Source organism: Mycobacterium sp. DL440 (genome assembly GCF_011745145.1).
Classification (GTDB): Bacteria; Actinomycetota; Actinomycetes; order Mycobacteriales; family Mycobacteriaceae; genus Mycobacterium.
Genome location: NZ_CP050191.1, coordinates 57,672 through 115,069 on the forward strand (window position 1 = coordinate 57,672; position 57,398 = coordinate 115,069).

Annotated in this window: 52 protein-coding genes and 1 tRNA gene (2 of these 53 cut by a window edge); 37 read left to right on the plus strand and 16 right to left on the minus strand. The window is 66.1% G+C overall.

What is annotated here, in order from left to right:
* Positions 1-189, plus strand: partial view of a helix-turn-helix domain-containing protein gene (locus HBE63_RS00265; protein WP_243858401.1) — the final stretch only. Its footprint begins 417 nt before the window's first position; 189 of the gene's 606 nt are visible here — the last part of the coding sequence; the start codon falls outside the window, past its left edge; its stop codon occupies positions 187-189.
* Between the two features lie 13 nt (positions 190-202).
* Here HBE63_RS00265 and HBE63_RS00270 read toward each other — a convergent pair whose 3' ends face one another.
* Complete coding sequence (locus tag HBE63_RS00270) at positions 203-1,228, minus strand: NAD(P)H-dependent glycerol-3-phosphate dehydrogenase (protein WP_166902297.1); 1,026 nt, start codon at positions 1,226-1,228, stop codon at positions 203-205.
* A 54-nt stretch (positions 1,229-1,282) separates the two neighbouring features.
* Positions 1,283-2,503, minus strand: coding sequence for an MFS transporter (locus tag HBE63_RS00275; protein WP_166909165.1), 1,221 nt, complete (start codon positions 2,501-2,503; stop codon positions 1,283-1,285).
* Between the two features lie 101 nt (positions 2,504-2,604).
* On the opposite strand from HBE63_RS00275, the gene HBE63_RS00280 reads away from it, so the two are divergent.
* The 16 genes from HBE63_RS00280 to HBE63_RS00355 all read left to right on the plus strand — a co-directional run bounded on the left by HBE63_RS00280 (position 2,605) and on the right by HBE63_RS00355 (position 19,486).
* Positions 2,605-2,943: a helix-turn-helix transcriptional regulator gene (locus HBE63_RS00280; RefSeq protein ID WP_166902298.1), complete on the plus strand. Its 339-nt coding sequence runs from the start codon at positions 2,605-2,607 to the stop codon at positions 2,941-2,943.
* Positions 2,944-3,509: 566 nt separating this feature from the next.
* Positions 3,510-4,379 (plus strand): ABC transporter permease, encoded by an 870-nt coding sequence (locus HBE63_RS00285; RefSeq protein ID WP_166902300.1) that lies wholly within the window; start codon positions 3,510-3,512, stop codon positions 4,377-4,379.
* A gap of 1 nt (position 4,380) precedes the next feature.
* The gene (locus tag HBE63_RS00290; RefSeq protein WP_166902302.1) at positions 4,381-5,238 is read left to right on the plus strand and encodes an ABC transporter permease; all 858 of its coding nucleotides are present in this window, start codon (positions 4,381-4,383) and stop codon (positions 5,236-5,238) included.
* Positions 5,239-6,909, plus strand: coding sequence for an MlaD family protein (locus tag HBE63_RS00295; protein ID WP_166902304.1), 1,671 nt, complete (start codon positions 5,239-5,241; stop codon positions 6,907-6,909).
* Positions 6,906-7,961 (plus strand): MCE family protein, encoded by a 1,056-nt coding sequence (locus HBE63_RS00300; protein ID WP_166902306.1) that lies wholly within the window; start codon positions 6,906-6,908, stop codon positions 7,959-7,961. The genes HBE63_RS00295 and HBE63_RS00300 overlap by 4 nt, the downstream gene beginning before the upstream one ends.
* Positions 7,954-8,991, plus strand: a complete 1,038-nt coding sequence (locus HBE63_RS00305; RefSeq protein ID WP_166902308.1) for an MlaD family protein — start codon at positions 7,954-7,956, stop codon at positions 8,989-8,991. The genes HBE63_RS00300 and HBE63_RS00305 overlap by 8 nt, the downstream gene beginning before the upstream one ends.
* Positions 8,992-9,010: 19 nt before the next feature.
* Positions 9,011-10,129, plus strand: coding sequence for an MCE family protein (locus HBE63_RS00310; protein WP_166902310.1), 1,119 nt, complete (start codon positions 9,011-9,013; stop codon positions 10,127-10,129).
* Entirely contained in the window at positions 10,126-11,325 is a 1,200-nt protein-coding gene (locus HBE63_RS00315) for an MlaD family protein (protein ID WP_166902312.1), read from the plus strand. Before HBE63_RS00310 ends, HBE63_RS00315 begins: the two co-directional genes overlap by 4 nt.
* Positions 11,322-12,572, plus strand: a complete 1,251-nt coding sequence (locus HBE63_RS00320) for an MlaD family protein (protein ID WP_166902314.1) — start codon at positions 11,322-11,324, stop codon at positions 12,570-12,572. The genes HBE63_RS00315 and HBE63_RS00320 overlap by 4 nt, the downstream gene beginning before the upstream one ends.
* Positions 12,573-12,596: 24 nt before the next feature.
* On the plus strand, positions 12,597-13,295 hold the full coding sequence (locus HBE63_RS00325) for a DUF3329 domain-containing protein (protein ID WP_166902316.1): 699 nt from the start codon (positions 12,597-12,599) through the stop codon (positions 13,293-13,295).
* 9 nt (positions 13,296-13,304) lie between these two features.
* The gene (locus HBE63_RS00330) at positions 13,305-14,117 is read left to right on the plus strand and encodes a mannan-binding family protein (RefSeq protein WP_208301265.1); all 813 of its coding nucleotides are present in this window, start codon (positions 13,305-13,307) and stop codon (positions 14,115-14,117) included.
* A gap of 135 nt (positions 14,118-14,252) precedes the next feature.
* Positions 14,253-15,284, plus strand: coding sequence for an ABC transporter substrate-binding protein (locus HBE63_RS00335; protein ID WP_243858806.1), 1,032 nt, complete (start codon positions 14,253-14,255; stop codon positions 15,282-15,284).
* The gene (locus tag HBE63_RS00340) at positions 15,281-16,096 is read left to right on the plus strand and encodes an ABC transporter ATP-binding protein (protein ID WP_166902319.1); all 816 of its coding nucleotides are present in this window, start codon (positions 15,281-15,283) and stop codon (positions 16,094-16,096) included. The genes HBE63_RS00335 and HBE63_RS00340 overlap by 4 nt, the downstream gene beginning before the upstream one ends.
* On the plus strand, positions 16,089-16,949 hold the full coding sequence (locus HBE63_RS00345) for an ABC transporter permease (protein WP_166902321.1): 861 nt from the start codon (positions 16,089-16,091) through the stop codon (positions 16,947-16,949). Before HBE63_RS00340 ends, HBE63_RS00345 begins: the two co-directional genes overlap by 8 nt.
* 45 nt (positions 16,950-16,994) lie before the next feature.
* Complete coding sequence (locus HBE63_RS00350) at positions 16,995-18,299, plus strand: LLM class flavin-dependent oxidoreductase (RefSeq protein ID WP_166909169.1); 1,305 nt, start codon at positions 16,995-16,997, stop codon at positions 18,297-18,299.
* Positions 18,296-19,486 (plus strand): MFS transporter, encoded by a 1,191-nt coding sequence (locus HBE63_RS00355; protein WP_166902323.1) that lies wholly within the window; start codon positions 18,296-18,298, stop codon positions 19,484-19,486. The genes HBE63_RS00350 and HBE63_RS00355 overlap by 4 nt, the downstream gene beginning before the upstream one ends.
* 70 nt (positions 19,487-19,556) lie before the next feature.
* On the opposite strand, the gene HBE63_RS00360 is transcribed toward HBE63_RS00355, so the two are convergent.
* Complete coding sequence (locus tag HBE63_RS00360) at positions 19,557-20,048, minus strand: YajQ family cyclic di-GMP-binding protein (RefSeq protein ID WP_166902325.1); 492 nt, start codon at positions 20,046-20,048, stop codon at positions 19,557-19,559.
* Between the two features lie 108 nt (positions 20,049-20,156).
* Between HBE63_RS00360 and HBE63_RS00365 the strand changes: the two genes are divergently transcribed.
* Together HBE63_RS00365 and HBE63_RS00370 are read left to right on the plus strand one after the other, a co-directional pair.
* Positions 20,157-20,239 (plus strand) — tRNA-Tyr (locus tag HBE63_RS00365).
* Positions 20,240-20,339: 100 nt separating this feature from the next.
* Positions 20,340-21,548, plus strand: coding sequence for an RtcB family protein (locus HBE63_RS00370; protein ID WP_166902326.1), 1,209 nt, complete (start codon positions 20,340-20,342; stop codon positions 21,546-21,548).
* Between the two features lie 13 nt (positions 21,549-21,561).
* On the opposite strand, the gene HBE63_RS00375 is transcribed toward HBE63_RS00370, so the two are convergent.
* Positions 21,562-22,704, minus strand: coding sequence for a CdaR family transcriptional regulator (locus HBE63_RS00375; protein ID WP_243858403.1), 1,143 nt, complete (start codon positions 22,702-22,704; stop codon positions 21,562-21,564).
* Between the two features lie 208 nt (positions 22,705-22,912).
* Here HBE63_RS00375 and hydA point away from each other — a divergent pair, with 208 nt between their 5' ends.
* The 9 genes from hydA to HBE63_RS00420 all read left to right on the plus strand — a co-directional run bounded on the left by hydA (position 22,913) and on the right by HBE63_RS00420 (position 34,265).
* Positions 22,913-24,331, plus strand: coding sequence for a dihydropyrimidinase (hydA, locus tag HBE63_RS00380; RefSeq protein WP_166902328.1), 1,419 nt, complete (start codon positions 22,913-22,915; stop codon positions 24,329-24,331).
* Positions 24,332-24,427: 96 nt separating this feature from the next.
* On the plus strand, positions 24,428-25,750 hold the full coding sequence (locus tag HBE63_RS00385) for a M20 family metallo-hydrolase (protein ID WP_166902330.1): 1,323 nt from the start codon (positions 24,428-24,430) through the stop codon (positions 25,748-25,750).
* Between the two features lie 34 nt (positions 25,751-25,784).
* A complete protein-coding gene (locus HBE63_RS00390) occupies positions 25,785-27,212 on the plus strand; it encodes a uracil-xanthine permease family protein (RefSeq protein ID WP_166902332.1) in 1,428 nt (475 codons plus the stop codon).
* A gap of 41 nt (positions 27,213-27,253) precedes the next feature.
* Positions 27,254-28,780, plus strand: a complete 1,527-nt coding sequence (locus HBE63_RS00395) for an aldehyde dehydrogenase family protein (protein WP_166902334.1) — start codon at positions 27,254-27,256, stop codon at positions 28,778-28,780.
* Between the two features lie 64 nt (positions 28,781-28,844).
* A complete protein-coding gene (locus HBE63_RS00400) occupies positions 28,845-30,002 on the plus strand; it encodes an NAD(P)-dependent alcohol dehydrogenase (protein ID WP_166902336.1) in 1,158 nt (385 codons plus the stop codon).
* A 64-nt stretch (positions 30,003-30,066) separates the two neighbouring features.
* Positions 30,067-30,855: an SDR family NAD(P)-dependent oxidoreductase gene (locus HBE63_RS00405; RefSeq protein WP_166902338.1), complete on the plus strand. Its 789-nt coding sequence runs from the start codon at positions 30,067-30,069 to the stop codon at positions 30,853-30,855.
* Complete coding sequence (locus tag HBE63_RS00410) at positions 30,830-31,627, plus strand: aspartate/glutamate racemase family protein (RefSeq protein WP_243858405.1); 798 nt, start codon at positions 30,830-30,832, stop codon at positions 31,625-31,627. Before HBE63_RS00405 ends, HBE63_RS00410 begins: the two co-directional genes overlap by 26 nt.
* Positions 31,605-32,744 (plus strand): helix-turn-helix domain-containing protein, encoded by a 1,140-nt coding sequence (locus HBE63_RS00415; protein ID WP_243858407.1) that lies wholly within the window; start codon positions 31,605-31,607, stop codon positions 32,742-32,744. Before HBE63_RS00410 ends, HBE63_RS00415 begins: the two co-directional genes overlap by 23 nt.
* Before the next feature lie 216 nt (positions 32,745-32,960).
* Positions 32,961-34,265 carry an MFS transporter gene (locus HBE63_RS00420; RefSeq protein WP_243858409.1) on the plus strand — a complete coding sequence of 435 codons (1,305 nt, stop codon included), beginning with the start codon at positions 32,961-32,963 and terminating at the stop codon, positions 34,263-34,265.
* A gap of 121 nt (positions 34,266-34,386) precedes the next feature.
* Here the strand turns inward: HBE63_RS00420 and HBE63_RS00425 are convergent, their stop codons facing one another.
* Complete coding sequence (locus HBE63_RS00425; RefSeq protein ID WP_166902181.1) at positions 34,387-34,611, minus strand: hypothetical protein; 225 nt, start codon at positions 34,609-34,611, stop codon at positions 34,387-34,389.
* A gap of 97 nt (positions 34,612-34,708) precedes the next feature.
* Here HBE63_RS00425 and HBE63_RS00430 point away from each other — a divergent pair, with 97 nt between their 5' ends.
* On the plus strand, positions 34,709-34,990 hold the full coding sequence (locus HBE63_RS00430; RefSeq protein ID WP_166902342.1) for a hypothetical protein: 282 nt from the start codon (positions 34,709-34,711) through the stop codon (positions 34,988-34,990).
* A gap of 15 nt (positions 34,991-35,005) precedes the next feature.
* On the opposite strand, the gene HBE63_RS00435 is transcribed toward HBE63_RS00430, so the two are convergent.
* Complete coding sequence (locus tag HBE63_RS00435; RefSeq protein WP_243858410.1) at positions 35,006-36,934, minus strand: hypothetical protein; 1,929 nt, start codon at positions 36,932-36,934, stop codon at positions 35,006-35,008.
* A 183-nt stretch (positions 36,935-37,117) separates the two neighbouring features.
* Between HBE63_RS00435 and HBE63_RS00440 the strand changes: the two genes are divergently transcribed.
* Positions 37,118-38,770 carry a hypothetical protein gene (locus tag HBE63_RS00440; protein ID WP_166902344.1) on the plus strand — a complete coding sequence of 551 codons (1,653 nt, stop codon included), beginning with the start codon at positions 37,118-37,120 and terminating at the stop codon, positions 38,768-38,770.
* Here HBE63_RS00440 and HBE63_RS00445 read toward each other — a convergent pair.
* On the minus strand, positions 38,767-40,404 hold the full coding sequence (locus HBE63_RS00445) for a PE-PPE domain-containing protein (protein ID WP_166902346.1): 1,638 nt from the start codon (positions 40,402-40,404) through the stop codon (positions 38,767-38,769). The two genes, HBE63_RS00440 and HBE63_RS00445, sit on opposite strands and share 4 nt — an antisense overlap.
* A gap of 734 nt (positions 40,405-41,138) precedes the next feature.
* Here HBE63_RS00445 and HBE63_RS00450 point away from each other — a divergent pair.
* On the plus strand, positions 41,139-42,032 hold the full coding sequence (locus HBE63_RS00450) for a cutinase family protein (protein ID WP_166902348.1): 894 nt from the start codon (positions 41,139-41,141) through the stop codon (positions 42,030-42,032).
* A 5-nt stretch (positions 42,033-42,037) separates the two neighbouring features.
* Here HBE63_RS00450 and HBE63_RS00455 read toward each other — a convergent pair whose 3' ends face one another.
* The 3 genes from HBE63_RS00455 to HBE63_RS00465 form a co-directional block, all read right to left on the minus strand.
* Positions 42,038-42,325, minus strand: coding sequence for a hypothetical protein (locus HBE63_RS00455; RefSeq protein ID WP_166902350.1), 288 nt, complete (start codon positions 42,323-42,325; stop codon positions 42,038-42,040).
* A 15-nt stretch (positions 42,326-42,340) separates the two neighbouring features.
* The gene (locus HBE63_RS00460; protein WP_166902352.1) at positions 42,341-43,480 is read right to left on the minus strand and encodes an inorganic phosphate transporter; all 1,140 of its coding nucleotides are present in this window, start codon (positions 43,478-43,480) and stop codon (positions 42,341-42,343) included.
* Positions 43,481-43,566: 86 nt separating this feature from the next.
* Positions 43,567-44,019 carry a hypothetical protein gene (locus HBE63_RS00465; protein ID WP_166902354.1) on the minus strand — a complete coding sequence of 151 codons (453 nt, stop codon included), beginning with the start codon at positions 44,017-44,019 and terminating at the stop codon, positions 43,567-43,569.
* A gap of 145 nt (positions 44,020-44,164) precedes the next feature.
* Between HBE63_RS00465 and HBE63_RS00470 the strand changes: the two genes are divergently transcribed.
* The gene (locus tag HBE63_RS00470) at positions 44,165-45,304 is read left to right on the plus strand and encodes a hypothetical protein (RefSeq protein ID WP_166902355.1); all 1,140 of its coding nucleotides are present in this window, start codon (positions 44,165-44,167) and stop codon (positions 45,302-45,304) included.
* On the opposite strand, the gene HBE63_RS00475 is transcribed toward HBE63_RS00470, so the two are convergent.
* Both HBE63_RS00475 and HBE63_RS00480 read right to left on the minus strand, forming a co-directional pair.
* The gene (locus HBE63_RS00475; protein WP_166902357.1) at positions 45,288-47,234 is read right to left on the minus strand and encodes a DEAD/DEAH box helicase; all 1,947 of its coding nucleotides are present in this window, start codon (positions 47,232-47,234) and stop codon (positions 45,288-45,290) included. The genes HBE63_RS00470 and HBE63_RS00475 overlap by 17 nt on opposite strands.
* Before the next feature lie 447 nt (positions 47,235-47,681).
* On the minus strand, positions 47,682-50,057 hold the full coding sequence (locus HBE63_RS00480) for a lysylphosphatidylglycerol synthase transmembrane domain-containing protein (RefSeq protein ID WP_166902359.1): 2,376 nt from the start codon (positions 50,055-50,057) through the stop codon (positions 47,682-47,684).
* 246 nt (positions 50,058-50,303) lie between these two features.
* Here HBE63_RS00480 and HBE63_RS00485 point away from each other — a divergent pair, with 246 nt between their 5' ends.
* Entirely contained in the window at positions 50,304-52,109 is a 1,806-nt protein-coding gene (locus HBE63_RS00485) for a bifunctional serine/threonine-protein kinase/transporter substrate-binding domain-containing protein (protein ID WP_166902361.1), read from the plus strand.
* Between the two features lie 75 nt (positions 52,110-52,184).
* Here the strand turns inward: HBE63_RS00485 and HBE63_RS31670 are convergent, their stop codons facing one another.
* Positions 52,185-52,319 (minus strand): hypothetical protein, encoded by a 135-nt coding sequence (locus HBE63_RS31670; RefSeq protein WP_256367899.1) that lies wholly within the window; start codon positions 52,317-52,319, stop codon positions 52,185-52,187.
* A 254-nt stretch (positions 52,320-52,573) separates the two neighbouring features.
* Between HBE63_RS31670 and HBE63_RS00490 the strand changes: the two genes are divergently transcribed.
* A complete protein-coding gene (locus tag HBE63_RS00490) occupies positions 52,574-53,677 on the plus strand; it encodes a fatty acid desaturase (protein ID WP_166909178.1) in 1,104 nt (367 codons plus the stop codon).
* A 193-nt stretch (positions 53,678-53,870) separates the two neighbouring features.
* Here HBE63_RS00490 and HBE63_RS00495 read toward each other — a convergent pair whose 3' ends face one another.
* A complete protein-coding gene (locus tag HBE63_RS00495) occupies positions 53,871-54,536 on the minus strand; it encodes a sensor domain-containing protein (RefSeq protein WP_166902363.1) in 666 nt (221 codons plus the stop codon).
* Between the two features lie 311 nt (positions 54,537-54,847).
* Here HBE63_RS00495 and HBE63_RS00500 point away from each other — a divergent pair, with 311 nt between their 5' ends.
* Positions 54,848-55,060, plus strand: coding sequence for a hypothetical protein (locus HBE63_RS00500; RefSeq protein WP_166902365.1), 213 nt, complete (start codon positions 54,848-54,850; stop codon positions 55,058-55,060).
* Positions 55,061-55,138: 78 nt separating this feature from the next.
* Positions 55,139-56,491 (plus strand): cytochrome P450, encoded by a 1,353-nt coding sequence (locus HBE63_RS00505; RefSeq protein WP_166902367.1) that lies wholly within the window; start codon positions 55,139-55,141, stop codon positions 56,489-56,491.
* On the opposite strand, the gene HBE63_RS31805 is transcribed toward HBE63_RS00505, so the two are convergent.
* Both HBE63_RS31805 and HBE63_RS31810 read right to left on the minus strand, forming a co-directional pair.
* Entirely contained in the window at positions 56,488-56,628 is a 141-nt protein-coding gene (locus HBE63_RS31805) for a hypothetical protein (protein WP_371814863.1), read from the minus strand. The genes HBE63_RS00505 and HBE63_RS31805 overlap by 4 nt on opposite strands.
* A complete protein-coding gene (locus HBE63_RS31810) occupies positions 56,595-56,960 on the minus strand; it encodes a hypothetical protein (RefSeq protein WP_371814864.1) in 366 nt (121 codons plus the stop codon). Before HBE63_RS31810 ends, HBE63_RS31805 begins: the two co-directional genes overlap by 34 nt.
* 232 nt (positions 56,961-57,192) lie before the next feature.
* On the opposite strand from HBE63_RS31810, the gene HBE63_RS00515 reads away from it, so the two are divergent.
* On the plus strand, positions 57,193-57,398 hold the 5' portion of the coding sequence (locus tag HBE63_RS00515) for a hypothetical protein (protein WP_166902368.1). It continues 61 nt past the right edge of the window; the window shows 206 of its 267 coding nt (coding positions 1-206); it begins with the start codon at positions 57,193-57,195; the stop codon falls past the right edge of the window.

Below are 57,398 nucleotides of genomic sequence, written 5' to 3' on the forward strand. Positions count from 1 at the left end.
CTCAAGGGCGGGCTCAGCATTACCGTCGAGGGGCAGACCACCTTGCTCGACACCGGCGACAGCATGACCTTCGGTGCGACCCAACTGCATGACTGGCACAACCCCACCGGCGACGAGGCCGAGGTGCTCTGGACCATCGCCCCGCCGGTCGGGGCCGAGGATTTCCGCGCCGCAGTGCGCGGGGTTTGAGGCCGGCGGAGATCTAGAACCCCGACCCGTGCACCTCGTGGCCGGGGCTTTCGATCATCAGACCGTAGTAGGCGTCTTCCACTTTCGCGCCGTGGTTGATCACCGCGTCCACCTCGCGGGCGATGGGCATGTTGAGCCCGTACTTGTCGGCGAATTCCATGATCACGCTGGCGGCCTTGACGCCCTCGGCGACTTGATTCATCGATGCGATGATCTCGTCGATCGACTTGCCTGAACCGAGTTGTTCGCCGACGTGGCGGTTGCGGCTGCGCTGGCTGGTGCAGGTGACGATGAGGTCGCCCATGCCGGCCAGGCCGGCGAAGGTGTCGCGGTGCCCGCCGATGGCCTCGCCCAGTTTGGACATCTCCCGCACCGCGCGGGCCATCACCATCGCGCGGGTGTTCTCGCCGATGCCCAGCGAGTAGCCCATTCCGACGGCGATGGCGTACACGTTCTTGAGCGCCCCGGCCATCTCCACGCCCACCACGTCATCGGTGGTGTAGGTGCGAAAACGCTTGGTGCGGAACAACTGTGCCAGGTTCGCGGCCAGATGCTGGTCGGGCATGGCCAGCACCGCGGCGGCGGCATAGCCTTCGGCGACCTCGCGGGCGATGTTCGGCCCGGCCAGGATGCCCGCCGGATGCCCGGGCAGTACCTCGTCGACGATCTCGCTCATCCGCTTGTTGGTGCCCTGTTCCAGGCCCTTGACCAGGGAGACCACCGGCACCCACGGGCGCAGTTCACGGGCCAGTTCGGTGAGTACCCCGCGGAAGCCGTGTGACGGCACACCCATCACGATCACGTCGGCGCAGTTGGCCGCCTCATTGAAATCGTTGGTGGCCTTGAGACTTTCGGGTAGTGCCACCTCGTCGCCCAGGTAGCGCGAGTTGCGGTGGTTGTCGTTGATGTCCTTGGCGGTCTCCTCCGAGCGCACCCACTGCAACGTCGGCCCGCGCCGAGCACAGATGGAGGCGACGGTGGTGCCCCAGGATCCTCCGCCGAGGACGACGACGTTGGGTTCGCGTTGCGCTGGTGCCATGGCGATCAGAGTATTGCCGAGACGCCGTTGCTGAGCGCAAGTTGTCGAACTGGCTCAGCCGGTGACCGTTCTGCGTCGGCTCAGGGCGCCGATGGCCGCAGCGGCCAGGCACGCCGTCGACACCGCGGCGGCGAACCAGGGGAAGACGGTGGCCAGATCCCAGCGGGTGGCGGCCCACCCGGCCAGCAGGGTCGGGACGGCCATCGCGGTGTAGGCCAGCAGATAGAACGCGGACATGGTCTCGCCGCGCTGGTCGGCTGGGACGACGTGGGACAGATGCCGTAGCGATCCGCCGAATCCCAGCCCGAACGTCGCACCGAGCATTGCTGCCGCGACGAACACCAGTGGCCAGGACTGGGTGAGCAGCACCGGAACCGTCAGCCCCAGGGCGATCGCCATGCCCACGTCGCCGGCGATCGCGGAGCGGTGTGCCGGGATGCGGGTCGCGGCCAACTGAGCCATCGCTGCGGAGAACGCGGTGATGGCCACCACTCCGCCGCCGAACACCAGGTTCTCGATGTGGGTCTGGTGTGCGGCCAGCGACGGGTACAGCGAGAGCAGCACACCCAGCACCGACCACGACGCCATCGCGCCGAGCGCGGCGAACCAGAAGTCTGACCGGATCTCCTTGGCCACGGCGGGTTTCGAGATCCGGATGGGGCCGGGGGAGCGGGTGGTGTGGGTTTCGCGCAGGGCCAGGACGCCAACACCGACGAGCACGCAGATCACCGCGACGACTGCGTAGGGGGTGCGCAGCGGGTGCGGGGCGTACTGCGCGAGGACAGCGGATCCGATGATCGCCACGGTCATGCCGATGTTGAACGCGACGCCGCTGAGTTGTCCCGTACGCACACCGCGGTGCGGGCGCAGGTCGAGCAGCGCGGCGGCGGCGACCACCACGATCGAGCCGATCGCCGCGCCGTGGATGGTGCGAGCCAGCAGGAGCAGGGCCATGTTGTCGGCGACCAGGAACACGCCGAGTCCGATGAGCATCGCGATCAGGGCGCCGACGAGCACGGGCTTACGGCCGACCACGTCGGAGATGCGGCCGGAGACGAGGACGGCGGCCAGGGCGGCGAGCGCGTACACCGCGAAGATGACCGTGGTGGCCAAGGGGGTGAGGTGCCAGGCGGTTTCGTAGATTCCGTACAACGGTGCGGGCAGGCCCGAGACTCCCAGAGCCACTCCGCTGAAGATGAGCAGTAATGGGTAGGCCCAGCGCTGGCCGTGCTCGATTTCCCAACCGAGTGCGTCATCCGCCGAGATCCGCGTCATCGCCACGCCCCGTCCGGTAGGTTTGATGTTCATCGAACCTGGCCGAGCCTACGCTGGGTTTGACGTTCATCAAACTTATTTTCCGGTGACGGGGGACACGCATGACAGGGCCTTCGGCAGTCGATGCGCGCAGTCCGGTCGGCCCGGTTGCGGCGCTGCCTCAGTTGCTGGCCGCCCTGCAGGACCCGATCCGCCTGGAGATGGTGCGTCGTCTACACGACGTCGGTGAGCCGGTGAAATGCGCGGCCCTCTATGAGGGCATCAACAAGTCGACCGCCACCCACCACTTCAACATCCTGCGCGATGCCGGCCTCATCGAGCGGGTGGTCGGCGAGGGGCACATCTATCAACGGCTGCGCGCACATGACGTGGACGCCGCGATGCCGGGGCTGCTGGATGCGATCATGGAGCAGGCGAATCGGGAATCTGGTCGCCACTGAGCGGTGGTTGTCGGAGTGCCCGGCGCATCAGGTTCGAGATCGCACGAGATGTTGGAGAAACCCGACTGACATCGCCTGTAGTCAGTAGACTTCGGCGCAGCGGCGCGCCAGGTATCGGGCTCCATCTGTCCGGGCAAATCTGGCAACTTTTTTCACGGTTTCGGCACGATCGGCAAAGTTAACGCGCATGCCTGGTGCGGATTCCGTCGTGAGATTCTCCGTGGAGCACGAATCCCTGCCGGATCAGAGTCCAGCCTTGCGCCGGCGTCAAATCTAACGGGTGCCCGTTCTAGCCTGAATGCACTGCATTTACAGGTGATACGAGAAGCGGCACGCCCGTCACCTGTACGTCGGAGCGGAAGTGGCGGTGTGCCGGCGGCGACGACGGATTTGCCGGAAATTGATGAGCCAACCTCGATAAGTGAATGATAATTCGGCAAAACATTGACGAGGGATGAGCGCCGACGCTACGGTGCGAACCACTGTGAGTTATCCGGCCGGCGGTGGCCATCTCTCGGTCTGGGGAGGAATTGACCTGTGTTCGTTCTGCTGCTTAATGAGAGAGGATGACGGCGCCGCCTGACAGCGTGGCCGATGGGGTCGAGCCGCAACGGGGAATCGACGCCATCGAGAACTGGGCCACCGGTTATGCCCGGCGTCATCCGCTGGCGTCGCTCGCCACGGTCGGGGACCAGTTCGTGCTCGGTGTACGCACCATCCAGATCCTGTTCCTGGACCTTCTGACGGGCCGCTTTCAATGGCAGGAGTTCGTCCGACAGGGCGCCTTCATGGCCGGCACGGCCGTGCTCCCCACCGTGCTGGTGGCCCTGCCGATCGGCGTCACCCTCTCGATTCAGTTCGCCCTGCTGGCCGGGCAGGTCGGTGCGACGTCACTGGCCGGTGCGGCCAGTGGCCTGGCCGTGATTCGGCAGGCCGCGTCGCTGGTCGCGGCCGTTCTCATGGCCGCCGCGGTCGGGTCGGCGATCACCGCCGACCTGGGTTCGCGCACCATGCGCGAGGAAACCGATGCCATGGAGGTCATGGGTGTCTCGGTGATTCAGCGGCTGGTCGTGCCGCGCTTCGTCGCCGCGATCATGATCGGCGTCGCGCTCACCGGGGTGGTGTGCTTCGTCGGCTTCCTGGCCAGCTTCCTGTTCAACGTCTACTTCCAGAACGGTGCCCCCGGCAGCTTCGTGGCCACCTTCGCCTCGTTCGCCACCACCGGCGACATGGTCGTGGCGCTGGTGAAGGCGGTGATCTTCGGCGCGATCGTGGCCGTCGTGTCGTGCCAGAAGGGGCTGTCCACCAAAGGCGGCCCGACCGGCGTCGCGAACTCCGTGAACGCGGCGGTGGTGGAATCGATTCTGTTGCTGATGGTGGTCAACGTGGCTATCAGCCAGCTCTACATCATGTTGTTCCCCCGGGTCGGGCTGTGACATGACGGCCTCGACATTCGTCCCACCATTGCTCGCACCGTGGGTGCGGCTGTACAAGCGGGCGTCGGCGCCGGTGATGCGGCTGGGGCACATGATGGTGTTCTTCGTCCGGGCACTGACAGCGGTACCGATCGTGCTGCGGCACTACCGGGGGGAGTTCGTCCGGCTGCTCTCCGACATCGCCTGGGGCAATGGCTCACTCGTGGTCGGTGGCGGCACCGTCGGCGTGGCGGTGGTGCTGGGCATCACCATGGGCGCGCTCGTCGGCATCGAGGGATACAACTTCCTCGATCTCCTCGGGCTCGGGCCGGCCACCGGCATCATCTCGTCGTTGGTGAACACCCGTGAGCTGGCGCCGATCGCCGCCTCGCTGGCCTTCGCAACACAGGCCGGCTGCCGGTTCACCGCACAGCTGGGGTCGATGCGCATCGCCGAGGAGATCGACGCGCTCGATGCCATCGCGATCCGTCCGATTCCGTATCTGGTCACCACGCGGCTGATGTCCGCGGTGGTCGCGGTGATCCCGCTCTATGCCCTCTGCCTGGCGGTCAGCTATCTGACCACCCAGGTGGTCGTGTTCCTGATCAGCGGCGGCTCGACCGGTTCCTATATGCATTACTTCACCCTCATGCTGTCCGGGCAGGACATCCTCTACTCGGTGCTGAAGGCGGTCATCTTCGTGTGGATCGCCTCCACCGTGCAGTGCTACTACGGGTTCTACGCCTCGGGCGGACCGGTGGGCGTGGGCGTGGCCGCCGGCCATGCCATGCGGGCCAGCATCACCGTGGTGGTCATCGTGAACATGCTGCTCACCATGGCGCTGTGGACGGTCGATTCAGGAGCGAGGTTCGGCGGCTAGATGGGTAACTCGCTGGAAACCGACGGGCGTGGGCCGTCCGACCAACAGCTGCTCGGCTGTGGTGCCGCGGTTCTCGTTGTGGCAGCGCTGGTTTCGACGGTCCTGCTGGTGAAGGCGACCGGGCGTCTCGACGCCCGGGTGCCGGTGGTGGCCGCCCTGATCAATGTCGGCGACGGTTTGCCGCAGCGGTCCGACGTCAAATATCACGGCGTACTCGTCGGGATGGTCGACGATGTCGTCCCGGCCGCCAACGGCGATCCCAACTTCGTCCACATCGACCTCAAACCCGAATACGCGGGCTCCATTCCGAATACGGTGACCGCACGTGTGGTGCCCAGCAACGTCTTCGCGGTGTCGTCGGTGCAACTGGTCGACCACGCCGGCGGCCCGGCAAATGGTTCGAGTCCGGGCGCAGCGATCGCTGCCGGCGCCCAGATCCCCGAGGACACCGAACTGCCGACGGTGCTGTTCCAGACCACGATCAGCAAGCTGCGCGACGTGCTGGCCGCGACCGGACGCGGTCGCGAGGACAAGACGGTGGGCATCCTGGCCGCAGTGAACGCCGCGACCGAGAACCGTCGAACGGAATTGCTCAACAGCGGAGCGCAATTGAACCGACTGATCGATCAGCTCGACGCGATTGTGGCGACGGAACCGGGCCCGACGACCGTATCGGCACTTGTCGACGCCACGCGCGGCCTGCAGCAGACCGCGCCGGATCTGCTCGACGCACTGCACAAGGCCGTGCAGCCGATGCAGACACTCGTTGAGCAACGCTCACAGCTCACCGCACTGATCAACGGTGGCATCAACACGACGGACACCACTCACACCTCGTTGGCCAACCACTCCGACCAGTTGGTGAAGATCACCTCCGAAATGACTCCAGTGGTAGGGGAATTGGCCCAGTCCTCAGACAACTGGGTCCCGGCCTTCGTCAAGCTCAACCAGCTCTCCACCAAGTTCTTCGACAACGTGTGGATGCCCGATCATGACTTCGGCAATATGCGAGTGAATCTGTCGTTCACGCCGAGCTACACCTACACCCGAGCCGATTGCCCGCAATACGCCGGACTCAAGGGGCCCAGTTGCTTCACCGCACCACTGGTGCCGACCCGGCCGTCGCTGCCGGACGTATTGCTGCCGCAGAACTATCAACCGCCGGCCGATCTCGTGCCCCCGCAGGGCACCGTGGTGGGGCCGAACGGAAACCTGGTCGCGGTCGGTCCGCCGTTGGTGAACCCGAATCCTGACCTGTCCGACCCGAATCCGCCGCTGCCGCCGTGGATGCCGCCGTCCGGGCCGGTGCCGGGGACCGCGAATCCCGCGCTGATGCCGACGCCGCCCCCGCCGGTGCTGCTGTCGCCGGTCGCGCCGGTGGCACCCCGACCGCCCAACTCGCCGCCTGCAGCGTCGGTGCCAGGATCGGCCCCAGGGCCCGCACCAGCGCCCGCCGGCCCACTGCTGCCTGCCGAGGCCGCGCCGGCGTCCTTCGGCGGCAACGTCGGGCCGGTCGGTAGTCCGCAGGAACGCGCGGCGCTGAGCGTGGCAACCGGCCAGCCGGCCAGTGTCGCCACCCAATTGTTGCTCGGGCCGGTTGCTCGGGGTACGACGGTGTCGGTCTCGGACAGTCAGGCGGCAGACCTAGTTCCATCCGGGGGGCCTCGATGAAATACCGCGGAGCAATGATCGGTCTGTCGCTGTTCATGGTGGCGGCGCTGGTTTTGACTTGGCTGGTGTACGTCACGCTGCGCCGTGACGTCGCAGGCAAGACCACCCCGTATGCCGCACTGTTCACCGATGTGTTCGGCCTACGCGACGGTGACGACGTCCGCATGGCCGGGGTTCGAGTCGGCCGCGTCGAGAAGATCGAACTGGACGGCCCGTTGGCGAAGGTGTCGTTCGTGGTGCAGAACGACCAGCAGTTGTTGGGCACCACTGTTGCATCGGTGACCTACCAGAACATCGTCGGCCAGCGCTATCTCGGGCTTTCGCTCGGCAAGGTGGGCGAACCGGGCGTGCTTCCCGCGGGTGCGGTCATCCCCGTCGAACGCACCGATCCCTCGTTCGACGTGGGCACCCTGCTCAACGGGTACGAACCCTTGTTCAGCGTGCTCAACCCGCGTGATGCCGACAACCTGACCCAGGGGGTGATCTCCTCGCTGCAGGGCGACAACGCCTCGATCGCTGCACTCGTCGATCAGACCGCGCAGTTGACCGATTCCTTTGCCGGGCGCGACGAGGAACTCGGTCAGGTGATCAACGACCTCAACACGGTGGCCCAGAACCTGGCCAGGCACAACGACAGCCTGGATCGGGTCATCACCGAAACCCGGGGAATAGTAAGTACTTTCGATGCTCGACGGCCGGAGATGGTGGAGTCGATAGGCTCCATCTCGCGAGTGGTCCGCCAATTGTCCACCATCACCGACGAGGTTTACCCCTCACTGAACGAACTCGTCACCCGTGAACCTGGCTTCGCCCAGCACATGGTCAGCATCGAGCCCCAGCTGGCATTCACCGGTGCGAACCTGCCGCTGTTGCTCAAGGGATTCGCCCGGATCACCAACGAAGGGGCCTACGCGAACTCCTATGCCTGCGACCTGAATGCGACGGGATTCTTCCCCGGGCTCAACGACGTGACACCGATCATCGTGGACGCCGCAACACCCGGGAACAAGGCCGCGTACAGCCCGAGATGCAGGAATATGGCCAATGGTTGAGCAACAGAAGAAGCGGCGCAGGCCGCTGGAGAGCTATAGCCGAACCCGGCTCGGGATCATTGCGATCATGGTCGTCAGTGCCCTGATCGGGGCGATGCTGATCGTCAAGGTGGCCGATATCGGCTACCGCAAATACACCGCGCAATTCCTGCAGGCCGCCGCACTCAAGCCGGGCAACCCGATCACCGTAGCCGGGCTCCCGGTGGGCGAGGTGGTGAGCATGAAGCTGGCCGGCGACCATGTCGAGGCCAAACTCAAAGTGCGCAAGAACATTCCGCTGGGCAAGGACTCGCGGGCGGTCATCAAGATCACCACCATCTTGGGTTCCCGATACCTTTCGCTGCAGCCCGCCGGTGAGGGCGCACTACCCAACGGCAATTTTGACCTCACCCATACCGAGGTGCCCTACGATCTGCAGGAAGCGCTGGCAGACGTCACCACTACCTTTGAACAGGTCGACTCCGACAAGTTCGCCGAGTCGCTGGGCATCCTGGGGCACCAGCTCAACGGGCTACCCGAGATCGTGCCGCGGGCGCTGCAGAACACCCATACCTTGGCGCGGATCATCTCGGCCCGGCGTGATCAGCTGGGCACGATGTTGCAGACCACGGAGGTGGTCAGCAACACCCTGCGCCGCCAGCAGTCGACCATCGGCAGCCTCGTCAACCAGGGCAACGATCTGGTCGGCGAGTTCGTCATGCGCCGAGCTTCATTCCAGGCGATGCTGGCGTCCTTGACCAATCTCGTCGAGACCCTCAGCAGCATTGTCATCGACGACCGGCCCGAACTTGAGGCACTGCTCACCAACATTCGTGAGCTGTCGGACATGTTGGGACAGCATGACGACATGCTGCGCAGTTTCCTGCAAACCGCTCCGGTGACCCTGCGCGGGCTCGCCAACGCCACGGGCACCGGCAACGCGGCGGACCTCAACGTCAGCAACGGTCTGTTGGTCGACTCTTGGATGTGTGCGATCAGCGGGCGTGCCAAGCAGTTCGGCATGATCGAATACCTCAAGGACTGCAAATGAGCTTCGCAGGAACTGCAAAATGAGCCGCAGCAGAAACAGACTCTTGGCGCTGGTGTCGGTGGGCGTGCTAGCCCTGGCCGCGGTGGCCGGCGCCGGCTGGTGGTATCTCAAGGACCTGACAAACACCATCACGGTGACCGCCCAGTTCGACAGTGCCGCAGGGCTTTATGAAGGCAATACGGTTGCGGTGCTCGGTATGCAGGTCGGGAAGGTCACCAGGATCGTCCCCAAGGGCGGGTATGTGGAGGTTGAGTTCACCGTCGACAAAGATGTGCAGCTTCCGCACGATGTCCAGGCCGTCACGGTGTCCAATTCGATCCTGACCGACCGACAGATCGAACTGACCCCGCCCTATCGCGGCGGACCGACGCTGCAGAACCACGCCACCATCGGGCTCAACCGCACCAAGACTCCGGTGGAATTCGCCCGGGTGCTCGACGTATTGGACAAGCTGTCGGCATCCCTGAAGGGTGACGGAAAGGGCAACGGGCCGATCGCCGAAGTTGTCAATGCCAGCGCAGCGATCGCCGATGGCAACGGCCAAGAGATGAAGGATGCCCTTGGTGAACTGTCCAATGCTCTGCGGCTGAGCGCCGACAAAGGCGCGGTGACCCGCGATCAACTCACCACCATCGTGCGCAATCTCAGCTCGCTGTTTCAGGCCGCGGCCAACAACGATGCCACCCTGCGTGAGTTCGGTTCTGCGGTCCGCCAACTCAGCCAGATCCTGGCCGATGAGAATTTCGGCACCGGCACAACCGGCAAGAAGCTCAACCAGGTCGTCACCCAGGTTGGTGAGGTGCTGCAGGCCCACCGCGATGAGATCAAGCAGATCGTGCTCAACGGCAACACGGCTACCGGAACCTTTGTCGACCACCGGCGTGATCTGGCCGAGCTCCTCGACGTCGCCCCGATGACACTGGACAACCTCTACAACATCGTCGACCAGAACAACGGTGCGGCACGAGTGCACGTGCTGGTCGACAAGGTGTTGTTCGATTCGCAAACCGTCAAGGAGGTGTGCAACATGATGGGGCTGCGGCAACTGGGGTGCAGCACCGGGACGGTGCAGGATTTCGGACCGGACTTCGGGCTCACCTCTGTCCTCGACGGCATGGCGGCGATGGGGCAGAAATGATCAAACCGGTGCGTAAATACGTTCTGCCTGTGGTGATGACGGCGTGCCTGACCATTTCGGGGTGTGCCTCCGAGGGCCTGGCCAGCCTGCCGCTGCCCGCGCCCGGGGTGGGCTCGGGCGGCTACCGGCTGACCGCGATATTCTCCAACGCGTTGAACCTGCCGGCCAGCGCCAAGGTGAAATTGGCCGGTGCCGACGTAGGCGAGGTCGATTCGATGGTGGCCCACGACTACACCGCGGTGACTACGCTGCGCATCATGGACGGTGTGCGCCTGCCAAAGGGCACCACCGCCGAATTGCGTTCGGCCACACCGCTCGGCGACGTGTTCGTCTCGGTTCGCCCACCCACCCCGGTTGATCCGAATGCTCCGCTGCTCAAGAACGGTGACGTCATCGGCCTGGATTCGACGCGGGCCGCTGCGACCGTCGAGTCGCTGCTGGGTTCGGCGGCGATTCTGGTCAACGGCGGTGCGGTACGCAACTTCACCAACATCATCAATGGACTGGGCAAGGCCACCGGCAATCAGGGCGAGGCTTTCGGCACCCTCATCTCCAAGACCAATCACACGCTCGGCACGCTCAACGCACGTTCCGAGGAACTGGACACCGCGATGTCGGAGACCTCGAAGCTGCTGGGTCAGATCGACGAGAAGAACCAGACCGTCAGCGAACTGATGGATCAGGCCGCCCCGGCCACCCAGGTCCTGTCCGAACACACCACACAGATCGCCGATCTCATCGCACAGATCGGTGACACCTCCGAGCAGCTGCGTAAGTTCCCGTCGATCGCCGGTACCGACACCAGCGGCCGCAGTGTGATCGCCGACGCCAACAAGGTCGCCGGAGCCTGGAACGATGTGGCCCTGGCTCCGGATGCCACCCTGTACGCGCTCAACCGGTTGATGCCGCCGATCGTGAAGAGCATGCCGAGCAATGCGTGGTCGACCAGAGCGAGCATCGACCGGTTGGTTCTCGGTTCGATTCCCGACATCGGGTTCGCCGGTGATCCCGGTTTGCACGGACCCAAGCGCTATAACTGGCATCAGCTGGTCGGCTCGCTGCAGTACACCTTGCTGCGGTTGCAAGAGCGGGTGGTGGGACGTGGGCCGGGCGTGCCGCAGATGCCGGTGATTCCGAGCCCGACAGAGCCCGGCGAGATTGTGCCGGCGCCCGCCCCTGCCGAGGCCCCACGATGATCGACTCGCTGGCGAATGTCGTGGTCCGGCTGGTCCGGTTCGGTTATCAACGAAAGGCCTGGCTATCAGCCGGTGCTCTGGTGATGACCTTGGTGGTGGCCGCTGCCTACCTGATGATCGGGGCGCTGCGGGTCAAACCGTTCGACTCCAGCTACCGCATCACCATCGAGTTGCCGGAATCGGCCGGCCTGCTGCCCAATCAGGACGTCACCTTGCGCGGCGTGCAGGTCGGGCGGGTGGAACGGCTGGATATCACGCCGACCGGCGTCAAGGCGGTCGTGAATGTGAGCTCGGCAGTGCCGATCCCGAAGTCCAGTGACGTCCGGGTGTCGGGGTTGTCCCCGGCCGGCGAGCAGTACATCGACTTCATGGCGAATTCGAGTGAGGGGCCGTTCCTGTCCGACGGCAGTGTGATCGGCCTGGGCAAGGCCACGGTGCCGGTCAGTCTGGCTCAGCTGCTGGCTGACGCCGACGGCGCGCTGGCCCAGGTCGACGTCGAGAAACTCAAGGTGATCCGCAAAGAACTGAGCATGTCGCAGGCCGGCCCCGGCAAGCTCGCCGATGTCATCGACGGCGGCACGTTCCTGCTGTCGACGCTGGACTCGGTGCTGCCCGAGACTGCGAGCATATTGCGCACCAGCCGAGTGGTTTTCAGCCTGGCCGCAGACAAGAACGCCGGCATCGCGGTGGCCTCGCAGAACTTGAGCTCCACGTTCGACGGGATCAACCGGATGCGCGACGGCTTCCGCCGGCTGACGAACGAGACTCCCGGAGCCCTGACCTCGGTCGACAACCTGTTCGCCGACAACTCCGACACCATGGTGCAGCTTCTCGGAAGTCTGGCCAACACATCGCAACTGCTGTATCTGCGGGTGCCCGCGCTGCATGCCTTGTTCCCGAACTACCGCACCTCGGTACTCGATGCGATCGGCAGTGTCATGCATGACAACGGGCTGTGGGCCACCGGCGAAATCTACCCGCGCTACACCTGCGACTACGGGACACCGCGCCGGCCACCATCGTCAGCCGACTACCCAGAGCCCTACATGTACACCTACTGCCGTGACGACCATCCCGGTGTCCTCGTCCGCGGCGCCAAGAATGCGCCGCGCCCGGCCGGCGACGATACCGCCGGGCCCCCACCCGGTGCGGACCTGGGGCGCACCACCGACCCGACGCCCAGAGGGCGCTACTCGATTCCGACTCCCTACGGCGGCCCGACCCTGCCGATCGAACCGCCCCGCTAAACCACCCAACCTCACCCAAAGGAGATGACGGTGACCGTGACAGCTGACAAGCACACCGATGAAGAGAAGGCCGAAACCGTCGACGACGCAATCGGTATCGAAGAGACGGCCGAAGAGACTGTCGAGTCGGAGGCCGACGACGCCAAGGACATAGACAACGACGAGTCCGAGACCGAATCCGAGTCGAAGGCCGACGCCGAAGAGGCGGCAGAGCCCGAGCCTGAGTCGGAGGGCAAGACACGGGGCTGGCGTCGCCCGGTACTCGTCGGCGCGGTTGCCGTCGTCTTTGTTGCCTCCCTGGCACTTTCCGGTTTCCTCGGCTGGCAGCTGTGGCAGACCAAGCAGGTCGCACAGGCCGGTCAGCAGGCACAGGATGCCGCGGTCAACTATGCCCAGATCTTGACGAGTATCGACTCCAACAAGGTCGACGAGAACTTCAACCAGGTGCTGGCCGGTGCCACCGGCGAGTTCAAGGACATGTACTCGCAGTCCAGTGTCCAACTGCGCCAGTTGCTCATCGACAACAAGGCCACCGCTCACGGCGTCGTCGTGCAATCGGCGGTGCAGTCGGCGAGCAAGGACAAGGTCGTCGTGTTGTTGTTCGTCGACCAGTCGGTGGCCAACAGCACCGTGCCCGATCCACGGATCGACCGCAGCCGCATCAAGATGACGATGGAGAAGGTCGACGGGCAGTGGCGGGCAAGCAAAGTGGAACTTCCCTGAGGTATTGACATGTTGCGCATCGGCAAACTGATCGGCGCAGCGGCCCTGGTGGCGGGTTCGGTGGTGGCCATCACGACTGCCCCGTCCGCCGCGGCCTCGGCGGCGACGTTCTGTGACGAACTGGCCGGACAGTGGGACGGGCAGGCCTGCCACACGTCGGTGACCTCGGACCGGAAGGCGGTCCGGGACATCAAGCTGGCGCTGCCCGGCGATCTGGTGGAAAACCCCGTCATCCGGCAGTACCTGACCAACCTGATGAACAACTGGCGCAACGCCGCGCAGAAGATGGCCGCGGACAGCTTCGGCGAGGAGCAGTTCGAGATCTTCCAGCACGGCGACGCGACGACGGCCGTTTTCCACGAGATGTACTCAGGCACGGTCGGTACCGACGCGCTGTCACACCCGAACGCGCCGATCGTCAGCGACGCCTACCGCACCTTCACGTTCGCCGGCGGGCGGCAGTTGCAGCTGGCCGACCTGTTCAAACCGGGTGTCGACCACCGAGCCGAGATCCCGCGCCTGGGTGAGCCGTTCCTCGTCGCCGCCCTTGATGCCGCACCGCCGCCGCACCAGCCCGGCACCTATCCCTTCACTCCTGACCGCTGGACCCCGGACAGGGTGTACTCGGGCGGCTACAAGGCCTGGGCGTTGACGCCGGACGAGTTGATCCTCTACATGCCGGACTATCCGGTCGGCCGCGACTCCCCGATCAATTTCACGCCGGGGGCGATGCAGTGGTCGATGGACGGCGGCACCGTGCAGGCGCACATTCCGCTCTCCGCGCTCGCCCCGGTACTCCAGCCGCAGTACGGCGGCGCCTGACCCGCCCTGAACCTTTCGATTCTTCACGAGGCTAAAGGGTTACTCGGCCCCGGTTTGTTGCCACCATGAGCCGCACCAATCAGTGCGACTCCACAGGGGGCAACGGCCATGCGGCTATTCAGTTCGGTACTCGCGATGCTCAGCGCACTCGTGTTGGTACTGACCGCGTGTGGCTCGTCCGGTGAATCCGCGCGCACGGAAGACGGCAAGACCGTGGTGCGCTACCAGGGCTGGGCCGGCGAGGTTCGGTTCCAGGAACTGGCCGAGGATCTCGGTTACTACCAGAAGATCAAGCTGGATTGGGTGGGCAACACCACCAGCGGGCCGCAGGACATCCAGTCGGTGGCCACCGGCGACATCGACGTGGGTGAGGCGTTCAACGGTGCCGTGGTCAAGCTCAATGCCGCCGGTGCGCCGATCACCTCAGTGCTGAGCTCATACGGCGCCGACGACGGCGAATACACCGGCTACTTCGTGTTGGAGAACAGCCCGATCCGCTCGGCCAGGGACCTGATCGGGAAGAAGGTCGGGATGAATACCCTTGGCGCCCATCACGAATTCCTGACTCGGGAATGGCTGGCCAAGGAGGGTCTGACCAACGACGAGATCAAGACGGTGACCCTCACCGTGGTGCCGCCGGTCAACACCGAGCAAGCGTTGCGCGAAGGCCAGATCGACGTCGCCGCCCTCAACGGGATCTGGCGCGAAACCGCGCAGCAACGCGGCGGGATCCGGCCGCTGTTCACCGACAAGTCGCTGTTCGGCGCATTCAGCTACGGCACCTATGTGGTCCGTGACGATTTCCTGGCCAAGAACCGCGATGCGGTGGCCGATTTCGTGCAGGGCACCGCGCGGGCGATCCGCTGGACCCAGGTGACCCCGCGTGACGAGGTGGTCGCCAAGTTCCGGGACATCATCAACAAGCGAAAGCGCAACGAGGACACCCAGTCCATCGAATACTGGCGCAGCTCGGGCATTCCGGTGCCCGGCGCGGTGATCGCCGAACGCGAACTGCAGACCTGGATCGACTGGCTCGTCCGCAATGGCGAGCTCAAGGAGGGCCAGTTGAAGGCAAAAGACCTCTATACCAACGAATTCAACCCGTACGCCAACGGAACCTATCCCGACGGCAGCGGGCCCGATGGGAAAGCGTTGGCACACAAGTGAGTACATACGAGAGCGCGACACCCAAACTGAGCCTGCGCCAGGTGACCAAGCAGTTCGCGATCCGGGGTGAGAAGGACCGTTTCACCGCGATTCAGGACATCAGCATCGATCTGGCGGCGGGGGAGTTCCTGGTGCTGGTCGGGCCGAGTGGCTGCGGCAAGTCGACCCTGCTGGATCTGCTGGGCGGCCTGACCCAGCCGACGTCGGGGGAGATCCTGCTCGACGGCACGCCGATCACCGGTCCCGGTCTGGATCGTGGCATCGTCTTCCAGCAGTACGCGTTGCTGCCGTGGCGCACCGCCCGCAAGAACATCGAATTCGGCCTGGAGGCAAAAGGACTGCCGGCTGCCGAGCGGCGGCGACGGGCCGAAGAGTATCTCGATCTGGTCGGGCTCCAGGGCTTCGCGGATCGTTACCCGCACGAACTGTCCGGCGGCATGAAGCAGCGGGTCGCGATCGCCCGCAGCCTCGCGTTCGACCCCGAGGTGCTGTTGATGGACGAGCCGTTCGCCGCGCTGGATGCCCAGACCCGGGAATCCCTGCAGGACGAGCTGCTGAGGATTTGGCAGGCCACCGGCAAGACCATCCTGTTCATCACCCACGGCATCGACGAGGCGCTGTATCTCGGCCAACGGGTCGCGGTGCTCACCTCGCGACCGGGCCGGATCAAGAAGATCGTCGACGTCGACATCGACCGCAGCACCGACGACATCCGATCCAGCGAAGGGTTCCGGGCGCAACGCCACCACATCTGGTCGCTTCTGCACGACGAGGTGGAACGCGCCCGGTCCGAGGAGGTTCAACATGTCTAGTGCCATCGCAGTGGCTCCGGTCGCGGCGCCCGTCGAGCCGACGATCGAGCCGCCGGCCGGCGCGCCGGAAGCCGCGCATCGCGGCCGCCGGGTGCAGGCCCTTGCATGGCGTCTGTTGCGTCCCACGGTGGTCGTCGCCGCGTTCCTGGCGCTGTGGGAGGTGGCGCCGCGGGTCGGGTTGGTGGACAAGGTCTTCCTGCCGCCGTTCTCCGAGGTCATCAGCGCCTGGTTCACACTCCTGGGCAACGGACAACTGGCCGAACATGTTTCGGCCAGTCTGTCGCGGGCCCTGATCGGCCTCGCCATCGCGATCGTGATCAGCATTCCGCTCGGGGTGGCGATCGCCTGGTACCGGCCGGTCGCGGAGTTCCTCAACCCGATCCTCGAGTTGTTCCGCAACACCGCCGCACTGGCGCTGTTGCCGGTGTTCATCCTGATCCTGGGCATCGGCGAAACCTCCAAAGTCGCGCTGGTGATCTACGCGGCGTCGTTCCCGATCCTGCTCAACACCATCTCCGGGGTACGCACCGTGGACCCCCTGCTGATCAAATCGGCGCGCTCTCTCGGGCTTTCGCCGATCCGGCTGTTCCAGAAGGTGATCCTGCCCGCGGCGGTGCCGACCATCTTCACCGGCCTGCGCATGGCGGCGGCCTCTTCGATCCTGGTGCTCATCGCCGCCGAGATGGTCGGCGCCAAGGCTGGATTGGGATACCTGATCACCGCCTCGCAGCTGAACTTCCAGATCCCCAACATGTACGCCGGCATCGTCACCATCGCCCTGGTGGGAGTCACCTTCAACGGCATCGTGGTGGCCATCGAAGGGCGCCTGTCGGGCTGGCGCGTCACCACTTAGGAAAGGGAACCATTGCCACGCCAACTGCATCTCAACGCATTTCTGATGGGGGTCGGCCACCACGAGGCAGCGTGGCGGCACGAGCGCACCGATGTGCGGGACCTGACCGACGTCAAGCACTTCCAGCGTCTGGCCCAACTGGCCGAACGCGGCAAGCTGGATTCGGTGTTCTTCGCCGACGGGCTCGCCGTGGGGCCGCGAGTGAAGCACAACACGCAGGCGATCTTCGAACCGATCACGCTGCTGACCGCGATGGCGACAGCCACCGAGCACGTCGGCCTGATCGCCACCGCCACGACGGGCTACATCGAGCCCTACACCCTGGCCCGCAACTTCGCGTCGCTGGATCACATCAGCGGCGGGCGGGCCGGATGGAACATCGTCACCTCGGCTGGCGAGGACGAGGCGGCCAATTTCGGTGTCGAGGGCATTCCCGACCATGCCGGGCGCTATCGACGTGCTGCCGAATTCGTAGACGTGGCAACCGCATTGTGGGACAGCTGGGAAGACGACGCCCTGGTCCTCGACGAGTCCACCGGCATCTTCGCCGACCCGGACCGGGTGCACCGCATCGACCATGACGGCGAACACTTCACGGTCCGCGGCCCGCTGAATTCACCGCGTTCGGAGCAGGGTCGTCCGCTGCTCGTGCAGGCCGGGTCCTCGGAGTCGGGCAAGGATTTCGCTGGGCGATACGCCGAGGCAATCTTCACCGCTCAGCGCTCGGTGGAAGACGGCAAGGCGTTCTACCGCGACGTGAAGGCCCGCGCGGTGAAGTTCGGCCGGAGCGCCGACGACGTGAAGATCCTGCCCGGCATCGTGCCGTTCATCGGTCCCACCGAGGAGGCCGCGTCAGAGTTGGAACAGCAGTTCACTGACCTGATCTCGCCCGAGTACTCATTGCGTCAGCTGTCGCAGATGCTCGGGGTGGACCTGACCGCGCACGCGCTCGATGCGCCGCTGCCCGCCCTGCCGCCCATCGAGCAGATTCAGGGCAACAAGAGCCGCTACCAACTGGTGAAGGACCTGGCCAGCAGCGAGTCGCTGACCGTACGGCAGTTGATCGCCAAACTCGGTGGCGGCCGCGGACACCGTACCTTCGCCGGCACGGCTGAGCAGGTGGCCGACAATTTGGAGCTGTGGTTCACCGAGGGCGCCGCCGACGGGTTCAACATCATGGCGCCGTATCTGCCCGGCGGATTGGAGGATTTCGTCGAGCAAGTGGTGCCGATCCTGCAGCGGCGCGGACTGTTTCGGACCGACTACACCGCGACGACCCTGCGCGGACACTACGGGCTGGCGCGCCGGCCCAGCCGTTACACGGTGACGGCGGCCGAAACCAGCGCGTGAGCGAGGGCGTCCCGCTCCGCTCCCTCGTCACCACCGTCTTCCTGCCGTCCGCGATCTTCGGGATCGGGCAGGGCGCAGGCGCACCCGTGATCGCCCTCATCGCACGGGATCTGGGCGCCTCGGTGAGCGCCGCCGGCTTCATCGTCGCGCTCGTCGGGCTCGGCGCGGTGCTCGGCGATCTGCCGGCCGGCCGTATGGTCGCCCGGTTCGGCGAGCGAAGGTCGATCATCGTCGGATCGTCGCTCGGCACGGCGGGTGTGCTGCTGTCCCTGGTGGCCTGGAATCCGGTGGTGCTCGGCATCGGCGCATTGCTCACCGGGTTCTCCAGTGCGGTATGGGGTTTGGCGCGGCAGAGCTATCTCGCCGAAGCCGTGGGCGTGGAGAAACGCGCCCGCGCGATGGCCACCTTCGCCCTGACCTGGCGGCTGGGCTACTTCGTCGGGCCCCTCATCGGGGCGGCGGTGATCCTGGCCGCCGGGACTCGGGGCGGGTTCATCGTGCAGTTGATCGGCATCGTGGTGTCGGGGTATCTGATGGCGCGGCTGGCCGATCCGCCGCGGGCCGAGGGCGCGGTGCCCGGCGGGGCGCGGCTCGGCGACATCGTGCGCACGCATCGCGCGCTCCTGGGCACCCTCGGGTTGGGCGCGCTGATGATGGGGGCGGCGCGGGCGTCCCGGGATGCGGTGCTGCCGTTGTGGGCCGATCACATCGGACTGAGCGCGGCGACCGCGTCGGTCGTGTTCGGCATCGGTGCATTGGCCGACCTGCTGTGCTCGTACCCGGCCGGGATGGTCATGGACCGCTATGGGCGGCGGGCGATGGCGGTGCCCTCGCTACTGGTGATCGGTGCGTCGTTGTTCGCGGTGCCGTTCGCCGGTGGGGTCATCGCCATGACGGCTGTGGCCGTGCTGATGGGCGTGGGCAACGGGCTGGGCAACGGCGTCATCATGACGCTGGGCGCCGATGTGGCGCCTGCTGCGACGCGGGCCGAGTTCCTGGCCGCCTGGCGGCTGATGCACGACAGCGGGATGTTCCTCGGGCCGCTGGCGATCGGTGGGGTGGCAGCCGTGGCCCCGCTGGGAGTGGCGGCGGCCGCCCTGGGCGCGGTGTCGTGCGCCGGAGCGGCCACCATGCACCGGTTCATTCCGAGGTTCTCGCCTGGCCGACCCATTGAGCCGACCCATTGATGCGCCGAGTGTGCGCTCAGATCGCGGTGTCGTCGTCGAACGCGATCTGTGCGCACAGTCGGCGGCTTCCTCAGCGGTAGTTGACGAACTGCAGCGCCACGTCGAGGTCGGCACCACGCAGCAGCGCCTGGACGGCCTGCAGATCGTCGCGCTTCTTCGAGCTGACCCGAATCTCCTCGCCCTGGATCTGGGCCTTGACGCCCTTGGGGCCGTCGTCGCGGATGAGCTTGGTGATCTTCTTGGCCTCCTCGCTGCTGATGCCCTGCTTGATGTCGCCGGACACCTTGTAGGTCTTGCCGCTGGCCTGCGGCTCGCCGGCGTCGAAGGCCTTCATCGAGATGTCGCGGCGGATCAGTTTCTCCTTGAACACGTCGACCGCGGCCTTGACGCGCTCCTCGGTGCTGGAGGTGAGTTCGATCACCTCTTCGCCCTTCCAGACGATGCTGGTGTCGGTGCCGCGGAAGTCGAACCGGGTGGAAAGTTCCTTGGCGGCCTGGTTGAGCGCGTTGTCGACCTCCTGACGGTCGACCTTGCTGACGACGTCGAAGCTGGAATCCGCCATCGGACGCCCCTCCTCTTCCCTCGATAATCCTGCCGGTTTGTAACTTGGGTACATCCTCGTTGTACCCTGCTAGTCGCACCAAACCGGAAACGGGGCGGCGCGAAACCAGGCAGATTGCCCGAGCGGCCAATGGGAGCGGACTGTAAATCCGTCGGCTTACGCCTACGCAGGTTCGAATCCTGCATCTGCCACCCGAGTCAGGCCCCCTTTCGAGGGGGCCTGTTTGGTCTCTGGGCCTGACGGTCCGCCAGGACAAACAATCCCCTCGACAGCATCGGCAGAATCGACGTCATGACTACGCATCGCGTCGTCGACCACAAGCTGTTGAACTTCGCCAGCCACATCGACGACAACACCATCGAGCAGGCGAGGCAGACCGCTTCGATGCCGTTCGTGCATCCCCATATCGCCTTGATGCCTGATGCCCACAGTGGCAAGGGGTCGGCTGTCGGCACCGTCATCCCGACCATTGACGCGGTGATTCCGGCCGCGGTCGGCGTCGACATCGGCTGCGGCATGATCGCGGCCCGCACCGAGTTCACCGCATCCGACATCGAGGGCCGTGATCTGGCGGCGCTGCGCACGGCGATCGAGGCGGCGATTCCGCTGTCGCCCGGTAACTACAACGACACGCTCGCCCGGTTCCCGTTCACGGCGGGTCGGATCACCGACCTCGAGCACTTGGCCAAGGACGGTGGGATCGACCTGTCGCACTCGCCCAAGTGGCGCGAGCAGCTCGGCTCTCTCGGCGGCGGCAACCACTTCATCGAACTGTGCCTGGACCAGGACGACCGGGTGTGGCTGTTCCTGCACTCGGGTTCCCGTGGTGTCGGAAACAAGATCGCGCAGAAGCACATCAGGATTGCGCAGAAGCTCATGAAGCGGTGGTGGATCGACCTGCCCAACCCCGACCTGGCCTACCTGCCTCAGGGCACGCCGGAGTTCACCGACTATCTGCGAGACCTCAACTGGGCGCAGCGATTTGCCTTCGAGAACCGCGCCGAGATGATGGACCGCTACATGTGGGTGTTCGCCGCATGGATGGGCTATGCCCATTTGGACGAGCCGAAGACTGCGGGTGATTTCGAGGTCGAACGCGTGAACTGTCACCACAACTACACCCGCAAGGAACACCACGGTGGCCGCGAGGTGTGGTTGACGCGTAAGGGTGCGATCGACGCGCACAAGGGTGTCGTGGGGCTGATCCCGGGCAGCATGGGAACTCGGTCGTATGTGGTGCGCGGCAAGGGCAATCCCGCCGGGTTGTGCTCGGCTCCGCACGGCGCCGGCCGTCGGTTCTCCCGCAACGAGGCGCGTCGCCGTTTCACGGCCGACGACCTCGCACGGCGGATGCAGGGCATCGAATATCGCCATGGCGAGGCGTGGGTCGATGAAATCCCGGACGCGTACAAGGACATCGACGTCGTCATGGCTGACGCCGCGAGCCTGATCGAGATCGAGCACGAGCTCCGTCAGGTGCTCAACGTGAAGGGTACGTAGGTGGTGTCCGGTCCTAGGCCGGCAGCAGGCACAACTGCACCATGGCCAGCGAGCGTGGGCTGCGCAAGCTGATACCGGTGGCCTCTTCGAATCGGCGGATCCGGTTCATCACGGTATTGCGGTGGCAGTACAGCGCCGACGCGGTGTCGGAAACCGAACCGCTGCCGGAGTAGACCTGGATCGTCTCGACGATCAGCTCGTAGTCGTGGACATCGTGGAGTGGATCGAGAACGTACCCGCGCAGGTCCTCGATCACTTCCGAAATCTGAGTTATCGACAGCTGGGCCCAGGAGCGACGCAAGGTGGTCGCCTTGAGGTTCAGATCGATGAGCATCTGGACCGTGGCGGCGGCTCGGTGCACCTCCGGCAGCGGTACCGAGCGGGGTGCGACTGCTCCTTCGAGGTCGGCCAGGACATCGTCGACCACGGACTCATCGTCGGGCCAGCGGCCGTCGGCGGCGACCAGGATCAGGGCCGCCCCGCGGTTGACGTAGTCCAGGGGCTTCAGGTGTCTGATGAGCAAGCGCCGGTTGACAATGCGTCCAGCCTCCTCGCCGGCAACCCCGATCACCCAGTACCTGGACGCCTCGTCGAGGCCGAGGACCTGGGCGGCGCGCCGGACGGTGGCCGGTGCCGGCTCTCCGGAGAACAGGTCGGACAGGCTCTGCTGTTGTTCGAGGGTGCTGGTCCGCGCCATCGACAGGCGCTGGTCCAGGTAGCCGCGCTGCACTCTGATCGCGAAGTCGTCGACAGCTTTCCAGAGCACGTCGACGTGCAGCGCCAGCACGGTCATATCGTCGTCACCGGCCAGCTTCAGCAGGGCTGACCAGGCGACCAGGAAGTCGGTGCGCACTGCCGCCGTGAGATTCTCCAACGCGATCCCCTGGGTGGCGCGCAACGCCCCGACCGCGGTAGGAAACTCCGCCAGTTCGGTGCTCATCGGCCGTTCCAGGAGGGTGGCCAGCAGATAGCGGAACGCGTGCCGCGCAGCGTCGAGCAGATCGTCTTCGTCCGGGACGTTGTCGTAGTACCGGGCGCCGCGGTCGATCTGCATCAGGTAGTCGGCGGCGAGGTCGTCGTCGAGGTTGCCGAGTGTCTGCAGCAGCCACCGCCAGCGAAGCCGGGTGTCGTCGCGGCGTGCGGACAGATTGCGCATCACCCGGCAGGCTACTGCACTGGCAACGGTTGCGAAGGGTGAGCGAGCTGGACCTCGCCCGGCGCAGCCCCTTGGCCTATGCCCAATTCGGGCCGGGAAAGTCGGGCGGACACCGCCTGAATATGTGCGCATGCACAATTTGTGTGAGGTAACACGTTGCACTGTGGCTATGGGCCCGATCACCTGGCTCGCCATACGCTCTGTTGCCATGACCACGACGTACATCCGCGGCGGCACCGTCGTTTCACCCACAGGGACCCAGGCGCTCGACGTGCTCATCGACGGTGAGCGCATCGCTGCCCTGGTCGACCCGGCGGCAGCTCCCTTCGGCGACCCGGATCAGACCTTCGATCGGGTGCTCGATGCCTCGGATAAGTACGTCATCCCCGGCGGCGTCGACGCCCACACCCATATGGAGATGCCGTTCGGCGGCACCGTCGCCTCCGACACCTTCGAGACCGGCACCCGAGCGGCGGCCCACGGCGGCACCACCACGATCATCGATTTCGCGATCCAGCGGCAAGGGGAGCGGGTCCAGGACACCTTGGCCGCCTGGCATGCCAAGGCCGAAGGCAACTGCGCGATCGACTACGGCTTTCATCAGATCCTGGGCGGCGTGGACTCCGATTCGCTGAAGGCGATGGACGAGTTGGTCGCCGAGGGCGTGACGAGCTTCAAGCTGTTCATGGCCTACCCGGGGGTGTACTACTCCGACGACGGACAGATCCTGCGGGCCATGCAGCAGTGTGCCGGCAACGGTGCGCTGACGATGATGCACGCCGAGAACGGCATCGCCATCGACCAGCTGGTGGCCCAGCACATCGCCCGCGGTGAGATCTCGCCCTACTACCACGGGGTGTCACGCCCGTGGGAACTGGAAGAGGAGGCCACCCACCGCGCCATCATGCTGGCGAAGGTCACCGGTGCCCCGCTGTATGTGGTCCACGTTTCGGCCAAGCAGGCGATGGAACAGATCGCCACGGCCCGCGGCGCCGGAGCCAACGTGTTCGCCGAGACATGCCCGCAATATCTGTACATGTCGTTGGAGGAGCAGCTGGGCGCCGCGGGGTTCGAAGGCGCCAAGTGGGTGTGCTCCACCCCGTTACGTTCCCGCGAGGAGCGTCATCAGGACGAGCTGTGGCGCTACATCCGCACGGGGGACGTGGCGACGGTGTCCACCGACCACTGCCCGTTCTGCTTCAAGGGGCAGAAGGACATGGGAATCGACGACTTCTCCAAGATCCCGAACGGGATGGCCGGCGTGGAACACCGGATCGACCTGATGTATCAGGGCGTGGTCAACGGCAACCTGAGTCTGGAGCGCTGGGTCGAGATCTGCGCCACCACTCCGGCGCGGATGTTCGGGCTGTACCCGCGCAAGGGCATCATCTCGCCGGGGGCCGACGCGGATGTCGTGATCTATGACCCCAACGCGCACACCTCGATCGGCTTTGAAAAGACCCACCACTCGAATCTGGATCACTCGACCTGGGAGGGCTTCGAGATCGACGGCGGTGTGCAGACCGTGCTGTCGCGCGGCACCATCGTCGTCGACCGTGGTCAATACCACGGCCGAAAAGGCCACGGCGGCTACCTCAAACGTGGTCTGTCGCAATACCTGATCTAACCGGACCGGCCACAACCTGATCCCCGAGCGGGGTCGTCACACCTTCACGAGTCGCGCGCGAGGCGGCCCGCGATTCACCATGCCTGGAGGAACGTCATGACCGCACAAGTGAACAAGGACAATCTGCGTATCGCCCTCGACACCGCCCGCGACCGCGAGTTCCTGGACTCGTGGGCTGAACTGGCGGTCATCGGCGAGACGCCTGCCGGCGGTGTGGAGCGCCAAGCCGCCACCGCCGAAGACGGTCAGATGCGTGAGTGGTTCTCGCAGTGGCTGCGTCACCGCGGTTTCACCGTGGAAGTGGACCGGGTAGGAAACCTGTTCGGCCTGTTGGAGTTTCATCCAGGCGCCCCCTACGTGCTGGTTGGTTCGCATCTTGACAGCCAGCCTCGTGGTGGCAAGTTCGACGGCGCGTACGGTGTCTTTGCCGGCGCCGCCGCGGCTGACCGGATCCGCCGTCAGGCCGCCGAATCCGGGGTGAAGCCGATGTACAACATCGCCGTCGTGGATTGGTTCAACGAGGAAGGCTCACGGTTCAAGCCGTCGCTGATGGGTAGCGCGGTGTTCACCGGTGCGGCCGACCTCGAAGACACGCTGAACATCACCGACTCCGACGGCATCACCGTCCGGGAGGCCTTGACCGCCATCAACAGTATCGGCACGACAGATGTGTTCCCCGACGGCGACGTCAGCCGCCAGCTGGCGGCCTATGCCGAGATCCACATCGAGCAGGGCCGCGAACTGGAGAAGGACAATGTCACCATCGGATTGGTGGACCGCACCTGGGCCGCCAACAAGTACGAACTGAATGTCGTGGGGGCCCAAGGCCACACCGGCGCCACGGCAATCGACGACCGCCAGGATGCACTGCTGGGGGCGTCGCTGATCGTGGTGGCGCTGCGCGATATCGCCGACGAGTTCGGCGAGGAACTGCACACCAGCTGTGGGCAGATGACCGTGCTGCCCAACTCTCCGGTGGTCGTGCCGCGCGAGGTCCACATGCACCTGGACCTGCGTTCGGACAACGATGAGCTGCTGGCGGCCGCCGACGTCGCGCTGCGAAAGCGCATCGCGGAAGCCGAGATCCGCGCCAAGGTCAAGGTCGAGCATCGCAAGGCCCACGTCTGGCCCGGGCACCACTACCAGCCCGAAGGCGTGGAGCTGGCGCGCGCTGCCGCTGACGACCTGGGGGTGTCGAGCATGCTCGTGCAGACCCGCGCCGGCCACGACTCGACCAACATGAAAGAGATCGTTCCGTCGGTGATGCTGTTCGTGCCCAGCGTGGAAGGGATCTCGCACGCCGAGGCGGAGTACACCGCCGACGACGACCTGTGCACCGGCGTCGATGTGCTGACCGAGACCCTGGCCCGGATGCTCGACGGTGCCCTGGACTCGGCGACCGCCAACCGCACCCGCTGATCCGGCCAGTCATGAGTCAAGGAGGGCTCCAGTCATGATCGAAGAACCACCGGTGTCTGACGTCGTGAGCCACGGCCTACGCGAGCACGAACCGGATACCGGCGGCAGCCGGACAACCGAACCCAAACCCGCGCTGGAGTTCCTGTACAACCTGGAAGACCGGCTCCCGGTCGGCCGCGGCGTTCTCTACGGCATGCAGCACGTGATCATCATGTTGCCCCCGACCGCACTTGCCCCGGTGCTGTTGTCCGGCGGGCTGCATCTGTCGCCGTCGCTGACCATCTCGATCGTGGCAGCAACTTTGGTGGCGGCGGGTCTGGCGACTCTGTTGCAGGGCAACGGTGCCTTCGGCATCGGCGCCCGGCTGCCCGTGGTGCAGGGCACCGAGTTGTACTTCCTGCCGCCGCTGATCGCCATCGGGCTGGTATCGGGTACCGGCTCCATCGCGTTCTGTGTGATGTTCGGCGGGCTCCTGGTCTGTCTGATCAGCTTCTTCTACCGCCACATCGAGAAGCTGTTCCCACCAGTGGTTGTCGGCACCATCATCACCCTGATCGGCATCGCCCTGATCCCGATCGGCATCGAACAGTTCGTCGGCCACGACACCCCGTACTACGGCACCAGCCAAGCGTTCCTCGTCGCGTCGGTGACCTTCGTGTGCATGCTGGTCTTCACCATTGTGCTGCGCGGTTTCCTGCGTTCGATCGCGATTGTGTTGGCCATCGCGATCGGCTACGCGCTGTCGGCGCTCCTGGGCATCATCGACTTCGCCCCCATCAAAGAGGCGGCCTGGTTCGGTCTGCCGCACCTGCTGCCGTTGGGATTCGGGATTCCGTCGATCACCGAGATCATTTTGGTCATGCTGCTTTTCGTGGTCGCGGCGGTGGAGACCACCGGCTACATCTCGGCCACCAGCACGCTCGTCGGGGTGGAACCGAGCCGCAAGCGCATCTCCAGCGGTCTGATCGCCGACGGCATCGGCTCGGTGGTGTCCGGCGCCCTGGGCAGCACACCGATGACCGCCTACGCCCAGAACCTGGGTGCGCTGAGCATGACTCGGGTTGCTGCACGGCGGATCTCGGTCTTCGCCGGTGGCCTCCTGATTCTGCTGGGCCTGGTCCCGAAGTTCGGCGCCGTCCTGGGCACCATTCCCACCCCGGTATTGGGCGGTGTCGCGCTGCTGCTGTTCGGCACCGTGGCCGCCGTGGGGATCAAGACCCTACGGCCCACGCTGCGCACCGAACGCAGCACCGTCATCATCGCCGCCTCGCTGTCGCTGGGCGTGGGTTTCGCCCTGGTCCCGGGTGAGGGCATCGCGTTCATGTCGACGAGCATCGCGCTGGCTCTGCAGACCGGCGTGGCGGTCGGGGGATTGGCCGCGGTGATCCTCAACCTGGTGATCCCCGACGAGCGAACCACCTCACCGGCCGACGACACCGATGGAGCAGTCACCGGCCACTAGCGGCCCCAGGCCGAACATCAAGCAGGAAAGGCACATCCGATATGCGTGAGGACGCAGCGCACCTCGTCGACCAGATCGGGGCCGTCGGCCCGTTCATCGACGGAACGACGATCAGCACCGATCAATCCCTCGACATCACCTGCCCGGCCACGGGTAAACCGTTCACGTCCATCACGTGCGCCACCCCACAGATGGTGGAGGCCGCAATCGAGGGCGGCCGCAGAGTATTCGAATCGGGCATCTGGTCCCGGACGGACCTCGCCGCGCGGGCGAAGGTGCTGCACAGGATCGGCACCATCCTCGACGAACGGGCCGAGCTACTCGCGAAGCTCGACGCGATGTGCACCGGCCGCCCGATCATGGAGATGCGGCCGCAGGTCGCCCGCCTGGGCGAGTGGTTCACCTACTACGCGGCCAGGATCCAGACCCTGGAGGGCACCATGCCCCCATTCGGATCTGATTTCCTCAACTACGTCACCCGGGAACCACTCGGCGTGGTGGCCCAGGTCGTCACCTGGAACCACCCCCTGCTGTTGCTCGTCAAAAAGCTCGCACCAGCACTGGCCATGGGCAACAGCATCGTGGTCAAGCCCTCCGAACTGACCCCGATCACCGCCGTGCTGCTGGCCCAGATCTGCACCGAAGCTGGTGTGCCGCCCGGGGTGATCAATGTCGTTCCCGGCGCCGGGCCCGATGTGGGAGCCGCAGTGGTCGGTAATGCCGCGTTGGCCAAGGTCGATTTCACCGGCGGCACCAACACTGGGCGCGCCATCGCCGTGGCCGCCGCCGGCAATCTCGTCCCGTCGACGATGGAACTGGGCGGCAAGGCCCCCGTCATCGTCTACGACGACGCCGACGTGACCCGCGCCCTCCGCGGTTCGCTGTTCGCAGCCTTCATCGCCAGTGGTCAAACCTGTGTGTCGGGAACGCGATTCCTAGTGCAACGCAATGTGTTCGACGAGTTCACCACCCGCTTCGCGCGAGCCGCCGCACAACTGCGCCTCGGCCACCCGCTCGACACCGAATCCCAGGTCGGCCCGGTCATCTCCGCCGCACAGCAGCAACGAGTGATCGACGCGGTCGACGCGGCCCGTGGTGCCGGGGCCACCGTCCTCACCGGCGGTCAGGTGCCGGCGCTCCCCGGAGACCTCGCCGATGGCTACTTCTATGAGCCCACTGTCGTAACCGACGTCAACCGCGAGATGGGACTCTGGCGCGAAGAGGTGTTCGGGCCCGCCGTCATCGTCACCCCCTTCGACACCGAGGACGACGCGGTGGCCCACGCCAACGACTCGGCCTACGGCCTGGGTGCCGCGGTGTGGACCGACGATCTACGCCGTGCCCACCGCACTGCTCACGCCGTGCGAGCCGGGGTGATCTGGGTCAACGACCACCACAAGAACAACCCGGCTTCGCCGTGGGGCGGGTTCGGTCAGAGCGGTTACGGCCGGGAGAACGGCATGGATTCGCTGCTTGCCTACTCCGAGGCCAAGAGCATCCTGGTGAACCTGCAGGATTCCACGCCGGACTGGTACGGCGACGACGGCCAACCGAAGCGGTACGGATGATCGCGGCGTCCAGCCGATGCCGCGCCCGCTTGCAACCCAACCCCAATCGACAAGGAACGCTTCGATGAACACCACTGTCGCCGCATCACCGGCCAAGCCTGCGATCATCGGCACCGAAGTCATCGCCGCGGTCGTCGAGGAGATCGGCGGCGAATTCAGCTGCGGCGCCATCGAACTGGATGCACTCCAACCCGACGAGGTCCGCGTCCGGATCCATGCTTCGGGCATCTGCGCCACCGATCTGGCGGTCCAGGCCGGCAAGACCCCGTTTCCGTTGCCCGGCATCCTCGGTCACGAAGGCGCAGGCACCATCGAGGAGGTCGGAACCGCCGTCACAGACTTGGCTCCGGGCGATCGCGTCGTGATGACCTTCGACTCCTGCGGGCACTGTGACTCGTGTCTGGCCGGCCGCCCCGTGCAATGCCTGAACTGGTTCGCCCTCAACATGGGTTCCGGCACCCGCCTCGACGGGTCGCTGACCACCCGCCGCGGGTCCGGACGCGCGCTCTACGGACACTTCTTCGGGCAGTCGTCGTTCGCCACCCACGCGATCTGCAGCCAGCGCAGCGTCGTCAAGATCGAGACCGACACCGACTTCGCGGTGCTCGCCCCGTTGGGCTGCAGTGGACAGACCGCCGCCGCCAGCGTCTGGAACCTGCTGCGGCCGGAACCTGGATCCAGTGTGATCGTCTACGGTGGCGGGGCCGTCGGCCTGCTGGCGGTGCTGGCCGCGCAGCTGACCCCGGCCGGCCAGATCATCGTCGTCGACCGCGTAGACAGTCGGCTTGAGCTGGCCCGCGAACTCGGCGCCACCGTCACCGTCAACGCCGGCACCGACGACGTCGCCGCCGCGGTAAACGACGCCACCAAGGGCCGCGGCGCCGACCGGGCACTGGAAACCACCGGCAACATGACCGTGCTTCGTCAGGCCGTCGACCTGCTCGCCGTCAGCGGCGTCTGCGTCGTGGTGGGCGCTCCGCCCACCGGTAGCGAAGTCGCTCTCGACGTCCAGGACATGTTGGTGCGCCACCCCACGATCATCGGTGTCAGCCAGGGCCTGGCCAGGCCCCGGCAGGTCATTCCCGCTCTGGTCGCACTGCACGAGGCGGGCCGATTCCCCGCCGAAAAGCTGATAACGGCTTTCCGTTTCGACCAGATCAACGAAGCCGTCGCTGCAGCGAAGCAGGGCGAGGTCATCAAACCCGTATTGACCATGCCCTGACGCTGTCCCGCGAGCACCGGCTCGACCGAAAACCGAAGTACCCCACTGTGAATAGGAGACGAATATGGACCTGGGACTGCAAGGAAAGCGCGCACTGATCTCGGGTGCCAGCGACGGCATCGGGCTGGCCACCGCGGAGTTGCTGGCCGAAGAAGGCGCGGATGTGGTGTTGGTGGCTCGCCGCGCCGATGCCCTGAAGGAGGCTTGTACCTCGATCTCGGCCAAGACCGGCGTCAAAGCTCTGCCCGTGGCCGCGGATCTCAGCGACAAGGCGGTGTTCGATTCGGTGATCACCAATGCCGTCGATGAACTCGGCGGCCTGGACATCTTGATCAACAATGCCGGTGCATCGTCTTTCGGTGGTTTTGGCGATATCACCGACGAGCAGTGGGTCGCCGACATCAACCTCAAGCTGTTCGGATTCATCCGCATGACCCGAGCGGCGTTGCCGCACCTGCTCAAAAATGGCATCGGGCGGATCGTCAACGTCGCGGGAAACTCCGGCAAGCAGGCGTTGGAGTACCACATGCCCGGCGCCGCCGCCAACGCCGCGATCCTGAACTTCAGCAAGTCGTTGTCGCTGCAGGTCGGAGACCAAGGCGTGATGATCAATACGGTGTGCCCGGGCCCGGTCCGGACCGCGCGGCTGGTCAAGCAGTTCGCCGCCAACGCCAAGGACTGGGATTGCACACCTGAAGAGGCCGAGCAGCGTTACCTGGAGAACTTGCCGCTGTCCTACATCCCCAGTGCCCGCGATATCGCCTACTCGGTCGTGTTCCTGGCGTCACCGCGCGCGGCCTACCTGAACGGAACCACCATCACGAACGATGGTGGAATCACCCGTGCCGTCTGAGTTTTCGGGTCCCACCGCACGGCGGGTGGCACGCATCGGGATGATCGTGCCGTCGTCGAATACCTGCCTGGAACCCACGACGTACCGGATGCTGGGGGAGCGGACCGACGTCAGCGTCCACTTCACCCGGATCCCGGTAGGACGGGTGGGGCTCGACGGCAGCTCCGACGCCCAGTTCGACACGGCTGGAATGGAAGCGGCGGCGGTCCTGCTGGCGGCGGCCAACGTCGACGTGATCGCCTGGAACGGCACGGCGGGGTCGTGGCTGGGCGTCGCACATGACCGCGCGATCACCGACGCGATCACCACCATGACCGGTGTGCGAGCCCTCACCAGCACCCAGGCCTGCCTGGCGGCGTTCGGGGCGTTGGGCGTGCGCAATGTCGGCCTGGTCACCCCGTACCCCGACGACATGAATGCCAGGATCGGCGAGTGCTACCGCGACGAAGGCATCACGGTGGCCGCGGCGCACGGCTTCGGGCTCACCGAGACCACCGACATCGCCGGGATTCGGCCCGAGGAGTTACTGGCGCCGGCACGGCAGGTCGCCCGAAGCGGGCCTGACGCGATCGCCTACGTGTGCACCAATCTGCACGGCGCCGATGCCGTCGAGGCCGCCAGAACCGAACTCGGTGTGCCGGTGGTGGATTCGGTGGCGGTGACGCTGGCGGCCTGTTTGGCAATGGTGGGGGCCGGTCCCTTGAATCCTCGATGGGCGCCGGATCTGGCGGGGACTCTGGGGTTGGCCAGTGGGACCCTTGCCAGACCGTGATGAAGCCCACGGGCGGTGGCAGATACTGCTCGAGAAACTCGCCGGGATCGACGACCAACTCGCGGCCGAGTATCTCGAGCGCATCGACGGTGGCGCGCGGTACTACGACAGCGTCCCCGATAAACACGATCTGGAAGACAGTGCCCGCAACGCATTTCGGTATCTTCTGGCGTGTCTGCTGTCCAGGCCCCTTTCCGCTGAACTGATCGCGTTCCCGGCGGAAGTCGGGGCGCTGCGCGCCCGTCAGGGCATCGCGTTGGAGAATCTGAGCGCGGCGGTCCGAAACGACTTCCTGGTCGCGTGGTCGGCGTTGTTGCGTCTGGCCGATGACGCCGACATGGCCGTGCTCGCCATGCACGTCGGCCAACTCTGGACCGCGGTCGACGATTTCGCCGGCGCGATCCAGCGGGGCTACATGGATCAGCGCCTGCAGATGGCGCGCACCAACATCATCGAACAACAGCAGAGTCTTTCCGACTTGTTCTCCGATGAGCCGAGTCCCACCGTGGTGCACCGGGCAGCAGACGTGCTCGGTCTCGACGAGACGGCGTTCTACTGGGTCGTGGGCGTTGTGGCCGAAGAGTCCACCTCGGCGTTGATCCGACGGCTCGCCGGCCTCGGCATTGTGGCGTTGGATCACACGAGTAGGGGCGTCACGCTGATCCTGCTGTCTGCCAACAGCCGCTGGCCCGATGACGAGGCGCTGGCAGCCGACCTCCTGTCTGGAGTGACGGGAGCAGTGGCATCGCGAACCGTTCAGTTACAGAACGTCTTCCGGGCGGCAACGACCGTACGGATGCTTGCGCAGCTGGGTGTGGATGCGACGACTCTTCGTCGGTCCTGGTCGCGATTGTCGATCTCGCAACTGTGCACGGTGATCGATGACCTACGCAGCTACGTGGATGCGCCGCTGGCCGGGATGAACGATCGAGACATCCTCGTCGAAACCATGTTGGTGTTCGCCGAGAGCGGGTCGGTCTCGACCACGGCCACCAAGCTGTACTGTCACCGCAACACGGTGCTCAATCGAATCCGGAAGTTCGAGGAAGCCACCGGGATCAGCCTCCGAACGCCTCGGTCGCAGGCCATGGTGCAACTGTGTTTGTTGCGGTCATGAAACACAGGTTTGGGTCGACCATCGGCAATTGTGCAGGCGCACACTATGCGAGCTGGATCACGTTGCACCGAGACTATGGGTACAGGCATATCGCCGACCTAGCATTTTCGCTATGACCAGCAACTATCAGAGGACTACATGAACCCTACAGTTCCTGCTGCAGACGCTGACGCCACGGGCGCGAAATCGCGGCGTCGGCGCACGATCATCGCGAGCATGGTCGGCACCACGATCGAATGGTACGACTTCAACATCTACGGAGCCGTCGCTGCGCTGGTGTTCGGCAAGATCTTCTTTCCCGACGTGGATCCGGCGGCGGGAACACTGTTGGCGCTGGCCACATTCGGGGTCGGGTTCGCTGCCCGTCCCGTCGGTGGAATCATCTTCGGACACATCGGTGACCGGGTCGGGCGCAAGGCGGCCCTGATCGCGACCATCGTGATGATGGGCGTCGCAACGGTGGCCATCGGGCTGCTGCCGACCTACGACTCCATCGGCATCTGGGCGCCCATCTTGTTGGTGCTGTGTCGTCTGATTCAGGGCATCGGCCTCGGCGGTGAATGGGGCGGTGCCGTGTTGATGGTGGTGGAGCAGGACGAATCCGTGGACAGCCGGGGGCGTGCCGGCAGCTGGATGCAATCCGCCTCGCCATTGGGCTTCCTGCTGGCCACGGCCACTCTGGCGGCAGTGAGCGCACTCGTGACCGAGGAACAGTTCTTGTCCTGGGGTTGGCGTATTCCGTTCCTACTCAGTGCACCACTGGTGTTGGTGGGCCTGCTGATTCGCGTCAAGATCGTCGAGTCCTCGGTCTTCACCCGAAATCAGAAGCAACACAAGGAGAAGGAGGACAAGGCCCCGATCCTGCAGGTGCTGCGCCACGCACCGAAGATGATTTTGCTGGTGGTGCTTCTCGGGCTCGGCCAGCAGGTCGCCTACTTCGTGATCAACGTGTTCTCGCTGTCCTACGTGACCCAGCACACCGATATCCCAAAGGGAACGGTACTCAACGCCGTCGCCATCGGCGCTGTTGCTCAGCTCTTGTCGATCCTGTACTTCGGGCGCCTCAGTGACCGGGTGGGACGTCGTATTCCGTTCCTCATCGGCGGCGTCGGGATGGCGGTGTGGGCCTTCGCGGTGTATCCGCTGATGGGTACCGGCAACTTTGCACTCATGGTGCTCTCGGTATCTGTTGCGATGGTGTTCCAGGGTGCGATGTACGGGGTGCTCGCGGCGTTCATTGCGGAGCTGTTCGATACGAGTTACCGCTACACCGGTGTCTCGCTGGGCTACATGCTGATCGGCATCGTCGGTGGTGGTTTCGCACCGTTGATCGCGTCGACGTTGCTGGACACCACCGGTTCGGTGACTTCAGTTGCGATCTACATCTCGGTGTCATCGGTGCTGACGCTGATCGCCGCGTACTTCGCGCCGGAAACCTCCAAGCGGAACCTCGACGACATCCTCGACACCGGCAGCACCGACCCGGCACCGCGCGGTGAGAGCGTGGCGCGCACAGGCTAGGGATTCGGTTCGAATCACCCAAGAGTCAGGCCCCTTTCGAGGGGCCTGACTTGTTGGACGGATCTCAGTCCAGGTCGGCGACGATCTTGCGGGCGGCCGCCGACCGAAGCAGGCCCTTACGTCAAGACTTACGCCCGGCGATGAGATAGACCGCGGGCAGCACGCCCGAGGTACTCACCAGTCCGAGGGCGCTGCCCCACAACCACTTCGGGCCGTAGATCTGGTCGGGCTGGCGGCCGGCCAGGTCGCGCAGGGCCCAGGCCCGAAGCCCGGCATCGACGGTGGCCATCGCGATGACGGCGGTCTTCGCGGTGGGAGACAGATCTTTCCAGCGCTTCTTGGCCACGAGCGCGTTCCTTTCGGATGAGGACCATCGGTTTCCAAGGTACTGGTGGCGGATGCGCACTGGACACCTCCAGTCGAGCGCGCGGATCATGGCGATCATGACGCGGACCTCGGTTCTGTATGCCGCACTACTGACGGCCGCTGGGGTCGTCGCAGCGGTCGTCTCATCTCCGGTCGCGTCCGCCGGCGCCGAGGACGTGATCAGGGACCTGGAATCCCACGGCTACACCGTTCAGATCAACTGGACCAACGGTTTCGACACCAAGCCGCTTTCGGAGTGCTGGGTCACCGGGGTCAACAATCCCGCGAATCAGGAGCCCGGTCCGGCGACATTCGTCACCGTCTACGTCGACGTCGCCTGCCCCAATCATGACTACTGAGTGGCGCGAGAGCCGCTATGGACTGACCGGCATCGTCGTCACCGGTGAGCCACCGTAACTGCCGCTTCCAGAGCCACGACCGCCGCCGAAGAGGCCGCCGCTCGACGATCCGCCACTGGATGACCCGCCGCTTGAGGACGAACTACCGCCGGACGACGAACCGCCGCCGAACGGGGAGTCGCCACCGAACGGCGATTGCGGCGCAACCGTCGTCGCCGGGGCCTGGTACGTGGGTTGTTCGACCGGCGGTGTGTAGGTCGGCACGGTGTGGGTCGGGACCTCGATCGGAGGCACGGTCTCCTGAGCGGACGTGTGGGTGGGCGCCACCGTCGTGGTCGGAGGCGCCGTGGTGGTGGGTGGCGCTGTCGTCGTAGGTGGCGCCGTGGTGGTGGGCAGGGACGTCGTCGTCGGCGGAGGCGTCGTTGTCGTGGGTGGCGCCGTGGTGGTCGGCGGTGCGGTAGTCGTCGTCGGGGGAGCCGTCGTTGTCGTGGGCGGCGAAGTGGTGGTCGGCGGGGTCGTCGGTGGCGTCGTCGGCACCCACGTCGGCACCGTCGGCCACACCACCGGCGGAAGCGGGATCGGAACCGGAATCGGGATCGGTACGGGCACCGGAGCCGGCGGGACCACCACGGGTGCGGGTGCCGGGGCAGGCGCAGGAACCGGCGCGACCGGAGGAGCCTCGTTGACCGGCTGGTTGCCGGTGCCCTGGCGCACCTGGGGCGCCGCGGGTGCGGCCGGTGGCGGGGTCAGCACCGAGACGGGCAGAGCGACCGGGTCCGGCTCGTGCGGAACCGGCGGAAGGTAATTGCCGGGCACGGTGGCCGCCTGCTGGGTGGGCGCAGGCTGCGCGCGCACATCGGCTGTCGGCCGGACGTTGATCGCGACCGTGACGGCCAACGTGGCGAAGGCGACCACCACGAATGTCAGGGCGCTGCCCATCAGCAGCATCCGCGGCGGTGGCGGCGCGATGACGGTCGTGTAGTCCGGGTCGTCGTCCTGTTCGGGGACGAACTCGTTGACCGCGTCCATCGGCATCTCGTCGGCCCAGGGCTGGTCCTCGGGATCCTGTGAGTAGGCCAGGTCCGGCCCGACGGCGGCATCCGCGCGGACGGGTGCCATTTGTGTGGCGTCCGCGGCGGCTGGAGCCATCTGGGTGGCGTCCGCGGCGGCTGGAGCCATCTGGGTGGCGTCCGCGGCGGCTGGAGCCATCTGGGTGGCATCCGCGGCGGCCGGACCCATCTGGGTCGGGTCCTGTGGCACACCGACGACGGGCGCCATCTGAGTGGATGCACTGGCCGGTGCGATGTCGTCGACCAACTGGGCAGCGCCCCGGGCGATCGCATAGCCCGCATCCGGCGCCACCTCGACCGGTGCGGTCGAACGAAGCTCTGCCGCAACAGAATCAAGATCGAGTCGTTGGCCGACCAACAACACGCGTCCGGGGGCTTCGTCGGCGGGCACCCGCTTGAGCGCCGCCGCGCACGCGGCGGCGGCGCCGGCGGTGCCGATCGGGATGGTGGCCAACGTCGCCGATGTTGGGGCCGGTGCGGCCGTGCGGTCAATCACCGTCAGCGACACGGTGTCATCGTCGGCCAGCAGCAATGCGGCGTCGGCGCCCACGCTGCGGGCCAGGGCTGCGGCGGCCTCGCCTTCGGTCACGACCTCGACGTTCGGCACTCCGGCGTCGAGCACGGTCTGGCGCAGCGTGTCGGCCGCCGAATCGTCGGGCAGGCACAGTCGGGTCGCGGCCACCTGGTTGCCGGACTCGGTCACGGCGCGGTAGGTGCCGATGATGGTCTCGGCCAGCTCCGACATCTCGGCTACCAGGTCGTCGGGCAGGTCGAGCGCGTACTGATCGAGAACCTGGCCGCCACTCGCGGGCGATCCGATCATGGCCAAGCGCGCCACACGCCCGGTGACCGCCACCCCGAGGACTACGTCCACGGTTCCTCTCCTTGCTTTGTGCATGTATTACGAGCCCCGACGGACAAATCCAAGCTACCGCACAGCCTCGGCGGACCTTGGTGGCCGAACAACCGCGGCTGCCAGCGCTGCTTGTGCGCCAGAGCAAAAGTGAGCACGCTGGTTGAATCCCGTGCGGTGTCACTCATAGAGAGGAATCGGTAAGTGAGCGACGAGCGTTACGACGCGTCCGCCACCGTCCAGGTGGTAACCGCGGCCGCGCCGGCGGCGGAGCGTGCTGGGCGGGTCGGTTACGTGCCCACCCGGACCAACCGGGTGCGTGACGGCCTCGCCGTGGCGCTGCTCGTCATCGCGATGCTGCTTCCGTGGAACCTGGAGTTCGGCATCGGTGTCCCCGGCAGCGCCGGGTCGACGTTCGTCCTGCTGGCCGTCGTGACGCTGCTGGCCATCGCCGCCGCACTGGCGCCGCACCTGGGTCCGTTCCGCCTCGGAGCCGGCAAGTCCGACGTGCGGCGCACCAGCCGCATCCGGCTCGTGCTCAGCGCCGCCTACCTGATGGTGGTCATCTGTTTCGTCGGCTATCACGTGCTGCAGACGGTGCGCGGCGGCGGCACCGGGGCCGTCCCGCCGGGGGTGGGTCCGGGCATGCTGCTCGGCGTCGCGGGCGCGCTGCTCGCCGGGCAACCACCCATCACGTCGATCACGGTCGAGGACAACAAGTTTCGGCGCTGGTATGCCGTAGCGCGGGTAATCGGTTTCCTGTCGATCGCGCTCGCGACGCTGTCGGTCGCGTTCAACGTCTACTGGCGGCTGCGGTACCTGTTCGTCACCCAGGTCGAGTTCGGCGGGCACGACATCGCTGTGATCGTCACCACCGTGCTCTACGGCGCGGAGGCGATGATCGCGCTGGTCATCGCCTCACGCTGGCTGACCGAGCGGACCGGGGCGGCCCGGCTGGCCACGTCGGCCATCGGTGTCTCGGGCGGGATCGCCGCCACCCTGGTGTGGCTGGCCGGCATCGGCCGCGATATCGACGCGTTTCACGGCATCGCCCAGAACACCTCGACGGCGGCAGTGGGCTACGAGGGCTACCTCGCGTGGGCCGCGGCGGCCGCGATCGTTGCGCCGACGACGCTGTACGCCGTCTTCCTGATCAGGCCGCCGACCATCGGTGCCTACCGCGGCGCTGCGCAGAAGTGCCTGACGCTGATCACCTTCTGGGCCTTCGCGGCGGCGGCGCTGCGGGTCGTCGACTTCCTGATCGCCCAGTCGCTCGATCTCCCGCGCGCGCTGTACGACACGGTCGCGATGACGGGGTTCAACCTGGTGACCGCGTTGGTCGCACGGTGGTTGCACCGCCAGCTCGACAGGGGTCTGACGTCGACGACGGTGGCTGCGGCCTTCAGTGCGGTCTTGTTCGTCTTCACCGTGGCGAACGTGGCCATCGGTGTGGCCCTGGCGCCGCGCTACTCCGGGCCGGCGCCCGCGGCGATCTACGGCAACAATCTGGCCCAGCAGATCACCAGCACGTTCGACGTCACGGTCTGTGTGCTCAGCCTGCTCGTGTTGGCGGTGATGGTGTTCACCGGACCGTTCGCCGGCTACCTGGTGCGACGCGAAACCCGTGTGGCCAAGCCGGTGCCGGAACCGCCGACGGAGGCGTTGCCACCCAAGCCCGAGTCCTCCGCGCCCCCGACCATCGTCCGGCAGCCCCGCGCCGGAGCGGTCCCGAAAATTGTTCGTTTGAAAGAGGATTCGACTACGGTGCTGACCGCGCCGCCGACCACCGACCTCCAGGTGCCGACGCAGGCGCTGCGGATTCAACGTCGCCCGCAGCGCCCGCACCCGGGCGATTAGCTCGCGTGCGCCCGCTTCGACTTCGCGGGACGGTTGTGGGCGCCCCCGGACTTTGTGGCCTGCTTCGTCGGGTGCCGTTCTGCGCGAGTCGAAGTCCGGTCGGAGCGCTCGCGTCCAGGCTTGGCATTCGGCGCTGATTCACGGATTGAGGAGCGGGCCGGCAATGCCGCCCGCAGACCGTTCCGGGAACGCCCCGCGTTCGCAGCCGCCGTCAACTGCCGCCGCGGCGGCGCGGAGTCACTGTGTGCAGTGGCCGACGGCACGCGGGTGGGATGACTGATCGGGGTGGGCTTCGGCGCGGTCGACGCCTCGGTGTCGTCAGGGGTGGACACCGACGTATCGCCCACAGTGTCGACCGCGGTGCTCACCTTGGAAGCCGCCGGGGCCTTACCGTCTACCGGCTCGACGGCTGTCCTGGGCGCCGTCAAGGCGCCGATGGCTTGCAGCACCTCGGACAACGGCCTCGTCGCATCCGCGAGCGATTTCCCCAGTTCGTCCACTATGTGGCGCACCCCTTGCGCTACCGGCGAGGTGTCCACCGGGGCCGCCGGGTGCTCGGGCCAGGGGCCGTCGGGTTCGGCATCGGAGACGACCGGGTCCGGCAGGGTGGGGACGTAGGCTTCGCCGCCCAGGATCGCCATCGACTGCGCGAACGCCCCTGGCAGTTGAGCCATTGCCTCGTCGAATTTCTGTTGAGGGGTGTCCCAGCTGATTTCTTTGACCCGGCTGGGATCTGCGGTGCGGTCGTAGCCCATCTCGACGAAGACTCGCAGCACCGGGTCGAGGGCGTCGACGAATCGTTCCGCGCCGATCAGCGATGCGGGTATGCGCAGCGGCGCCAGCAGCGGCAGATACTGGGGCATCATCACGTAGGTGGTGTTGCCGATCTGAGTCGTGACGGCGTTGGGGGCGTCGGGATACTCCAGCACATAGCCGGGAAAGGCGTGCCCGAAGGCCATCCCGGCGATGGCGTTCGCGATGGACAGCACGTTGGCGTATGCCGGGAAGTCGGCGACGCCGTCGTACTGGTTTTGGTAATAGGTGGTCTTGAACGGGCTGTCGGATGGTCCGGGGCGGCCGAACGGGAAGATGTCGCCCAGCACCGGAAGATCGCTCCACGAGGTGAAGCGGGTGAGGATGCCCCCGTTGGGCTGATACGGATCTCCGATGAGTAAGAACTCGTAATTCTGGGCGTTGGCAACGTAATTCGGGTCTTTGGCCATGTCGTAACGTGCGATCTCGGCCACTTGCGTTCCTTGGGATACGCCGACGATCCTCACCTTGTCACCGGCCGGTGCGGCGGCGATGTCGCGCTCCAGGTAGCCGGCCCCGATCGCCTCGGACCGCTTCAATGTCTGGGTCCAATACGGAAGGTCGGACAGTACCGGAAGATCGGAGATGATCGGCAGGCTCAGGCTGATCTGCGCGGGATAGGCGACCGTGTGGTACGAGTCGCCTTCGGGAATGGTGGTTCCGTAGAAGAACACTGGGATGCTCAGGCCGAATGCGTCGTAGGACGCGCCCACGCCGATCGTCGTGCCGACCAGTTGGACCGCTGCACGGTAGGTGGCCGATGGGGTGGTGACGCTGACTCCTGCCGATACCGCGACGACGACGCCGCCGGCCAGCAACATCGACCCCCATCGTCGTGGACCGCGCTGTCGGCGTTCAGTGCGTGGTAGTACCTGCTGGCGTCCCCGACCCTTCATTCGTGCACCTTTCTTCCCTCACCGAGCTGGGTTTGGTCATCGTGGTGATCCGGCGCACTAACAACGTCTTTGGCTCACTGCCGGGCGTGAACCGGGAATATGGCAGGTGCCACTTCCGACGCTCATTGGGCCCGAAAGTTACCAGCAAACCCATTGTCCTGCGCTGAGATTCGGGCATATTCACGAAAGTGGCAGGCTGCGGGACCGATCAGGTTGCGCGATCGTGTCAGGTTGGCAACTCTGGTGGCCGGCGGAAGGGTGTGCATTTCTCGCCAAACCGATGTCGAGAGTCATTGGAGCAAACGTTGATCGAAGGCGCTCAGGGTTCCACGCCAATCGCCTGGCTCGCGTGTTTCGACGACCGGTCGCGCCTTGCTGAGGGCCGCTTTCGTCCGTGAGTGCAATATCGGGGGCCGGGGGCTGCCAATCGATCAAAAGTTGATCACATGTTGCCGAAAACTGTTGTTATCTAAGGGGATCGGCGACTTTCCGAACAAGTTTCGATGGGCGCTTGCGTAGCGCCCGATTCGAGTTTCTTGAGAGTTCTCTCTGGATCTTGAGGGAACTCTATGCCTCCGCATGCTCGCCGCGCACTTTATGTTGCGCTATGTCAGTCTGAATTGGTGGGGAAATTCGGAACTGCCAGTTTGATTGCCGTCATGGCGGGGGCGGCTTCCGGGATGAGCAACATGGCGATGCCGCCCGCCAACGCGGCACCGTGTCCTGATGCTGAGGTGATATTCGCCCGCGGCACGATGGAAGCGCCTGGAGTAGGCGATACGGGGGACGCGTTCGTTAACTCGTTGCGCGCCAACGTCGGCGCGAAATCAGTGTCGGTGTATCCCGTCGATTACCCTGCCACCACCGATTTTCCGACTGCCGTCCAGGGCATCGCCGACGCACGGGCACACATCATGACCACCGCGGCCAACTGCCCTGACACCAAGATGGTGCTCGGCGGGTTCTCTCAGGGCGCGGCGGTCATCGGCTTCGTGACGGCCAGTGTTGTGCCTGACGGGGTTACCGCGGCAGACGTACCTGCGCCCATGCCGCCCGATGTCGCTGACCATGTGGCAGCGGTTGCGTTGTTCGGGAAACCGTCGCCGCGTTTCATGAAGGTGCTCAACAATCCCTCGGTTGTCGTCGGACCGAACTACACCGCCAAAGCCATCGACCTGTGTGTCGACAACGACCTGGTGTGCGACCCGCAGGGTAGGAGCTTCGGCATCCACACCCAGTACGCGGAGGCCGGTCTGGTGAACCAGGGGGCGGCGTTCGCGGCGAGCAAGCTTCAGGACGACTGGGCTCGGCAGCCCACCCAACCGGTTCCGCCGGCCACGCTGGTCGGTACCGGCCCGTCGCAGCCGTCGCGTGTCGCGCCGGTCCAGCCCGCGCAGTCTCCGCAGCCCGCTCAACACATGGGCCCGGCACCGCAGAACCTTCCCGGTCCGGCCCCGGCTCAGAGTCCCGCAGTACCGAGTCCGGTTGCGCCGGCCGCACCGGCACCGGCCCCGCCGGGACCGGCCGCGCCGCCGCCTATTGCGCCGGTATAGCCGGCTCAGTGGTGGGCGTTGTTGCCGAACAGGTAGACGCCGGTGTGATGGCCGATGAAATTGTTCGCAATGAACAGCACGCCGGCAGCCACCACGACCAGCACCAACGCGAACATCACCCAGCTGAGGCCCACCAGTAGGCGGCGCCGGCCGGCAGCCGCGGGGCCCTCGGCGACATCGCCCGCGATGTGCAGCCGGACACCGATCGCGAACAGGGTGGGCACTGACGCGCCCACAGCCAGGCCGAAGAGCAGGATCTTGCCGACGGCCACGAGGTTGATCCAGTTGTTCATCTGATTGCCCCGTCCCTACTTGCTCTCGGTCGCGGTGAGGCTGCCCTGCCACGTGTCGTTGACGTTGTTGTGGTCGATCGGCGGCTTGCGCGACTTGAGCCAGATGGGCACCGTCGCGGCGATCAGGGCCACGAACCCGACCAGCGGCCCGGCGAAGCCGCCGATCCCGTGGACCAGGAAGTAGGTCAGCGCACCCACCATGCCGGCGGCCGGCAGGGTGATCAGCCAGGCGGTGGCCATGTTGCGTGCGACGGCCCAGCGCACCTCGGTGCGCCGGCCCAGCCCACTGCCCAGGATCGATCCGGTGGCGACGTGGGTGGTGGACAGTGAGTAGCCGAAGTGGCTGGACAGCAGGATGGTTGCCGCCGAGGAGACTTCAGCGGCCATGCCTTGCGGAGCTTCGGTGTCGACCAGGCCCTTGCCGAGGGTGCGGATGACGCGCCAGCCTCCCGAGAGGGTGCCGAGGGCGATGGCGACGGCGCAGGCGACGATCACCCAGAACGGCGGCATGGTCGCGGACTCGTCGACCGAGCCGTAGGAGATCAGGGCCAGGAAGATGATGCCCATGGTCTTCTGGGCGTCGTTGGTGCCGTGCGCCAGTGAGATCAGGGATGCCGAGCCGATCTGGCCGTAGCGGAACGCGGCGATCGTGCGGTCCTTGGGCAGGCCGCGGATCAACCGGTAGACCAGCCAGCTGGCGATACAGGCCACCACGCCGGCGATCAGCGGCGAGAGCACCGCGGGCACCATCACCGTGGAAACCACCCCGTGCCAGATCACGCCATGGCCGCCGACCGCGGCGATCATCGCGCCGACGATGCCGCCGATCAGTGCGTGAGACGAGCTGGACGGGATGCCCAGTAGCCAGGTGAACAGGTTCCACAGGATGGCGCCCACGAGTCCGGCGAACACCAGCTCGAGGGTCACCAGATCGGCGTCGACCAGACCCTTGGCGATTGTGGCTGCCACGGCGGTGGACAGAAAGGCGCCGACGAGGTTCAGCAGCGCCGACAGCGCTACGGCTGTGCGTGGTTTGAGTGCTCCGCTGGCGATCGATGTCGCCATCGCATTGCCGGTGTCGTGGAACCCGTTGGTGAAGTCGAACATCAAGGCGGTGAATACGACGATGCACAGCAGGAGGAACTGTAACGACACGGTAAACAATTCTTGAACACAATCGCTACGAAGACCTAATTAACTGGCTGAGTTCTCGGTCACGTTTGCGGGCCCGAGGGCCTGGCTCAGCGCTTCGGGATGTCGATACCGAGGAGTTTGAGCCCGTCGTTGATGTGCAAGTGGGCCTCGTCCATGGTGGCGCCCAACTTCGTCAGCCGGGCGGAACTGTTTGCCGGTGTCAATTCCACGCATTGGTCGGCCATGCTGCGGAAACCGTCGAAGCCCTCCTGCAACGCGGTGTTGACCGGGACGTCGGGCCCGGGCAGGACCTTGTGCTGGATCGAGTCGACGTACGTGCGCAGGTCGGTGCACGCGTTGTGCAGTGCGCCGTAGTTGGTCATCTGGCCCGGGGTCACCATCGCGTTGGCGATCGGACCCAGCTGCGCGCCCAGGCCGGCGATCGCGTCGATGACGGCCTGCCGCCATTCATCGGTCACCGGGGCCGCGGTGGGCTTGCCCGCGACAGCGCAACCGGCGAGCACGGAGGTGGTGGCCAGGACGGCAGCGATGTACCTCATATGCAGCGAGCTTATGGGGTGCAACCGTTCTGGTGTGGCGCGATGCCGGGCAGGAGAGTTTGCGCGTAGATCGCCGCACCCACGTGTAAGCCGCGTCACACCGGTAACCTGACTGAGGACTGACTAGGCAGATCGGGGGATCGGTATGGATCTCGTGCTCGGCCTCGCCATGACTTCGAGAGCCGTTCGGTGGGTGCTCGTCGAAGGCACGACGGGCGAGGGGCGACCGGTCGACCGCGGTGCGATCTCCCTCGACGACGCCGCCAGCTATGACCCCGACGGCCTGCTGCGCGGCTTGGTGGACGACACCGAACTCGAGGGCGGACACCGCATTCACGCGATCGGCGTGACCTGGACCAATGACGCTGCGCCGCTGGCCGGCCACATCATGCAGTCTCTGGATACCCGGGGCTACGGAAATGTTTTCGCGGTGTCGGAGATCGAGGCGGCCGGCATGTTGGCCAGTGGCATCGCCGAGATCACCGAGCACGACGACATCGCGGTCTGCCTCGTCGAACCCGACGCCGCGGTGGTGGCGATCGTGACGCCCGACGACGTCAGCGCCGACCGCATCGATCGCACGGACACGTTCGTCGCCGACATCGCCGGGCTCCTGACCCTCACCGGTCGGCCGATCAGCGCGATGTTCATCCTGGGCTCCGATGCGCACGGTCCGATCGTGGCCGATCTGGCCGAGTCCATCCCGGCTTCGGTGATCACCGCCAACGAATCCGACCTGGCGTTCGCGCGGGGTGCGGGCCTGGCCGCGGCGCTCGCGGTGAATACCGCTGCCGCGCCGGCCAAAGCGGTGCACTGGACCAAGGTCGGCGCGCTGTCGTCGGTGGTCGGTGGCGCGTTGGTGACGCTCGTCGTCGCGACCTCGGCGGCGGTCGGGCTGCATCTGCATCCGGGAGCGGTATCGGAGACGGCGCAGGCCGCCAGCATCCACGAGTCGGCGCCCGAGGCCGGGCCGGCGCCGAAACCGGTAGAGAAGCGGGTGGACAAGCCTGCGACCAAGCCCGCACCAGCGGCTCCGCCGCAGACTCCCGCCGCCCCGCCGCCGGCTCAAGCCGTCGAGGCGGCCGATCCGCCGGCACACCAGCCGCCTGCCCAGGCTCCGCCCCCGGCAGCTCCCGCTCCCGCGCCGGCGCCGGCCTACGTTCCGCCCGCGCCGGCCCCGGTGTACAGCCCGCCGCCGTACGTGCCGCCGCCGGTGACCTATCCGCAGCCGCGGCTGCGGGACCGGATCATCGAGCGCATCCCGATCATCAACCGTTTCCACTGAACTTGGCGGTGAGTCCGGACCGGGCGAGCCTGGCCTGCTCGGCGCGCACCACCTCGTCCTGATGCGGGGGAGTCTGGTCGGGATGCTGCGCCAGGCGGCGGATCGGCTCGTCGACGGTGCCCCTGGCCAGCAGTCGGTAGACCCGCACGGTGTGCAGTTCGCTGAGCCGCTGGGTGCGTCCGATCACTTGGCGTTCGGTGCGCGGCTGCCACTGCGGTTCGGCGATGATGAACACCACCGGGGCGTTCAGCCGGCGCAGGTCGAGCTTGCCGGCACCGATGTGGGCCAGCAGGGTGGCCGGACCGCGGTCGGTGGCGAATGCGTCAACGACGGCCTGCTGATCGGGTACCGATGCGTCGACGGTTCCGAAGATGTTGCCCGGCAAGGCTTTCCGGATGACCTCGAGCACTGCGGGAAAGTGGGAGAACACCACCACCCTGGCCCCGTTGATGTGGGCCTCGTTGGTGAGCTCGACGAGTCGGTCCAGTTTGGCGCCCGGCGTCGGCGAACCGGACGGCCAGGCGCCCTGCCGGATCGCGCTGAAGTTGCCGCTGGTGACGGCCTGGCCGTAGCGCTCGCGGTCCGCGCGACTGAGCCGCACCCATTCCTCGGTGGCGATCCGCGCCGGCAACTCGTCGACCACGTCGCGGTAGTCGCGTCGCAGATATACCCGGTCCACTGCCCGGCGGAATGCGATCGATCCGCGGTCGCCCGCGTTGGGCGCCACCTTGCCCGCGACGTCGGGCTGCAGGAAATCGGCGAGGTGGCGGAAGCCGCCGATTCGCTGGTGCATCGGGACGTCGGACAGGAACAGCACGCGGTTGTCGGAGGTCAACACGTTGCGGACGGCCCGGGCCCGGTCCGATTTGGGGTCGCGCAGCAGATGCGCATCGTCGACGATGACCAGGCTGGGGCGTTCGGGCAGTTTGATGCGCCCCACGGTGTCGTAGGAGACGATGGCCACGCCGCCGGAGGCCTTCCAATTCTCCAGACGCGCGTCGCGTTCACTGCCGCGGATCTCGATCGCCCGCAACGCGGTGTGCTTGGCGGTTTCCGCGGCCCAATGGATTCCGGTGTTGGACTGGCAGATCACCAGGGTGTGGCGCAGCTGTTGTGCGGCGGCCAGGTGCGCGGCGACCGCCAGCGCCTGCAGGGTCTTTCCGAGCCCCAGGTCGTCGCACAGCAGAACCCGCTCGCGCGCCACCGCATAGCGGGCGCCGAACTCCTGATAGCCGCGCAATTCGGTCTGCAGCAGTGAGCGGTTCAGCACGGTCTGCTCGACCTGTGCGGCCACCTCAGCCCCGACGAAACCCTGGGCGGCATCCACATCGGTTGTCCCGGAGGCAAATTCGCTCAGTAACTGGTCGATCGGACGGGGGTCGGCGCGGTATGAACCCCACGGATCACCCTGGGAGTGGTTGGCCTCCTCGATCCGGTCGAGCAGCTCGCCGACCGATTCCCGCAACTGATCGGAGGCGGTGTGGCTGCGCAGCCGAGGCATCAGCCGGCGCAACTGTTTGACCGGTGCCTCGGCGTGAGTGAGCGTCAGCAGTGAGGTGAGTAGCTCGGTGTCTTCTTTGCGCAGCCGGGGCCGGGTGGTGGTGCGGATGTGGTCGGACATGGCCTGAGCCGCGGCCTGGACGGATTGGGCGGCCTCGATGTCGACGCCGGGCACCTGGGTCAACAGCCGGGCCGGCACGGTATGGATATCGGCGACCGTGCGGTATTCAGAGTTGGCCAGCCCGCCGAGGCGGGCGCCGCGTGCCAGATATGGGCGCAGGTGCTCCAGCGGCGCGGCCTGCAGCGTCCGCGTCACCACCTCGTCGGTGCCGGCGTGGATGCGGTCGGCGATCTCGGCGCGAAGTTTGCCAATGCCGGCGAGCGCGGTATCGGCATGGCGGATCAGCTCGGCGGGATCGGCGCTGTCCATGACAAATCATCATTGCACTGTCGGGCCGTGGGCGGGTGCACGGATTCCTCCGGAGCAGCGGGGCTTCGCGTTGCAACTCGGCTCCAAACAGGTCAAGTGGATCGAGGCCGTGGAATGCGTGTCCGATTTCGGAGAGGTTGGGTGGGGACGCGGCGGGTACAACGAAGACTGCCAGTACTTCGTTTACCGCATGCCGATTTAGCCGCTTCGGACGAATGGTCGATGTGCCCGCCTGTCAGCGACACTGTCGCTGATAGCTGGTCATGCCGAATTCTGTTTCCTACGAGGCTGATATGCATTGGAGTGACGCAAGTTCACATCGCGAACGTGACCAACGGTGCCCACGATATGCATGTGGCGATTGTCGCTGAGTTGTCGCTGACAGGCGGGCACTTTGGTAGGTGCTCGCCGTCCGCGACACACCGGACGTAGCGCGGCCCGAGCGGCTCAGATCATCTCGTTCTTGGTGAGCCAACGCATCACGGGCCAGCCGACGAACACCGGCAGCCAGCAGGTCAGCACCCGGTAGAGCAGCACCGCGGGCACCGCGATCGCAGCCGGCACGCCGAACGCCGCCAGACCACCGATCAGGGCCGCCTCGACCGCGCCGACACCGCCGGGGGTGGGGGCCGCCGAGGCCAGGGTGCCGCCGACCATCGTGACGACCGTGACGGTGACGAATGAGGTGGTTCCGCCGAATGCCTCGACGCTGGCCCACAGTGCCAGGGCCGCACCGAGAGTCGTGCCCGCCGCGCCCAACACGATCAGTGCCAGCCGCTGCGGTTCGCGGGCCAGTTTGACCAGGTCGGCGGTGACCTCTTCGAGTTTGGGCCGCACCGAGGACGCCAGCCAGCGCCGTAGCTTGGGCACGGCCAGGAACGCGCCGATGAGGCCGAGGGCGAGCCCGGCAATCAGATAGAGAATCGTGGAACTCGGCACGAAATGCGACAGGTCTGCCGAGGCGCCGGCCGCGGTGCTGAACAGGATCAGCAGGATCACGTGCACGATCACCTGCACCGACTGTTGGAGTGCCACCGCGGCGGTGGCGCGTGTGGTGCTCAGCCCGCCCTTCTGCAGGAACCGGGTGCTCAGGGCCAGGCCTCCGACGCCGGCGGGCGTGGTGGTGGCGGCAAAGGTATTGGCCACCTGCATGATCGACAGATTGCGGAAACTCACCAGCCCGTCGGCACACGCCCACAGTGCGGCCGCCGCACCCACATACGTCAGCGCTGAGACGGTCAGCCCGAGCAGGGCCCAGGCCCAGTTCACCGTACGCAGTTCGGAGAAGAACGTCGGTACGGTGCTGATGAACGGGTAGGCCACATAGACCAGGGCGCCCAACAACACCAGCTGGATCACCTGGGTTCGGGTGAACCGCGTGATGGTCTCGGTCTGGATCTGGTTGGCGCCGGTCTGGCGTTTCACCTCGTCGCGGGCGGCGACCATCACGGCCTTGGCGTCGGGGACGGCGTCGCGGACCCGGGTCGGTACTGCGGCCTTGGTCAGCCGCCGCGACGCGGTCAGCACGGCGTCACGACCGAACGCCTCGATCGCCGCGGCTACGGCGGACTCCGGGTCGTACAGCGCCGTGGTGGTGACGAGCAGTTGCGCGATGTCGGACTGCAGTTGGGCGTCGGTGGCACCGTATTCGGCACTGCCGAACCCACCGAACAGCACCGCGCTGTCATCGACGGTGATCTCTTGGCTGCGCAGTTCGCCGTGGGAGATCTGGTGGTCGTGCAGGGTGCGCAGCGCGTTCCACACCCGCCCGACGGTGGTCTCGTCGGTGCACTGGTCCAGCGGGATGCCTCGCTTGCGGTTGTGCGCGTACAGCGTCCAGCCGCGGTCGAGCGCGGCCATCGACATGGTCGACGTGCTGGCCAGGCCCAGGTCGCTGATGGCGATGGCCATCAGGGCCCGGTGCTCGACGGCGCGGCGCATCGAGGTCTGCAGGGGTGCGGTCTCGTTCGAGCGCAGGCGCAGCTTGCGCCACACCTGACGAACGGCGCCGCCACTTTGTTGGTTGGGGCCGTAGAGCTCGACGACGGCGCTGGAGTCCGGATCCTGGGAGGCCACGTCGAGCATCAGCGGGCCGGCGCCGGCCGGGCGCACCACGGTGAACGCCGAGACGACGAAGCCGCGCCGGGCCAGGGCGCGCACCGCGCCGTCGAGCGGGACTTCCAGCGCGGGGGTGCCGACGATCCAGACCACCAGGGCACCGACGAACCAGCCCGCCGAGAGGCCCAGCAGTGAGCGGGCCGGCACCACGGCGCTGACCACGAGATGAATGGGCACGAACGCCAGCAGCAACGTCCACCACCAGCGCCGCAGCCGGCGTGAGAGCCACGGCCCGGAGACTGTGAGCACCGCCGCGAGCATGCCGATCCAGCGCGGGTCGTCGAGGAATTGCGACAGCTGGGAGCTGAGCCGGTCGGAGAGGTCGAAATGCCATCTGGGTGCGGCGATGCCGTTGGCGGTGATCGACAGCGACAGCATGGTGATCAAGGCGGCGGCCGCATAGGCGCCCAGCAGTTTCCACTGCCGTCCCAGGATGATGCTGACCAGGATCACGAACGGCAGGGCGAGGATCGCGATGCCGTAGGCCAGGTAGACCAGGTTGGACTGGGTGGGGGTCAGTACGCCGACGATCTCGGAGATCGACTTCTCCAGCGCCACCCATTCGTAGCGGGTGATCAGCGAGCTGGTGATGACGGTGGCCAGGAAGATCGCGGCCAGCGTCAGGCGCAGGATGTCGTTGGTGCGACGGGTCGGCGGTTGCAGGAGGCTGCCGGTGACGGTGATGTCCCGTCCGTCAACGCGCATGTTCCCCCTTCCCCGACCCGTTATGGAGACGCGCTATCAAAGCCCGCGACCAAGGTAGCGGGATCGGATGCCGATATCGGCATTTGGTGGGGATCTGGACCGTTACGAATTCACATCGGTCTCACGCGTCACCGCGGGCGACAATTTTGCTCGTCCGATGTGATCTGGAGCGACGTATGCGGTCAACGTGATGTAGCTTCGATCGACATGCCGACGCCGAATTGGCCGCTCCGGAGGAGTTGAACGGTGGATTCGACCCCATTCGGGCACTATCAGCTGCAGAAGCTGATCGGTCGGGGCGGAATGGGCGAGGTTTACCAGGCCTACGATTCCGACACCGATCGCATCGTCGCGCTCAAGGTTCTGCCACCGCACCTGGCACAGGATTCGACGTTCCAGGAACGGTTCCGCCGCGAGTCGCACGCCGCGGCGGGGGTGAGCAATCCGCATGTGGTGCCGATCCATGGTTACGGCGAGATCGATGGCCGGCTCTATCTGGACATGCGGCTGATCGAGGGACGCAACCTCGGCGTGATGCTCACCAAGACCGGTAAGCCGTTGGACGCAGCGTTCGTGGTCGGCATGGTCGAGCAGGTGGCAGCGGCCCTTGACGGTGCGCATGCGGCCGGGCTGATCCATCGCGACGTGAAGCCGTCGAACATCCTGATCGCCGACAACGACTTCGTTTACCTGATCGATTTCGGGCTGGCCCGCACCGCGGGCGATTCGGGGATGACCACCGCGGGCAGCACCCTGGGCACGCTGGCCTATATGGCGCCGGAGCGGTTCGACGGAGGCAAGGTCGATCCGCGTTCGGACGTCTACGCATTGGCGTGCGTGCTCTACGAATGCCTCACCGGGGAACGGCCCTACCCGTCCGACAGCCTCGAGCAGCAGATCGCCGGGCACATGGTGTCCCCGGCGCCGCGGGCCTCGGAGAAGGACCCACGCCTGGCGGCCTTCGACGAGGTGATCGCCAAGGGCATGGCCAAGAAGCCGTCCAGGCGCTATCAGAGTGCCGGGGCTCTGGCGGCGGCGGCCAAGGCCGCGCTGCAGGTGCCGGTGCCGGTGCGCACCACCGGGCGATCGGGACGCCATACTGCGCAACGGGTTACGACCCGGGCCCGGGTGTCCAAGAAGGTGGCCGCGATCGCCGGCGCGACGGTTCTGGTGGCCGCGCTGTGCGCGGTGGGGGTGTGGCAGCTGCGCGACGACGGGTCGGACCGCGTTGCCAATGCGGCCGGTTCAGCCGGGTCCGGTCCGGTGCCGGCGCCGACGGGTGCAGTGGACGAGATCGCGAAGACGGTGCCCTCCGACATCCGCGAGTCCGGCCGGTTGGTGGTCGGGGTGAATGTGCCGTACGCGCCCAATGAGTTCAAGAATTCCAGCGGCGAGATCGTCGGGTTCGACATCGACCTGATGAAGGCAGTGACCCGCACGATGGGACTCGTGCCCGACTTCCGCGAAACCGGTTTCGAGGGGATCCTGCCGTCGGTGCAGGACGGCAACTTCAACGCCGGCATGTCCTCGATGACCGACACCGCCGAGCGCGAGAAACAGGCCGACTTCGTCACCTACTTCCAGGCGGGCACACTGTGGGCGCGCCGTTCCGGCTCATCGGCCGATCCGGGTTCGCCATGCGGGCTGCGAGTTGGCGTGGCGTACAGCACGATTCAGGACACTCAGGAGATCCCGGCCAAATCGGATGCCTGCGTGGCGGCCGGCCTGCCGCCCATCGAGAAGGTGGTCCGCACCCATCAGGACGAGGTGACGGCCGCGCTGATCGCCGGTGAAGCTGACGCCATGACCGCCGATTCACCCGTCGCGGGTTTCGCGATCAAGCTGAGCGGCGGCGCGTTGGAGCCGGCCGGCGAGGTGTTCGACTCGGCGCCCTACGGCTGGCCGGTGGCCAAGGGTTCCGGTCTGGCCGAGTCGCTGCGGTTGGCGCTGGAGCACGTGATGGACAGCGGGGAGTACCGCACGATTGCCACCATGTGGGGTGTGGAGAAAGGCATGATCACCCAGCCGGTGATCAACGGTGCGTTCCAGTAAGGGTTTTCGCCAACTGCACCACATCCGCAATCACACGGCCACAGCAGGACCGTGGGAGTCCGGGTATTGAGGGGCCTAGCGTTTCTTGGAGTTCAGAACGTCATCCGTGGACGACGAATCGCCACCTTTGGCACGTTTGGCTGCCCGTTTTTCTTTGAGGGATTTGCCGGACTTCTTGGCCAGGCTCTGTCGCGGCGATTTGTCGGCCATGTCGGCCCCTTTGATGTGGGGGCCTGTGTCGGTCCCGGTTCCTGGACCCTACGCGACAATCCGCAACAGTGTGCCGGGGTCGATGCCCGGGTGATCTCAACCTTGCCGCAAGATCAACGTTTTTCCCCTGCCATTCTGTTTCGCTGATGGCACCGACCTGGATGTATGGCAAGGATCCGCATCGGCACCTAGTCTGAAGGCACTGTCAGCCAGGTGGCCCGGACCATGCCGCCGCACACAGACGGACTGGGAAACTGACAATCAGAGATATCGCGACATACGCGAAGTTGAGCAGCGCAGACATCGACGCCATCGGCGCCGAGCTCGACACCATCCGCAGCGACATCGAGGAGTCGCTCGGGGCGCGCGACGCCGCCTACATCCGGCGCACCATCGTGTTCCAGCGCGCGCTCGAGGTGGGAGCACGGCTGCTGATCGCAGGCACGCGGTCGAAGGCCGGCCTTTTGGCCGGGACGGCCGCGCTGGCCTACGCGAAGTCCGTCGAGAACATGGAAATCGGGCACAACGTCGGCCACGGCCAATGGGACTGGATGAACGATCCCGAAATCCACTCCACCACCTGGGAGTGGGACATGGCGGGACCGTCGGAGCAGTGGCGGTATTCGCACAACTACCACCATCACGTGTTCAGCAACGTGCTGGGCGTGGACGATGACCTCGGCTTCGGCATCCTGCGGATGAGCCGCGATCAAAAGTGGGAACGTCAGCATCTGGTGCAGCCGCTGCGAAATGTGCTGTTGGCCCTCATCTTCGAATGGGGTATCGCCCTGCACGATTTGTACTCTGCTCAGGACCGGGCGGACACCGAAGGCGGTAAGAAAGCTGCGGGGCAGAAGTTTCGCGCCAAGATCGGGCGGCAGCTCGCCAAGGACTACGTCGTTTTTCCGGCGCTGAGCCTGCGGCGCTGGAAGCGGACCCTGATCGCGAATCTGGGCGCGAATGTGCTGCGCAATCTCTGGGCGTATCTGGTGATCTTCTGCGGGCATTTTCCGGACGGCGCTGAGCGGTTCGGCCCGGAAACGCTGCAGGAGGAGAGCCGCGGCGAGTGGTATCTGCGGCAGATGCTGGGTGCGGCGAACTTCAAAGCTGGTCCGGTGCTGGCGTTTTCAAGTGGAAACCTGTGCTATCAGATCGAGCATCACCTGTTCCCGGACCTGCCGAGCAACCGCATGGCGGAGATCGGCGGGCGGGTGCGCGGAGTGTGCGAGAAGTACGATCTGCCCTACACCAGCGGCACCCTCGTCGGTCAGTACCTGCAGACCCTGCGGACGATCTTCAAGCTCGCGCTGCCCAATGGTGGGTGGCGTTCGCTGTTCAGAGCCGCACCACCCACCTGACCGGGATCCCGAAAAGGAACGTTACTTCTGAAGTCCCTGTGCCGTAGAAAGTCGAACAGGGAGAAGCTGTCGGTCAGCGGGTGGCGCGCCCTGTACTCCCAGTACACGCCGTTATGAGGGCCGTGTCAACGCCGCCGCCGTCGTGTTTGTAACCCCTTGTCGCGCAGCGTATTAGAGGTTTCGGGGCCGAGGATCAGAGTGCGTTGCGGCCCGCGATGAGCTTGGCCAGCTGCACGGTCTGCTGATCGCTGATGTCGTAGCCGCTGATCCGCAGGTCGACGACGAGGTTGTCGACCGCCAGGATCGCGCGGTGGGTGGCGCGGTCGGTGACGTCGAGTGGCTCGTCGTGCGTGATGTCGACACCATCGAGCACGGTCGGGACGGCCATCTGGCGGACGTCCTGTGTTTTGCCGCCGTCGTAGCTGAAGGTCAGGGTGTCGTTGCCGCAGCGGCGCCAGATGTCGACGGTGCGGGCCACGACGGCCTTGGCTGCCTTGGGGGTGTCGAATCTGGCGACGGCCTGGTCGACCTCCACGTCGTCAGCGTCATCGGCGAGCTGGGTTTCGCGGAACTCGCGGTAATCACTGGCGCCGTAGATCCAGTCCATCGCGTTGCCGATGACGACCATGCACTCCGGGCGGGAGACCGGCTCGTAATTGGCATTCGTCATCGGGGAACGCAGCGCGGTCTTCGGCCGGACCTTGGCGTTCATCACGGTGTTGATCTCGGATTCACTGGCCATCATGCTTCCCAGCACGTCGACGTGGGCGCCGTCGGAATCGGGGACTGTGGGGGTGCACGCGGTGAGCAGGGCTGTGCACAGCACCAGGCCGGCCGCCGCGTGGCGATGAACGCTCATCAGGTCCCCCTTGGATCCGTTTGCTGATCCTAAACGTGATCGCCGGGCGCGTCAGGCGGCAATTGTTCTGCTGTCCGCTGCCGCCACCGTCGCTTTCTACGCCAGGGCTGCTGACCGCGCTGATCACGACCCTCCGGTGGAAAGCGGCGCGGAACCAGCCCAGCTCGTTCCCCCGATCGGGGGACACAGGATTCGTCCGGTCGATGGGCCGGTCGGCCGATACAGCCGCGGGCCGCTGCGGCGCATTCTTATTTCAACACCGGAACGCACCGGGAAAGAACTGAAAATCCTTATCCGACAAAGGAGTCGACATGAGCACCATCACCCGCCGCATCGCCGCCGGATTCACCCTCGCCGCCGCCCCCGCGTTGATCGCCCTGGGCGCCGCCACCGCTCACGCCGATTCCGCCACCCTGAACGCCGGGCCGTCGGCCAGCTCGCATCAGGCCTTCCCGCACCAGCACAACATGCCCCAGCCCGGGTCCGCGACCCATCACCACCACCAGCGCAACCACGCCAAGTAAGCCTGGGGGAGGCAAGGCCCGGACGCAATCCAGCGTCCGGGCCTTTGGCTTGCCGTCACCGGCTCGTATGGTGGGGGTATGGGCGGTACCGCGTCATTGCCGCCGGGGCCTCCATTACCTCGGTGGGCGCAGGCTGCGGTGATGATGCGCCACTGGCCGCGCTTCGTATCGGCCTGCCGACGACGCTACGGCGACGTGTTCACGTTGCGTGTCGCGGCGATGGGCACCATGGTGTACCTGGCCGACCCCGCCGACATCAAGGTGGTGTTCGCCGGGGATCCAACGATCTTCCATGCCGGAGAAGCCAATTCGGTGCTCAGTGCGTTGCTCGGCGACAGTTCGGTGCTGGTGATCGACGAGGATGAACACCACGAACGTCGGCGACAGATGTTGCCGCCGTTCCACCGCGATGCCGTGGCCCGCCAGACCGAGATCATGGCCGAGATCGCCGCGGAGAACATCGCGGGCTGGCCGGTGGGAACCACGTTCCCCGTGGCCCCGAAGATGGCCGAGATCACGCTGGAGGTGATCCTGCGAACGGTGATCGGGGCGTCGGATCCGGCCCGGCTGGCCGCGTTGCGTGCGGTGATGCCGCGGCTGCTCAAGGTGGGTCCGTGGGAGTTGATGGCAGTCGCCCGGCCGGATTTGTTGCAGCGACGCCCGTGGCGGGCCCTGCGGCAGAACATCGAGGAGGCCAACCGGCTGCTGGGCGCCGAGATCGCCGAGCGTCGCGCCGACCCTGAGTTGGAGTCGCGCACCGATGTCCTGGCCATGTTGGTGCGGTCCACCGATGAGCGCGGGCACACGATGACCGACGGTGAGCTGTGCGATCAGCTGATGACCTTGCTGGTCGCCGGGCATGAGACGACTGCGACGGCGTTGTCGTGGGCGCTGGAACGGTTGACCCGTCATCCCGCGGTGCTGGACAAGGCAGTGCAGGCCGCGCGTACCGGCGATGACGAGTACCTCGACGCCGTGGCCAAGGAAACCCTGCGGATCCGGCCGGTGGTGTTCGACGTGGGCCGGTTGCTCAAGCAGCCGGTCGAGGTGGCCGGCTACCGGCTGCCGGCCGGGGTGATGGTGGCTCCGGGTATCGGGCTGGTGCACGAAAGTGACGACGTGTACCCGGATGCCGACCGGTTCGACCCGGACCGCATGCTCGGCGTGACGCTGGGGCCCACCACCTGGTTCCCGTTCGGCGGCGGCAACCGTCGCTGTCTGGGAGCCACGTTCGCGATGGTCGAGCTGCGGGTGGTGCTGCGCGAAATCCTATGCCGGGTAGATCTTTTCGCCACCACGGCGGTCGATGAAGGGCAGCGCGTCAAGCACGTCACGCTGGTACCGAATCGCGGTGCGCGGGTCTGTGTGCGGGCGCTGCGGGAGCCTTCGGTGGAGGAAGAGCGCAGCCGGGCAGAGGCGGCCCCGCGCTAGTCGATCCGGTAGTCCGGCAGGTCGAGGTCGTCGCGCAGACTGCCGGCAAACAGCCCCGCCACTGGACGTCCCAGGTTCATCGCGCGCATCGCCACATCGCCGATCAACAACACCCGGTTGTCGGACCAGCGGTCCATCCGGATCTGGCTGACCACATCGAAGAAGAGGTCGTCGACGCCGCGCCGATGACGAGGTCGAAGTCGTCGGTCGGTCCGTCCTCGAACGTCACGCGTACCCCGTCGGGGCCCTGGTCGATGCCGGTGATGCTGTCGTTGAACACGGTCGGCACGGTGTCCTCGACGGTGCGGTAGATGGCGGCGGCCAGGTCGCCGCGCGGCAGGCTGGTGAAGTCGCTGCCGACCATGCGGCGGAACACGTCGACGCGGAGTTCGGCGCGGGTCGCCCGGCGACCCCGGCCCCGCTGATGGCGATTCGCATGACAACTCGATGCTACGGGCGGTTCGGCCATGTTGGGCGTCACATCGAAAGGCCCGGACGCCGTTGGCGACCGGGCCCCTCCTGCCCCCTGGCCCATACCCTACGTCCGGTCCACCCCAGGCGCAACAGCGTAAGCCAACAGTGTTGACAATCGCCGTTGGGGCGCGTTGACTTGAGTCCTGATCCAGTCCCGCCACGCGGTGCGATCGCTCGCGCGGGCGAATCCAGCCGAGTCTGTCCGACCGGCCACTCGGGCCACCTGCGTGCCCGATTTCGAACTGGATGCCCTGCAACGTCCCGCTCGGCGGGCAGAGAAGAAACAGACCATGACGCACATCACCGAACCCAGGGTCATCGGAAACCATGCCGATATGGGCCCGTCGCCGGCCAAAAAGGCTGAAAAACAACATGATTCATCTACCGTCGCGACCGTCGCGGACGTGGTTCAGGCGAGTAGGAGCCGCTGGAC

Excerpts from the sequence above, each read along its gene's own strand:
- HBE63_RS00270 (WP_166902297.1), bottom strand. The coding sequence starts at position 1,228 with ATGGCACCAGCGCAACGCGAACCCAACGTCGTCGTCCTCGGCGGAGGA.
- HBE63_RS00275 (WP_166909165.1), bottom strand. The coding sequence starts at position 2,503 with ATGACGCGGATCTCGGCGGATGACGCACTCGGTTGGGAAATCGAGCAC.
- HBE63_RS00280 (WP_166902298.1), top strand. The coding sequence starts at position 2,605 with ATGACAGGGCCTTCGGCAGTCGATGCGCGCAGTCCGGTCGGCCCGGTT.
- HBE63_RS00285 (WP_166902300.1), top strand. The coding sequence starts at position 3,510 with ATGACGGCGCCGCCTGACAGCGTGGCCGATGGGGTCGAGCCGCAACGG.
- HBE63_RS00290 (WP_166902302.1), top strand. The coding sequence starts at position 4,381 with ATGACGGCCTCGACATTCGTCCCACCATTGCTCGCACCGTGGGTGCGG.
- HBE63_RS00295 (WP_166902304.1), top strand. The coding sequence starts at position 5,239 with ATGGGTAACTCGCTGGAAACCGACGGGCGTGGGCCGTCCGACCAACAG.
- HBE63_RS00300 (WP_166902306.1), top strand. The coding sequence starts at position 6,906 with ATGAAATACCGCGGAGCAATGATCGGTCTGTCGCTGTTCATGGTGGCG.
- HBE63_RS00305 (WP_166902308.1), top strand. The coding sequence starts at position 7,954 with ATGGTTGAGCAACAGAAGAAGCGGCGCAGGCCGCTGGAGAGCTATAGC.
- HBE63_RS00310 (WP_166902310.1), top strand. The coding sequence starts at position 9,011 with ATGAGCCGCAGCAGAAACAGACTCTTGGCGCTGGTGTCGGTGGGCGTG.
- HBE63_RS00315 (WP_166902312.1), top strand. The coding sequence starts at position 10,126 with ATGATCAAACCGGTGCGTAAATACGTTCTGCCTGTGGTGATGACGGCG.
- HBE63_RS00320 (WP_166902314.1), top strand. The coding sequence starts at position 11,322 with ATGATCGACTCGCTGGCGAATGTCGTGGTCCGGCTGGTCCGGTTCGGT.
- HBE63_RS00325 (WP_166902316.1), top strand. The coding sequence starts at position 12,597 with ATGACGGTGACCGTGACAGCTGACAAGCACACCGATGAAGAGAAGGCC.
- HBE63_RS00330 (WP_208301265.1), top strand. The coding sequence starts at position 13,305 with ATGTTGCGCATCGGCAAACTGATCGGCGCAGCGGCCCTGGTGGCGGGT.
- HBE63_RS00335 (WP_243858806.1), top strand. The coding sequence starts at position 14,253 with ATGCTCAGCGCACTCGTGTTGGTACTGACCGCGTGTGGCTCGTCCGGT.
- HBE63_RS00345 (WP_166902321.1), top strand. The coding sequence starts at position 16,089 with ATGTCTAGTGCCATCGCAGTGGCTCCGGTCGCGGCGCCCGTCGAGCCG.
- HBE63_RS00350 (WP_166909169.1), top strand. The coding sequence starts at position 16,995 with ATGGGGGTCGGCCACCACGAGGCAGCGTGGCGGCACGAGCGCACCGAT.
- HBE63_RS00360 (WP_166902325.1), bottom strand. The coding sequence starts at position 20,048 with ATGGCGGATTCCAGCTTCGACGTCGTCAGCAAGGTCGACCGTCAGGAG.
- HBE63_RS00370 (WP_166902326.1), top strand. The coding sequence starts at position 20,340 with ATGACTACGCATCGCGTCGTCGACCACAAGCTGTTGAACTTCGCCAGC.
- HBE63_RS00375 (WP_243858403.1), bottom strand. The coding sequence starts at position 22,704 with ATGCGCAATCTGTCCGCACGCCGCGACGACACCCGGCTTCGCTGGCGG.
- hydA (WP_166902328.1), top strand. The coding sequence starts at position 22,913 with ATGACCACGACGTACATCCGCGGCGGCACCGTCGTTTCACCCACAGGG.
- HBE63_RS00385 (WP_166902330.1), top strand. The coding sequence starts at position 24,428 with ATGACCGCACAAGTGAACAAGGACAATCTGCGTATCGCCCTCGACACC.
- HBE63_RS00390 (WP_166902332.1), top strand. The coding sequence starts at position 25,785 with ATGATCGAAGAACCACCGGTGTCTGACGTCGTGAGCCACGGCCTACGC.
- HBE63_RS00395 (WP_166902334.1), top strand. The coding sequence starts at position 27,254 with ATGCGTGAGGACGCAGCGCACCTCGTCGACCAGATCGGGGCCGTCGGC.
- HBE63_RS00400 (WP_166902336.1), top strand. The coding sequence starts at position 28,845 with ATGAACACCACTGTCGCCGCATCACCGGCCAAGCCTGCGATCATCGGC.
- HBE63_RS00405 (WP_166902338.1), top strand. The coding sequence starts at position 30,067 with ATGGACCTGGGACTGCAAGGAAAGCGCGCACTGATCTCGGGTGCCAGC.
- HBE63_RS00410 (WP_243858405.1), top strand. The coding sequence starts at position 30,830 with ATGGTGGAATCACCCGTGCCGTCTGAGTTTTCGGGTCCCACCGCACGG.
- HBE63_RS00420 (WP_243858409.1), top strand. The coding sequence starts at position 32,961 with ATGGTCGGCACCACGATCGAATGGTACGACTTCAACATCTACGGAGCC.
- HBE63_RS00430 (WP_166902342.1), top strand. The coding sequence starts at position 34,709 with ATGACGCGGACCTCGGTTCTGTATGCCGCACTACTGACGGCCGCTGGG.
- HBE63_RS00445 (WP_166902346.1), bottom strand. The coding sequence starts at position 40,404 with ATGTTGCTGGCCGGCGGCGTCGTCGTCGCGGTATCGGCAGGAGTCAGC.
- HBE63_RS00450 (WP_166902348.1), top strand. The coding sequence starts at position 41,139 with ATGGCGGGGGCGGCTTCCGGGATGAGCAACATGGCGATGCCGCCCGCC.
- HBE63_RS00455 (WP_166902350.1), bottom strand. The coding sequence starts at position 42,325 with ATGAACAACTGGATCAACCTCGTGGCCGTCGGCAAGATCCTGCTCTTC.
- HBE63_RS00465 (WP_166902354.1), bottom strand. The coding sequence starts at position 44,019 with ATGAGGTACATCGCTGCCGTCCTGGCCACCACCTCCGTGCTCGCCGGT.
- HBE63_RS00470 (WP_166902355.1), top strand. The coding sequence starts at position 44,165 with ATGGATCTCGTGCTCGGCCTCGCCATGACTTCGAGAGCCGTTCGGTGG.
- HBE63_RS00475 (WP_166902357.1), bottom strand. The coding sequence starts at position 47,234 with ATGGACAGCGCCGATCCCGCCGAGCTGATCCGCCATGCCGATACCGCG.
- HBE63_RS00480 (WP_166902359.1), bottom strand. The coding sequence starts at position 50,057 with ATGCGCGTTGACGGACGGGACATCACCGTCACCGGCAGCCTCCTGCAA.
- HBE63_RS31670 (WP_256367899.1), bottom strand. The coding sequence starts at position 52,319 with ATGGCCGACAAATCGCCGCGACAGAGCCTGGCCAAGAAGTCCGGCAAA.
- HBE63_RS00495 (WP_166902363.1), bottom strand. The coding sequence starts at position 54,536 with ATGAGCGTTCATCGCCACGCGGCGGCCGGCCTGGTGCTGTGCACAGCC.
- HBE63_RS00500 (WP_166902365.1), top strand. The coding sequence starts at position 54,848 with ATGAGCACCATCACCCGCCGCATCGCCGCCGGATTCACCCTCGCCGCC.
- HBE63_RS00505 (WP_166902367.1), top strand. The coding sequence starts at position 55,139 with ATGGGCGGTACCGCGTCATTGCCGCCGGGGCCTCCATTACCTCGGTGG.
- HBE63_RS31805 (WP_371814863.1), bottom strand. The coding sequence starts at position 56,628 with ATGGACCGCTGGTCCGACAACCGGGTGTTGTTGATCGGCGATGTGGCG.
- HBE63_RS31810 (WP_371814864.1), bottom strand. The coding sequence starts at position 56,960 with ATGGCCGAACCGCCCGTAGCATCGAGTTGTCATGCGAATCGCCATCAG.